General features: G+C 72.3%; 52 protein-coding genes (2 of these 52 only partly in view). 28 read left to right on the forward strand and 24 right to left on the reverse strand.

Annotation, left to right across the window (positions count from 1 at the left end; translation table 11 throughout):
* From LCN96_RS36950 to pgsA, 5 genes are all read right to left on the reverse strand, one after another.
* Positions 1-657, reverse strand: partial view of a DUF3048 domain-containing protein gene (locus LCN96_RS36950; RefSeq protein ID WP_225267058.1) — the 5' portion only. The gene continues 360 nt to the left of window position 1, outside the view; only the first 657 of its 1,017 coding nucleotides appear in the window; its start codon is at positions 655-657; its stop codon lies beyond the left edge, outside the window.
* A gap of 62 nt (positions 658-719) precedes the next feature.
* On the reverse strand, positions 720-1,262 hold the full coding sequence (locus LCN96_RS36955; RefSeq protein WP_225267059.1) for a hypothetical protein: 543 nt from the start codon (positions 1,260-1,262) through the stop codon (positions 720-722).
* 66 nt (positions 1,263-1,328) lie between these two features.
* The gene (locus LCN96_RS36960) at positions 1,329-2,459 is read right to left on the reverse strand and encodes a glycosyltransferase family 4 protein (RefSeq protein ID WP_225267060.1); all 1,131 of its coding nucleotides are present in this window, start codon (positions 2,457-2,459) and stop codon (positions 1,329-1,331) included.
* The gene (locus LCN96_RS36965) at positions 2,456-3,367 is read right to left on the reverse strand and encodes a phosphatidylinositol mannoside acyltransferase (protein ID WP_225267061.1); all 912 of its coding nucleotides are present in this window, start codon (positions 3,365-3,367) and stop codon (positions 2,456-2,458) included. The genes LCN96_RS36960 and LCN96_RS36965 overlap by 4 nt, the downstream gene beginning before the upstream one ends.
* Positions 3,364-3,987 (reverse strand): phosphatidylinositol phosphate synthase, encoded by a 624-nt coding sequence (gene pgsA / locus LCN96_RS36970; RefSeq protein ID WP_225267062.1) that lies wholly within the window; start codon positions 3,985-3,987, stop codon positions 3,364-3,366. The genes LCN96_RS36965 and pgsA overlap by 4 nt, the downstream gene beginning before the upstream one ends.
* A 144-nt stretch (positions 3,988-4,131) precedes the next feature.
* Here pgsA and LCN96_RS36975 point away from each other — a divergent pair, with 144 nt between their 5' ends.
* The 3 genes from LCN96_RS36975 to LCN96_RS36985 all read left to right on the forward strand — a co-directional run bounded on the left by LCN96_RS36975 (position 4,132) and on the right by LCN96_RS36985 (position 9,209).
* Positions 4,132-6,270 (forward strand): elongation factor G-like protein EF-G2, encoded by a 2,139-nt coding sequence (locus tag LCN96_RS36975; protein ID WP_225267063.1) that lies wholly within the window; start codon positions 4,132-4,134, stop codon positions 6,268-6,270.
* Between the two features lie 129 nt (positions 6,271-6,399).
* Positions 6,400-7,956: a glycoside hydrolase family 10 protein gene (locus tag LCN96_RS36980; RefSeq protein WP_225267064.1), complete on the forward strand. Its 1,557-nt coding sequence runs from the start codon at positions 6,400-6,402 to the stop codon at positions 7,954-7,956.
* An 83-nt stretch (positions 7,957-8,039) separates the two neighbouring features.
* Complete coding sequence (locus LCN96_RS36985; protein WP_225267065.1) at positions 8,040-9,209, forward strand: outer membrane protein assembly factor BamB family protein; 1,170 nt, start codon at positions 8,040-8,042, stop codon at positions 9,207-9,209.
* Between the two features lie 7 nt (positions 9,210-9,216).
* Here the strand turns inward: LCN96_RS36985 and LCN96_RS36990 are convergent, their stop codons facing one another.
* Entirely contained in the window at positions 9,217-10,542 is a 1,326-nt protein-coding gene (locus LCN96_RS36990; RefSeq protein ID WP_225267066.1) for an aminotransferase-like domain-containing protein, read from the reverse strand.
* A gap of 89 nt (positions 10,543-10,631) precedes the next feature.
* Here LCN96_RS36990 and LCN96_RS36995 point away from each other — a divergent pair, with 89 nt between their 5' ends.
* Entirely contained in the window at positions 10,632-11,534 is a 903-nt protein-coding gene (locus LCN96_RS36995; RefSeq protein WP_225267067.1) for a branched-chain amino acid transaminase, read from the forward strand.
* 257 nt (positions 11,535-11,791) lie between these two features.
* On the forward strand, positions 11,792-13,882 hold the full coding sequence (locus LCN96_RS37000) for a hypothetical protein (RefSeq protein ID WP_225267068.1): 2,091 nt from the start codon (positions 11,792-11,794) through the stop codon (positions 13,880-13,882).
* On the opposite strand, the gene LCN96_RS37005 is transcribed toward LCN96_RS37000, so the two are convergent.
* Positions 13,838-14,368, reverse strand: a complete 531-nt coding sequence (locus LCN96_RS37005; protein ID WP_225267069.1) for an HIT family protein — start codon at positions 14,366-14,368, stop codon at positions 13,838-13,840. The two genes, LCN96_RS37000 and LCN96_RS37005, sit on opposite strands and share 45 nt — an antisense overlap.
* Positions 14,369-14,445: 77 nt before the next feature.
* Between LCN96_RS37005 and LCN96_RS37010 the strand changes: the two genes are divergently transcribed.
* Positions 14,446-14,925 (forward strand): Asp23/Gls24 family envelope stress response protein, encoded by a 480-nt coding sequence (locus LCN96_RS37010; protein WP_225267070.1) that lies wholly within the window; start codon positions 14,446-14,448, stop codon positions 14,923-14,925.
* Between the two features lie 3 nt (positions 14,926-14,928).
* On the opposite strand, the gene LCN96_RS37015 is transcribed toward LCN96_RS37010, so the two are convergent.
* Together LCN96_RS37015 and LCN96_RS37020 are read right to left on the reverse strand one after the other, a co-directional pair.
* A complete protein-coding gene (locus tag LCN96_RS37015; protein WP_225267071.1) occupies positions 14,929-15,354 on the reverse strand; it encodes a hypothetical protein in 426 nt (141 codons plus the stop codon).
* Between the two features lie 105 nt (positions 15,355-15,459).
* Positions 15,460-16,467 (reverse strand): RNA polymerase subunit sigma-70, encoded by a 1,008-nt coding sequence (locus LCN96_RS37020; RefSeq protein WP_225267072.1) that lies wholly within the window; start codon positions 16,465-16,467, stop codon positions 15,460-15,462.
* A gap of 167 nt (positions 16,468-16,634) precedes the next feature.
* Here LCN96_RS37020 and LCN96_RS37025 point away from each other — a divergent pair, with 167 nt between their 5' ends.
* The gene (locus LCN96_RS37025) at positions 16,635-17,357 is read left to right on the forward strand and encodes a PIG-L deacetylase family protein (RefSeq protein ID WP_225267073.1); all 723 of its coding nucleotides are present in this window, start codon (positions 16,635-16,637) and stop codon (positions 17,355-17,357) included.
* Positions 17,358-17,547: 190 nt separating this feature from the next.
* A complete protein-coding gene (locus tag LCN96_RS37030; RefSeq protein ID WP_225267074.1) occupies positions 17,548-17,751 on the forward strand; it encodes a TM2 domain-containing protein in 204 nt (67 codons plus the stop codon).
* 79 nt (positions 17,752-17,830) lie between these two features.
* On the opposite strand, the gene thrS is transcribed toward LCN96_RS37030, so the two are convergent.
* From thrS to LCN96_RS37045, 3 genes are all read right to left on the reverse strand, one after another.
* A complete protein-coding gene (thrS, locus tag LCN96_RS37035) occupies positions 17,831-19,795 on the reverse strand; it encodes a threonine--tRNA ligase (protein WP_397351780.1) in 1,965 nt (654 codons plus the stop codon).
* A 65-nt stretch (positions 19,796-19,860) separates the two neighbouring features.
* Positions 19,861-20,457, reverse strand: a complete 597-nt coding sequence (locus LCN96_RS37040; protein ID WP_225267075.1) for a glycoside hydrolase family 25 protein — start codon at positions 20,455-20,457, stop codon at positions 19,861-19,863.
* A 39-nt stretch (positions 20,458-20,496) separates the two neighbouring features.
* The gene (locus LCN96_RS37045) at positions 20,497-21,396 is read right to left on the reverse strand and encodes a TIGR03564 family F420-dependent LLM class oxidoreductase (protein WP_225267076.1); all 900 of its coding nucleotides are present in this window, start codon (positions 21,394-21,396) and stop codon (positions 20,497-20,499) included.
* 98 nt (positions 21,397-21,494) lie between these two features.
* On the opposite strand from LCN96_RS37045, the gene pgm reads away from it, so the two are divergent.
* Positions 21,495-23,126 carry a phosphoglucomutase (alpha-D-glucose-1,6-bisphosphate-dependent) gene (pgm, locus tag LCN96_RS37050; protein ID WP_225267077.1) on the forward strand — a complete coding sequence of 544 codons (1,632 nt, stop codon included), beginning with the start codon at positions 21,495-21,497 and terminating at the stop codon, positions 23,124-23,126.
* Positions 23,127-23,169: 43 nt separating this feature from the next.
* Here pgm and LCN96_RS37055 read toward each other — a convergent pair whose 3' ends face one another.
* The 4 genes from LCN96_RS37055 to LCN96_RS37070 form a co-directional block, all read right to left on the reverse strand.
* Positions 23,170-23,928, reverse strand: a complete 759-nt coding sequence (locus tag LCN96_RS37055; protein WP_225267078.1) for an SDR family NAD(P)-dependent oxidoreductase — start codon at positions 23,926-23,928, stop codon at positions 23,170-23,172.
* A gap of 73 nt (positions 23,929-24,001) precedes the next feature.
* A complete protein-coding gene (locus tag LCN96_RS37060; protein ID WP_225267079.1) occupies positions 24,002-25,036 on the reverse strand; it encodes an Ldh family oxidoreductase in 1,035 nt (344 codons plus the stop codon).
* Positions 25,037-25,156: 120 nt separating this feature from the next.
* Positions 25,157-25,858: a DUF2786 domain-containing protein gene (locus tag LCN96_RS37065; RefSeq protein ID WP_225267080.1), complete on the reverse strand. Its 702-nt coding sequence runs from the start codon at positions 25,856-25,858 to the stop codon at positions 25,157-25,159.
* A 56-nt stretch (positions 25,859-25,914) separates the two neighbouring features.
* Complete coding sequence (locus tag LCN96_RS37070) at positions 25,915-27,069, reverse strand: hypothetical protein (protein WP_225267081.1); 1,155 nt, start codon at positions 27,067-27,069, stop codon at positions 25,915-25,917.
* A gap of 289 nt (positions 27,070-27,358) precedes the next feature.
* Here LCN96_RS37070 and LCN96_RS37075 point away from each other — a divergent pair, with 289 nt between their 5' ends.
* The 5 genes from LCN96_RS37075 to LCN96_RS37095 all read left to right on the forward strand — a co-directional run bounded on the left by LCN96_RS37075 (position 27,359) and on the right by LCN96_RS37095 (position 30,569).
* Positions 27,359-27,832, forward strand: a complete 474-nt coding sequence (locus LCN96_RS37075) for a hypothetical protein (protein ID WP_225267082.1) — start codon at positions 27,359-27,361, stop codon at positions 27,830-27,832.
* Positions 27,833-27,955: 123 nt separating this feature from the next.
* Positions 27,956-28,231, forward strand: coding sequence for a hypothetical protein (locus LCN96_RS37080; RefSeq protein ID WP_225267083.1), 276 nt, complete (start codon positions 27,956-27,958; stop codon positions 28,229-28,231).
* 134 nt (positions 28,232-28,365) lie between these two features.
* On the forward strand, positions 28,366-29,550 hold the full coding sequence (locus LCN96_RS37085; RefSeq protein WP_225267084.1) for a cytochrome P450: 1,185 nt from the start codon (positions 28,366-28,368) through the stop codon (positions 29,548-29,550).
* Positions 29,551-29,568: 18 nt separating this feature from the next.
* On the forward strand, positions 29,569-30,300 hold the full coding sequence (locus tag LCN96_RS37090) for an HAD family hydrolase (protein ID WP_225267085.1): 732 nt from the start codon (positions 29,569-29,571) through the stop codon (positions 30,298-30,300).
* Positions 30,297-30,569, forward strand: coding sequence for a DUF4031 domain-containing protein (locus LCN96_RS37095; protein WP_225267086.1), 273 nt, complete (start codon positions 30,297-30,299; stop codon positions 30,567-30,569). The genes LCN96_RS37090 and LCN96_RS37095 overlap by 4 nt, the downstream gene beginning before the upstream one ends.
* On the opposite strand, the gene LCN96_RS37100 is transcribed toward LCN96_RS37095, so the two are convergent.
* Entirely contained in the window at positions 30,566-31,171 is a 606-nt protein-coding gene (locus tag LCN96_RS37100; RefSeq protein ID WP_225267087.1) for an HD domain-containing protein, read from the reverse strand. The genes LCN96_RS37095 and LCN96_RS37100 overlap by 4 nt on opposite strands.
* Positions 31,172-31,504: 333 nt before the next feature.
* On the opposite strand from LCN96_RS37100, the gene LCN96_RS37105 reads away from it, so the two are divergent.
* A complete protein-coding gene (locus tag LCN96_RS37105; RefSeq protein WP_225267088.1) occupies positions 31,505-32,620 on the forward strand; it encodes an alpha-hydroxy acid oxidase in 1,116 nt (371 codons plus the stop codon).
* Here the strand turns inward: LCN96_RS37105 and LCN96_RS37110 are convergent.
* Positions 32,607-34,745, reverse strand: a complete 2,139-nt coding sequence (locus LCN96_RS37110; protein ID WP_225267089.1) for a discoidin domain-containing protein — start codon at positions 34,743-34,745, stop codon at positions 32,607-32,609. The two genes, LCN96_RS37105 and LCN96_RS37110, sit on opposite strands and share 14 nt — an antisense overlap.
* 96 nt (positions 34,746-34,841) lie before the next feature.
* Positions 34,842-36,032, reverse strand: a complete 1,191-nt coding sequence (locus LCN96_RS37115; protein ID WP_225267090.1) for an ROK family protein — start codon at positions 36,030-36,032, stop codon at positions 34,842-34,844.
* Between the two features lie 144 nt (positions 36,033-36,176).
* Here LCN96_RS37115 and LCN96_RS37120 point away from each other — a divergent pair, with 144 nt between their 5' ends.
* The 6 genes from LCN96_RS37120 (at position 36,177) to LCN96_RS37145 (ending at position 43,116) form a co-directional block, all read left to right on the forward strand.
* Positions 36,177-37,388, forward strand: coding sequence for an ABC transporter substrate-binding protein (locus LCN96_RS37120; RefSeq protein ID WP_225267091.1), 1,212 nt, complete (start codon positions 36,177-36,179; stop codon positions 37,386-37,388).
* 25 nt (positions 37,389-37,413) lie between these two features.
* The gene (locus tag LCN96_RS37125; protein ID WP_225267092.1) at positions 37,414-38,349 is read left to right on the forward strand and encodes a carbohydrate ABC transporter permease; all 936 of its coding nucleotides are present in this window, start codon (positions 37,414-37,416) and stop codon (positions 38,347-38,349) included.
* Complete coding sequence (locus LCN96_RS37130) at positions 38,346-39,179, forward strand: carbohydrate ABC transporter permease (RefSeq protein WP_225267093.1); 834 nt, start codon at positions 38,346-38,348, stop codon at positions 39,177-39,179. Before LCN96_RS37125 ends, LCN96_RS37130 begins: the two co-directional genes overlap by 4 nt.
* A gap of 11 nt (positions 39,180-39,190) precedes the next feature.
* Entirely contained in the window at positions 39,191-41,161 is a 1,971-nt protein-coding gene (locus LCN96_RS37135; protein ID WP_225267094.1) for a beta-galactosidase, read from the forward strand.
* A gap of 102 nt (positions 41,162-41,263) precedes the next feature.
* Positions 41,264-41,683 carry a hypothetical protein gene (locus tag LCN96_RS37140; protein WP_225267095.1) on the forward strand — a complete coding sequence of 140 codons (420 nt, stop codon included), beginning with the start codon at positions 41,264-41,266 and terminating at the stop codon, positions 41,681-41,683.
* A gap of 188 nt (positions 41,684-41,871) precedes the next feature.
* Positions 41,872-43,116 carry a hypothetical protein gene (locus LCN96_RS37145; RefSeq protein WP_225267096.1) on the forward strand — a complete coding sequence of 415 codons (1,245 nt, stop codon included), beginning with the start codon at positions 41,872-41,874 and terminating at the stop codon, positions 43,114-43,116.
* A 3-nt stretch (positions 43,117-43,119) separates the two neighbouring features.
* Here LCN96_RS37145 and LCN96_RS37150 read toward each other — a convergent pair whose 3' ends face one another.
* Positions 43,120-43,692: an RNA polymerase sigma factor gene (locus LCN96_RS37150; RefSeq protein WP_225267097.1), complete on the reverse strand. Its 573-nt coding sequence runs from the start codon at positions 43,690-43,692 to the stop codon at positions 43,120-43,122.
* Between the two features lie 179 nt (positions 43,693-43,871).
* Between LCN96_RS37150 and LCN96_RS37155 the strand changes: the two genes are divergently transcribed.
* The 5 genes from LCN96_RS37155 (at position 43,872) to LCN96_RS37175 (ending at position 51,874) form a co-directional block, all read left to right on the forward strand.
* The gene (locus LCN96_RS37155) at positions 43,872-44,582 is read left to right on the forward strand and encodes a Crp/Fnr family transcriptional regulator (protein ID WP_225267098.1); all 711 of its coding nucleotides are present in this window, start codon (positions 43,872-43,874) and stop codon (positions 44,580-44,582) included.
* Between the two features lie 23 nt (positions 44,583-44,605).
* Positions 44,606-45,889 (forward strand): oxygenase MpaB family protein, encoded by a 1,284-nt coding sequence (locus tag LCN96_RS37160; RefSeq protein ID WP_225267099.1) that lies wholly within the window; start codon positions 44,606-44,608, stop codon positions 45,887-45,889.
* Positions 45,889-49,134, forward strand: coding sequence for an ATP-binding protein (locus tag LCN96_RS37165; protein ID WP_225267100.1), 3,246 nt, complete (start codon positions 45,889-45,891; stop codon positions 49,132-49,134). Before LCN96_RS37160 ends, LCN96_RS37165 begins: the two co-directional genes overlap by 1 nt.
* A gap of 42 nt (positions 49,135-49,176) precedes the next feature.
* Positions 49,177-50,991 carry a glycoside hydrolase family 15 protein gene (locus LCN96_RS37170; protein WP_225267101.1) on the forward strand — a complete coding sequence of 605 codons (1,815 nt, stop codon included), beginning with the start codon at positions 49,177-49,179 and terminating at the stop codon, positions 50,989-50,991.
* Positions 50,992-51,088: 97 nt separating this feature from the next.
* Positions 51,089-51,874 carry a DUF4352 domain-containing protein gene (locus LCN96_RS37175; RefSeq protein WP_225267102.1) on the forward strand — a complete coding sequence of 262 codons (786 nt, stop codon included), beginning with the start codon at positions 51,089-51,091 and terminating at the stop codon, positions 51,872-51,874.
* An 8-nt stretch (positions 51,875-51,882) separates the two neighbouring features.
* On the opposite strand, the gene LCN96_RS37180 is transcribed toward LCN96_RS37175, so the two are convergent.
* From LCN96_RS37180 to LCN96_RS37190, 3 genes are all read right to left on the reverse strand, one after another.
* Positions 51,883-52,755, reverse strand: a complete 873-nt coding sequence (locus LCN96_RS37180; protein WP_225267103.1) for a hypothetical protein — start codon at positions 52,753-52,755, stop codon at positions 51,883-51,885.
* Positions 52,756-52,838: 83 nt separating this feature from the next.
* On the reverse strand, positions 52,839-53,585 hold the full coding sequence (locus LCN96_RS37185) for an SDR family NAD(P)-dependent oxidoreductase (RefSeq protein ID WP_225267104.1): 747 nt from the start codon (positions 53,583-53,585) through the stop codon (positions 52,839-52,841).
* A 457-nt stretch (positions 53,586-54,042) separates the two neighbouring features.
* Positions 54,043-54,195, reverse strand: coding sequence for a hypothetical protein (locus LCN96_RS37190; RefSeq protein WP_225267105.1), 153 nt, complete (start codon positions 54,193-54,195; stop codon positions 54,043-54,045).
* A 29-nt stretch (positions 54,196-54,224) separates the two neighbouring features.
* Here LCN96_RS37190 and LCN96_RS37195 point away from each other — a divergent pair, with 29 nt between their 5' ends.
* Complete coding sequence (locus tag LCN96_RS37195) at positions 54,225-54,677, forward strand: DUF4352 domain-containing protein (protein ID WP_225267106.1); 453 nt, start codon at positions 54,225-54,227, stop codon at positions 54,675-54,677.
* 3 nt (positions 54,678-54,680) lie between these two features.
* Here LCN96_RS37195 and LCN96_RS37200 read toward each other — a convergent pair whose 3' ends face one another.
* Positions 54,681-55,370, reverse strand: coding sequence for a sulfotransferase family protein (locus LCN96_RS37200; protein WP_225267107.1), 690 nt, complete (start codon positions 55,368-55,370; stop codon positions 54,681-54,683).
* A gap of 115 nt (positions 55,371-55,485) precedes the next feature.
* On the opposite strand from LCN96_RS37200, the gene LCN96_RS37205 reads away from it, so the two are divergent.
* A protein-coding gene (locus LCN96_RS37205; protein ID WP_225267108.1) for a class I adenylate-forming enzyme family protein crosses the window boundary here: on the forward strand, positions 55,486-56,799 show its 5' portion. The gene runs 186 nt beyond the window's last position; only the first 1,314 of its 1,500 coding nucleotides appear in the window; the start codon lies at positions 55,486-55,488; the stop codon falls past the right edge of the window.

The following is a 56,799-nucleotide window of genomic DNA, read 5'->3' on the forward strand; positions in this document are numbered from 1 at the left end:
GGGCCACTTGACCGTGTACGACTTCTTGTCCACGCCGCCCTCGGCCGGGGCCTCGCCGAAGGTGAAGCCGATGTCCTTGGCCTTGCTCGCCTTGGGCGCCTTGGCGAGGAGCTGCTTGGTGTTGGCGAAGAGGTTGTAGGGGGCGAAGCGGCCGGGCTGGCGGAAGTAGGCGCCGGGGTTGCGGGTGTCGCCGACGTCGTACAGGGAGGCTTCGGCGATGAACGGCAGCATCTTGGTCTGCGCGCCCGAGTAGGAGAAGGCCGGCTTGCCGAACTGCGGCGCGATGTGCAGGTCGGAGATGCGCGCGCTGCGCACGGGGCCCACCTTGGCCGGCAGCTTGGAGGAGAAGATCGCCATGAGCCGGGTCAGGCCGGCCTCGACCTGCTCGACGTAGACGATGTCCGCGCTCTTGAGGCCGAGCTGGGGCTTGCCCGCCGCGGTGTTCTCGATCTTGACGGCCAGTACGGGCTTGAGCGACTCGTACGGCTTGCCGGTGAACGGATGGGCGTTGACCTCTTCCGGCTCCTCGCTGGGCGCCGCCGTCGCGGACGGGGCGGGCGCCTGGCCGGCCGCCGGGTCCTCCGAGGAACAGGCCGCTACGGGCAGCAGCACGGCCGCTCCGGCCAGGTAGACCGTGATCATCCGGGGTAGCCGCACGTGTAACTCTCCTCGCTTCAGCCCGAAAACGGGATGAAGCTTACTGGCTTCCCCAAATCAGGTCATTCGGTTGCCATAGCTGCGGGCGGATTGTCATCAATCTCGAAGAATTGCGGGTACTCGGTGTGCCCGGCCAGGCGGAGCGTCCTGGCGAGCCAGCGATCCTGGGCCGCGCGGGTGACCCCCACCGCGTTGTTGTAGAAGCGGCGCGAGTAGACCACCTTGGCCACCGCCGTGTCGAGCTCCTCCAGCAGCTCGCGGCCCCCGGGCGACTCCGACAGCTTCTCCCTGAACCGCTCCTGGTCCACCACCGCCCGCAGCGTCCGCGACAGGTCGCTCTCGGCGTGCTCGCGCTCCTCCGGCCCCGCCGACCTGGCCTCGTGCGCCGCCGCCGCCAGCACCAGCGAGGTGGCGGGGTCGAGCAGGCGTGAGCCGGCCAGCTCCAGCACGACCGCGCGGCGCCGCATCAGCGCGGCGTCCAGCGACTCCTGGGCCAGCTCCAGCCGGATGTGCAGGCGGTCCAGCCGCCCCGCCCGCCAGGAGATGTAGACGGCCGTGAGCACGACCACGATGCCCACGATCAGCACGATCATGGTGGATGTCACAGGTCTGCCTCCACGCGCCCGCCGCCGCCCGTCACAGGTCTACCTCCACGCGCCCGCCACCGCCCGTCACAGGTCCTCTTCCACGCGCCCCGCGCCGCTGGTGGTGACGGTCTCGTAGACGCGCACGACGTCGCGCGCCACCGTGGACCAGTCGTACTTCCTGACCGCGACCAGCGCCTCGGCCGCCAGCTTGGCCCGCCGCTCGGGCGCGTCGAGCAGCGCGGCGGCCTCGCGCGCCAGCGAGGCGGGGTCGCGGTTGACGAACAGCGCGCCCGCCTGCCCGTCGCCCAGCACCTTGCGGAACGCCGGGATGTCGCTGGCCAGCACCGTCGCCCCGGACGCCATGGCCTCGGCCACCACGATGCCGAAGCTCTCGCCCCGCGTGTTGGGCGCCACGAACACATCCACCGAGTGATAGGCGCGGATCTTGTCGGCCTCGCTCACCATGCCGAGCACGGTCACCCGGTCGCGGAGCTGCTTGGGCACCTGGTCGTAGACGTCCTTCTCGTCGCCGGGGCCGGCCAGGAGCAGCCTCACGTCCGGCCGCTCGGCCGCCAGCGTCTTGAACGCCTCCAGCAGGATCGGCAGGCCCTTGCGCTCCTCGTCCATGCGGCCGAGGAAGCCCAGCGTGCGCCCGTCGGGGCCCCAGCCGTCGAGCGGCTCCGCCTCGGTGTAGCGGGCGACGGTGACGCCGTTCGGGATGAGCACGGTGTCGCCGCCGAACTGCTCGACCAGGCTCTTGCGGGCCGCGTCGGAGACCGCGATGCGGCCGCTGAGCTTCTCCAGCGCGCTGCGCAGCAGCGGCTCGGCCACGGCGATCGCCCGCGAGCGGGTGAACGAGGCGTGGAACGTGGCCACGATCGGGCCCTTGGCCGCCCAGCAGGCCAGCACGCCGAGGCTGGGGATCAGCGGCTCGTGGATGTGCAGCACGTCGAAGTCGCCCGTACGCACCCAGCGCCGCACCCGCGCGGCCGACAGGAACCCGAACGACATCCTGGCCACCGACCCGTTGTACGGCACCGGGATCGCCCGGCCGGCCCCCGTCACGTACGGGGGCAGCTCCTCGTCGTCGGCCGCCGGCGCGATCACCGACACGTCGTGGCCCTGCGCGATGAGGGCCTGTGCCAGGTCGTCGATGTGCTGCTTGACGCCGCCCGGCACGTCCCACGAGTACGGGCAGACGATGCCGACCCTCATCGGGGTTCCAGGTCGTCGAGCCAGAGCCGCTGCAGCATGTGCCAGTCCTCCGGATGCTCGGAGATGCCCTTCTCGAACACGTCGGCCAGGCCCTGCGCCACGGCCGCGACCTTCTCCTGCCTGGTGCCCTCGGCGGGGACGGGCAGCTCGGGGTGGATGTGGATGCCCCAGTCGTCGCCCTCGAAGTAGACGATGGCGGGCAGCAGTGCCGCGCCGGTCTGCACGGCCAGCAGCGGCGGCCCCGCCGGGTACTTGGTGGCCGCGCCGAAGAAGCTGACCTCGATGCCGCTCTTGGTCAGGTCGCGCTCGGCCGGCAGGCAGACCACGCCGCCCTTGCGCACCCGTGTCGCCAGGGTGCCGAAGTTGTGGCCGTCGCCGCCGGTGAGCGGCAGCACCTCCATGCCCAGCCCCTCGCGGAAGGCCACGTAGCGGTGGAACAGCGACTCGGGCTTGAGCCGTTCGGCCACGGTGGTGAACGGGTGGCCCACGCCCACCAGCCAAGCTCCGGCCTGGTCCCAGTTGCCCATGTGCGGCAGCGCTAACACCACGCCCCGCCCGGCCGCCACGGTGTCGTGGACGTGCTCGGCGCCGATCACGTGGGTGCGGCGGACGAGCTCGCCGCGGTCCATCGAGGGCAGCCGGAAGATCTCGTGGAAGTAGCGGAAGTAGGAGCGCATCCCCGCCCTGGTCAGCTCGCGCAGCTCCGGGCTGCCGACCTGCAGGCCGGTCACCCTGGACAGGTTGGACTCCAGCCTGCGCACGGACTTGCCGCGCCGGCTCCAGACCCGGTCGGCCAGGAAGCGGAAGACCGCGGCCGTCGGGCGGTGCGGCAGCAGCGGCACGAGCTTCCACCCCGCCGCGAACCCGGCCGCCACGACGCGGTCGCCGAAGGACACCTTCTCGCTCATCTCTCCCTCGTCTGCTGGTAGACGGCCACCACGCGCTGCCCGACGGTGATCAGGCTGGCCACCGCGAGCAGCCACATGCCCACGGGCAGGATGTAAGGAACGCCGAGGCCCGAGAAACAGGCGGCGACCAGTGCCACCACCAGCCGCTCGGGCCGCTCGGCCAGCCCGACGTCGGCCGTGAGCCCGAGCCCCTCGGCCCTGGCCTTGGCGTAGGAGACCACGGCGCCGGCGATCAGGCACACGAGTGTCACCGCGGCCATCAGGGCGTCGTCGACGGAGATGAAGTACATGATCAGGCCGGCGAAGATGGCGGCGTCGGCGACCCGGTCGAGCGTGGAGTCGAGGAAGGCCCCCCAGGTGCTGCCCCCCTTCCCGCCGAGCCGGGCCACCACGCCGTCGAGCAGGTCGAACAGCACGAAGACGGTGATGGCGAGTGCCCCCCAGGTGAGCTGCCCCAGGGGGAAGAAGAGCAGGGCTGACACGACGGTGCCGAGGGTGCCGACCGCCGTGACGGCGTTCGGGCCGATCCCGCGGCCGACGAGGGCCCTGCCCAGCGGGGTGAGTATCCGGGTCATGGCCGGGCGCAGGAGTTTGAGCATCGCCGTCCGATCGTAGGCCATGACGCGCCTGACAACTTTCTTTGCCCCGCCCCCCTTGTGATATCCGCCACACGGGTATTTGGTGAACACACCGCGTCCATGCGGTTTCTTCCACCCTCCGCGCGGGCGCGGCGTTGGCGACAACCGACGACGCGGGAGGCCGATGTGGCGGAAAGAAACTCTGGTGGCGCCGTGGGAGCCGCGGGCAGGGCACCCGCGGCCGACAGGGCGGATGCGATACGCAATGTCGTGCTGGTCGGCCACTCAGGAGCGGGTAAGACGACCCTCGTCGAGCAGCTGCTGGCCGCGACGGGCACCATTCAGCGCCCGGGACGGGTGGAGGACGGCAACACGGTCAGCGACTTCGACGAGGTGGAGGTCCGGCAGCAACGGTCGGTCAACCTCGCCGTGGCGCCGCTGGTGCACAACGGCATCAAGATCAACCTTCTCGACACCCCCGGTTACGCCGACTTCGTGGGCGACCTGCGCGCGGGGCTGCGCGCGGCCGACGCGGCGCTGTTCGTGGTGTCGGCCTCTGACGGGGTGGACGGTCTCACACAGATGCTCTGGGAGGAGTGCTCGCAGGTCGGCATGCCCCGCGCGGTCGTGATCACCAAGATCGACCACCAGCGGGCCGACTTCGACGACGTGCTCGCGACCTGCCAGGACATCTTCGGCGACGGCGTCGCGCCGCTCTACCTCCCGGTGATCACCAACGGTCACGTCAACGGGCTGATCGGGCTGCTGACGCAGAAGTTCTACAACTACGCCACGGGCGAGCGCACGGTGAAGGAGCCGGGCGCGGAGTACGAGGCGCAGATCGAGGAGCACCGCGGCACGCTGATCGAGGGCATCATCCAGGAGAGCGAGGACGAGTCGCTCATGGAGCGCTACCTCGAGGGCGAGCCCATCGACACCAAGGTGCTCATCGAGGACCTGGAGAAGGCCGTCGCCCGCGGCAGCTTCTACCCGGTGCTGTGCAGCGGCATCGGCGTGGGCGCCCAGGAGCTGCTGGAGCTGATGACGCAGGGCTTCCCGTCCCCGCTCGAACATCCCATGCCCGAGATCACCGATCTGTCGGGCAAGCCGGTCAAGGGCATCACGTGCGACCCCGACGGGCCGCTCGTGGCCGAGGTCGTCAAGACCACCAGCGACCCGTACGTGGGCCGCATCAGCCTCGTCCGCGTCTTCTCCGGCACCCTGCGCCCCGACATGACCGTGCACGTCTCCGGGCACGGCCTGGCCGACCGGGGGCACGAGGACCACGACGTGGACGAGCGCATCGGCACCCTGACCTGCCCGCTGGGCAAGCAGCAGCGCTCCATCGCCAAGGGCATGGCGGGCGACATCGTGGCCGTGGCCAAGCTGTCGCGCGCCGAGACCGGCGACACGCTGTCGGAGGTCGAGCACCCGCTCCTGATGACCTCCTGGACCATGCCCGACCCGCTGCTGCCCGTGGCGATCAGGGCCAGGTCCAAGGCCGACGAGGACAAGCTGTCGCAGGCGCTCGGGCGGCTGGTGGCCGAGGACCCGACGCTGCGGCTGGAGAACAACGCCGAGACCCGCCAGCTCGTCCTGTGGTGCATGGGCGAGGCGCACACCGACGTGCTGCTCGACCGCCTGGCCAAGCGGCACGGCGTGGAGGTCGAGCGGATCGAGCTGCGGGTGCCGCTGCGCGAGACGTTCGGCGGCAAGTGCCAGGCGATGGGCCGCAACGTCAAGCAGACCGGCGGCCACGGCCAGTACGCCATCTGCCACCTCGAGGTCGAGCCGCTGCCGTCCGGCGGGGGCTTCGAGTTCGTGGACAAGATCGTGGGTGGCGTGGTGCCGCGGCAGTTCATCCCGTCGGTGGAGAAGGGCGTGCGGGCCCAGATGGAGCGCGGCGTCGTCGCCGGCTACCCGATGGTGGACGTGCGGGTCACCCTGTACGACGGCAAGGCGCACTCCGTCGACTCCTCCGACATGGCCTTCCAGATCGCGGGGCAGCTCGCGCTCAAGGAGGCCGCGGCGAAGGTCCCGACCCTGCTGCTCGAACCCGTGGACGAGCTGTCGGTGCTGGTGGCCGACGACTACGTCGGGTCGGTGATGTCCGACCTGTCGTCGCGGCGCGGGCGGGTGCTGGGCACGGAGCCGGTCGGCACGGGCCGCACCCTGGTCAAGGCCGAGGTGCCCGAGCTGGAGATCACGCGCTACGCCATCGATCTGAGATCCATGTCACACGGGACGGGCACGTTCACCCGCACGTTCCTGCGCTACGAGCCGCTGCCGCCGAACCTCGCAACCAAGGTGGCGGCCGCGGATTGAGGCCCGTGGAGAGCCGGGAGGGATATGTCCCTCCCGGCCCACCCGTTGGCTTTTGTCACAAATGTGTCACGACTTGATTTCGGTTTTCGTACCGAGCATGCCGGAGCAGCTGTCACACTGGGTGGCACTATGCGAACTGGACGCCCACTCCTAGCCGCTGCCGCCCTGGCCGTCGCCACGACGACCGCCGCCTACGTCTTCGGACCGGCGCAGAGCCCGGCAGCGAGCGAGAAGAAGACGACCGTCGCCGCACCCCCCGCTGCGGCCTGCAAGGCCGATGCCCGCTTCCCGAAGCGTGAGCTGCGCGGAGTGTGGATCGCCACGACCCAGAACATCGACTGGCCCTCCAAGGCCGGTCAGAGCATCGACAGGCAGAAGGCCGACTACGTCAAGATCCTCGACAGCGCCGCCAAGCGCCGTCTCAACGCGGTCTTCGTGCAGGTCAGGCCCGCCTCCGACGCTCTGTACAAGAGCTCGCTGGAGCCCTGGTCGCAGTATCTGACCGGCACCGCGGGCAAGGATCCCGGCTGGGACCCGCTGCCGTTCCTCATCGGCGAGGCGCACAAGCGTGGCATGGAGTTCCACGCCTGGTTCAACCCGTACCGCGCCTCCTACGGCGCCAGCACCTCGGCGCTGCCCGCTAACCACCCGGCCCGGCAGCACCCCGACTGGACCGTCAAGTACGGCGGCCGCCTGTACTACAACCCCGGCCTGCCGGCCGTGCGCGACCACGTGACCAAGGTCATCACCGACGTCGTGGACCGTTACGACGTCGACGGCGTGCACTTCGACGACTACTTCTACCCCTACCCCGTGGCGGGGGCGAAGTTCGACGACACCGCCGCCTTCCGCAAGTACGGCAAGGGCGACAAGCTCGCCGACTGGCGGCGCGGCAACGTCAACAAGCTCGTGGCCCAGGTCGACGAGGCCGTGCACGCCTCCAAGCGGCACGTGAAGTTCGGCATCAGCCCGTTCGGCATCTGGCGCAACAAGGCCCAGGATCCGACGGGGTCGAGCACGTCCGGCATGTCCGCGTACGACTCGATCTACGCCGACGCGCGCGCCTGGATCAAGGCCGGCACCGTCGACTACGTGCTGCCCCAGCTCTACTGGCCGCGCGGCCACAAGCTGGCCGACTACACCACGCTGACGCGCTGGTGGGCCAACGAGGTCAAGGGCAGCGACGTGCAGCTCTACATCGGCCAGGGCCTCTACCGGGTCGGCGCCAAGGACGACAGGGCCTGGCTCAAGCCCGGCGAGATCGCCGCCCAGGTGGGCGTCAACCGCGCCAGCAAGCAGGTCGACGGCGCCGTCTACTTCAGCGCCAAGAACCTGGTGGCCAACCCGCTCGGGTCGATCGACCGCCTCACCAAGACGCACTACAGCCGCCCGGCCCTGCTGCCGGTGCAGGGCTCGCTCGGCGGGTCGGCCCCGGCCGCTCCCGCCGGCGCCAAGGCCGAGGGCACGAAGCTGTCCTGGCAGCCCTCCCAGGGAGCCCGGGCCTACGCCGTCTACCAGGTGCCCAAGTCCGGCAAGGACTGCCACACCACCGACGCGCGCAACCTGGTGGCCGTGGTGAGCGACCCGTCCTACGCGGTGCAGTCGGCGGGGACCTATCTGGTCACCTCGCTCGACCGGCTGCACCACGAGAGCAAGGCGGTGAAGGTCAAGGTGGACGCGGTCTAGCCAGCGCGTGACACAGGAAGGCCGGTCGATTCTCGACCGGCCTTCCGCCACTTTCCCCGTCTTTTTCGGCCATGCTGGGGCCTATGCGGCTGATCCACTTCCTGTCCTGCGCGCTGGCCAGTGTGCTCCTGCTGGGCCTCATCGGCCTGCCGGGGGAGATCATCACCTCGGCCGGAGGCGCCGCGCAGCCGTGGCGCCCGGCGGGACGGGGGACACCGCCGATCGACGTCGTCGGCAGGGTCTCCGCCGCCAGCACGGTCGTCGGGGACGTGGCGGTGGCCGGGCGGTGGGAGCTGACCGGCGACAGCCTGTCCGGCGAGCGGATCGGTGACGGCGCCACCGTGTGGACGTACCGGAACGCCTGGGGCGACGACCTGGTCGGCCACCCGGCGCTGGACGACCGCAGGCTCGCGGCCGTCTGGCGGGACGGCCGGGTGACCTCCATCGACGTGACGGACGGCCGCGTCGTCTGGCAGACCGACATACCGCCGGGCCCCGGCCACGAGGCCAACCGGGCCTACGACGAGGAATGGGGCGCTGCCTGGGAGATCACCGTGGCCCGCCACGGCTCCGTCCCGGTGCTGGTGATCCTGCACGAGGGACGTTTGGACGTGCTGGACGGCCGTACGGGGGCGATCCGCTGGTCCTACCCGCCCGCCTCGACCGGCACCTGCCAGGCGCCCGGCTCGGCCCGCGGCGTGGGCGAGGTCGTGCTCGTCTTCGGCAACTGCGCGAACCCGGGCCCGCAGCCCGAGGTCGCGCTCAGCGCCGCGGACGGCAGGCCGCTGTGGCGTTTCGACGGCGGCGAGCTGTGGCACGCCCGCGACCTCGGCGACGGCCGCCTGGCCTCCGTGGATGAGAAGGGCCGGCTCAACGTCCGCGCGGCCGGGGACGGCAAGATCGTCTGGCAGACTACCTTGCCGCGCCGTGACGACAGCCCCGCCGGCGAGGAGATGGGCGTGGCGGCCGGGCTGCTGACCGTGCGGACACGGACGGAGGTGTCCGCCTACCGGATCGCCGACGGCGGCCTCGCCTGGCGCCGGGCCATGAAGGACGCGTGGAGCGACACCGTGCTGACGGACGGCACGCACACCTACGTGGCCGAGGACGCCGGCACGCTCCTCAAGCTCGACGCCCGCACGGGGCACCTCGTCGACCGGCACCGCTTCGAGTCCGACATCAGCCCGAGCTGGATGCGGGACGGGCTGGCGGGGATCAGCGTGCTCCACGGTGACGACGTGGTGGTCGGCTGAGGCCCCGTCATCTCCCGTAGGCCCGCCAGGCCAGGGCCAGATCCGCGAACGCCCGGTCCAGCAGGTCCGGCGGCAGGGCGAAGCTGAGGCGCAGCCGGTCGCGGTGGCGGCCGTCGGGGGAGAACAGGGAGCCGGGCGCGACCGCCACGCCGTGCTCGCGCGCCACGGCCGCGAACCGGTCGGTGTCCGTGCCGGGCAGCCGCACCCACACCGACAGCCCGCCCGCCGGGCGCGTCCACGTCCACTCGGGCAGGTGCGCGGGCAGCGCCGTCAGGCAGTGCTCCCTGCGGCGGGCCAGCTCGGCCAGCCAGGGCGCCACGGGGTTGCGTTCGAGCAGGTCGGTGGCCAGCCGCTGGGCGACCGCGCTGGTGGCCAGGTCGGCGTCCACCTTGGCCTCGGTCAGCCTGGCCAGCAACGGCTCCGGTGCCGTCAGCCAGCCCACCCGCAGCCCGCCCCACAACACCTTCGACAGGGACCCGACCGTGACCGTCCCGTACGGATGCGCGGCCGCCAGCGGCTCGGGCGGCGGCACGCCGTCGTACACGAGGGCCGCCAGCGCCCGGTCCTCCACCACCGTCACCCCGGCGTCCGCGGCCAGCTCGGCGACGTGCCGCAGCGGCGGCACCGCACCGGTCGGGTTGTCCACGCCGGCCACGTACACGACGGCGGGGCGATGCCGGGCCAGCGCCCCCTCCACGGCGGCCGGCGAGGTGAGGTCGGCGGCCACCACGTGCGCGCCCGCCCGCCGGAACACGCTCAGCGCGCCCCCGTAGGCCGGATCCCCCACCAGGACGCGGTCGCCCGGCCGCAGCAGCACGCGGGCGGCCAGGTCGATGCCCTGCTGGGCGCCCGCCGTGACCAGGACGTGCCTCGGGTCGGCGCCCTCGGCCCCCGCCAGCACGGTCCGCAGCCGGGGGTCGCCCATCGCGTCGTAGCCGTGCCCGCTGGGCGCCCTCAGCAGGTCCGCCGGGTCGAGCGGGGGCAGGGTCAGGTGTGACGGGTCGGGGACCACGGAGGTGGACAGGTCCGCGCGTACGGCGCCCGCCTGCAGCAGCCCGCCGAAGGACGGCGTGCCGAGCACGTACGTGCCGCTGCCGTGCCGCCGCTCGCACAGCCCTTCCTCGCACAGGGCGTTGAACGCCGCCGCCACCGTCCCCCTGCTGACGCCGACCGCCTGGGCCAGGTCGCGTTCGGAGGGCAGGCGGGTGCCGGGGCTGATGAGGCCGGTCTGGGCGAGGTCCGTGAGCGCGCCGGCCAGCCGCCGGCTGGGCGGGCCCTGGTGGAGCCGCAGCCGGTCACGGACGAGTGTGACGAGGGTGTCTTCCCTTCCCATAGCCACCATTATCCCGATACTGTGCCACTCGCCGCGCAATTGGCCCATCGAACTGACATCGAGCCGGGCCACTGGAGGAAGGAGTGCGGGTGGAGGAGGCCAAGTTCATCTGGATGGACGGCGAGCTGGTGCCGTGGGGCGAGGCCCGGGTGCACGTGCTCTCGCACGCCCTGCACTACGGCACCGCCGTCCTGGAGGGCACCAGGGCGTTCGAGACGCGCGAGGGGCCCGCCGTGTTCCGGCTCGACGACCATCTGCGGCGGCTCCTGGTCAGCGCGCGGATCATCGGGCTGGCGATGCCGTATCCGCTGGACGAGCTGCGCGAGGCCACGCTGCGCACCGTGGCCGCCAACGGCCGCCCGTCCTGCTACATCCGCCACCTGGCGCACCGCGGCTACGGCGAGATGGGCATCGCGGCGCGCGGCTGCCCGACCACCGTGTCCATCGCCACCTGGGAGTGGGGCGCGCTGCTCGGCTCCGGCGTGCGGCTGATGACCAGTTCCTGGCGGCGCAACGACCACACGATCGTGCCCACCGCCGCCAAGGCCACCGGCCCCTACCTGAACTCCGTCCTGGCCAAGCACGAGGCGCTGGACGCCGGCTACGACGAGGCCGTGCTGCTGAACGCCGCCGGTCACGTCAGCGAGTGCACCGGGGCGAACCTCTTCGTCGTGCGCGACGGCGTGCTCGCCACCCCGCCCGACAGCGCGGGCGCGCTGGCGGGGCTCACCCAGGACACCGTGGAGCGGCTGGCCGCCGACCTCGGCGTGCCGGCCGTCAGGCGGGAGCTGATGCGGTCCGACCTGTACGCCGCCGACGAGGTGTTCCTGTGCGGTACGGCGGCCGGCGTCGTGCACGCGTCCTCGGTGGACCGGCGCGAGCTCGGCGACGGGCCTGGACCGGTGACGGCCCGGCTGGCCGAGGCCTACGACGCCGTGGTGCACGGCAGGGACGAGCGCTACCGCCACTGGCTCACCCCGGTGTCCGCCTGAGCCGCGGCGATCGCCGTCCGGGATCACCGTCCGGGATCACCGTCCGGCGGACGGACCGGGACGGCGCGATCACCCGCCAGGCGGGCGGGCCGGGGCGGGGCGATCGATCCGCGCGATCGCCCTCCGGCGGGCGGAAGACGGCCTCCCGCACTCCCGGCGCATGAGAGGGTAGTCGCGTCTGGTGGCGCCGGAACATGACCTAGCACTACCTAGCTCGGCCGTGCCACAGAGCTCTGCGATCACGGGAGGTCATCGGAGTGAGGCGCGCGCTGGTCATGCTGGCGATGCTGGCCGTGCTGGTCGGTCAGGTGCTCATCGGTCCCGCCTGGTCCGCCGGCCCCGCCGGGGCGCAGGCGCAGGGGGGCCGGGTGGCGCTCATCGGGGTGCCCGGCCTGCACTGGAACGACCTCACCCCGTCCGGCACCCCGCACCTGTGGGCGCTGGCCGGATCCAGCGCGATCGGCTCCCTGTCCGTCCGCACGGTCGGCAACGTCACCTGCCCCTACGACGGGTGGCTCACCGTGTCGGCGGGCACCAGGGCGGCGGTCGGCTACGCGTGCGGCGCCCCGCCGAAGCCGGAGGCCCGGGGCGCGGGCGCCGTCATCCCCGACTACCGCTACCTGATCGACGTGGCCGGTCAGCGCACCGCGGGCACGCTCGGCGAGTCGCTGAAGGCGGCCGGGCAGTGCTCGGTCGCGATCGGGCCCGGCGCGGCGCTGGCGCTGGCCGACCAGCAGGGCGCGGTGGGGCGCTACCACGCCTCGCCGCTCCAGGTCACCACCGCCGACCTGGAGCAGTGCCGGATGGTCGCGGCGGACGTGGACGACCTGGTCGCGCCCTACCTGGCGGGCGAGCCCGACCGGCTGCCCAAGGTGGCCGACAAGCTGGCCCCCGCCGCGCGCCGCGAGGCGCTGCGCCAGGCCGACGCGAAGGCGGGCGCCCTGCTGGCGGCGCTGCCCGCGGGCACGACCGTGCTGCTGGCGGGCCTTTCGGACCACGGCTCGGTGCCGCACCTGCGGGTGGCCGCGCTGCGCGAGCCCGGCGCCGAGGGGCGGCTGCTGGGCGCGGCCTCCACCCGCCGCGACGACATCTCGATCCTGACCGACCTGACCGCCACCGTGCTCGACAAGCTCGGCGTGGCCGTGCCCAGCACGGTGGTGGGCGCGCCGCTGCGGCTGGGCGAGCAGGGCGCCACCGTCGAAGGGCTGAAGAGCGCCGACGCCACCGCCCAGACCATGCGCTCGGCCAAGGCCGCCTACTTCACGGCCCTGGCGGTCTTCCAGGTGCTGTTCTACGTGCTGGCCTTCCTGCTGCTGCGCCGCCGCAAGGGCCTGCCCTGGGTCCGCCGCGCCGCCGTGGCGCTCGCCGCCCTGCCGGTCACCTCGTTCCTGGTCAACCTGCTGCCCTGGGACAGCCACCTGGAGCTGTTCGGCGGCATGGCCCTGTGGTGGGCGGCCATCACGGCGCTGGCGCTGGCCGGGCCGTGGCGGCGCAGGCCGCTGGGCCCGCTGGCGGTGGTCGCCGCGATCACCGCGCTCACGCTCGTCGGCGACCTGCTCACCGGCACCACGCTCCAGCTCAACAGCTTCATGGGCTACAGCGCCGAGCAGGGCGCCCGCTACTTCGGCCTGGGCAACATCCCGTTCGCCCTGCTGGCCACCGGCACGCTGCTGGCCACCACGGTCATCGCGCACCGCTGGCCGGGCAAGGTCGGGGTCGGCGCGATCGTGGTGCTGGGCGCGTTCGCGATGGTGCTGGGCGGCTCCGGGATGGGCAGCGACTTCGGCGGCGTGATCGCGTTCGTGCCGGGCATCGCGGTGACCGCGCTGATCCTGTCGGGCAAGCGGGTCTCGCTGGTGAAGCTGGGCGCGTTCTGCGTGGCGGGTGGCGTGATCGTGATGGGCTTCGCCTGGCTCAACTACCTGCGGCCGCCCGCGGAGCAGTCGCACCTGGGCCGGTTCGTGGGGCAGGTGCTGACCGGAGAGGCGATCGACGTCATCTGGCGCAAGTTCCTGGCCATGATCTCCACCCTGGCCAACCCCAACCTGATGCCGATCGTGATCGCCGCCGTGGCGTTCCTCGTGTACGCGATCCTGCGGCCCGAGCAGGCGTCGGCCGGGGTCGTGCCCGCGGCGTTCGAGCACTCCCCCGCGCTGCGTGCCGGGCTGATCGGCACGCTCGTCAGCGGCGTGGTCGGCATGCTGGTCAACGACTCGGGCGCGGCCGTGCTGTCGATGGCGCTGGCGCTGGCCGTACCGCTGCTGCTGGCCACCGGCATCGGCGCGCTGCGGCGCGAGGGCGGGTCAGCCCCAGGCGTCGGCGAGCAGCTGGCGGGTGTCGCGAAGTAGCTGCGGCAGCACCTTGGTCCTGGCGACGACCGGCATGAAGTTGGTGTCGCCGCCCCACCGGGGCACCACGTGCTGGTGCAGGTGGGCGGCGATGCCCGCGCCGGCGACATGGCCGAGGTTCATGCCGACGTTGAAGCCCTGCGCGCCGCTGGCCTTGCGCAGCGCCCGCAGCGACTCCTGGGTGAACGCGCCCAGCTCCGCCACCTCGGCCGCGTCGAGCTCGTCGTAGTCGGACACGTGCCGATAGGGCACCACCATCAGGTGACCCGAGTTGTACGGGTACAGGTTGAGCACGGCGTAGACCGTCTCCCCCCGCTTCACGATCAGGCCGTCCTCGTCGCTCATCTTCGGGATGGCGTCGAACGGGCAGCCGTCGCCGGGGCCCGTGCCGGTCGGCTTGTTCTCGCCCTTGATGTAGGCCATCCGATGCGGGGTCCACAACCGTTCGAAGTTGTCGGGTGCCCCGGCCCCTGCCTGATCGTGCATAACTAGCAGCATAGGACCCCGGACAAACGGGGTCCTCTTCCGGCACAATCCTGAGCACCCGCCAACAGGAGGCCGCGATGAGTGAAGCCTTAGCCGAGCAGTCCGCACCGCCCGCCGATCCGCCCGCCCCCTCCTACATCGAGGGGCCCACGGCAGGCGCGGTGGTCAAGGGCCGGATCAAGGTCGCCGACGAGGTGGTCGAGAAGGTCGCCGCGCTGGCCGCGCTGGAGGTGGCCGGGGTCGCCGACATGGGCGGCGACCTGGCCAGGGCCTTCGAGTCCGTCCGCGACCGCATCGGCATCGGCTCGCGCCGCGGCACCCAGGGCGTCAGCGCGCAGATCCAGGACCGCCAGGTGGCGGTGAGCGTGACCATCGTCGTCGAGTACGGCCACGTCGTCATGGACGTCGCCGCCGAGGTCAAGACGAACGTCGCCAGGAGCGTCAGCCGCATGCTCGGCATGCGCGTCATGGAGGTCAACGTCACCGTGGACGACGTCCGGCTCCCCGGCGAGGGCCGGGCCCCCGCCGAGGAACTCGACGACGGGGAGCCGGGCTGAGGCTCAGCCCACCCGCGTCATGTTCGACTCGTAGCCGCCGCCACCGGGGTAGACCCAGGCGCCGGTGACGCTCGCCCCGTCGGCGCTGAACGTGCCGCGGTAGTAGGCGCCCGAGTCCTTCTTGTGCGCCCAGATCGTCAGCGTGTCACCCTCGACCTCGTAGACGTAGGCCAGGGTGCTGCCGTCGCTGTCGAAGTACCAGGAGTGCACGTCCTGGCTGGGCTCCTCCGCCCCGTACGGCCGCTTCCTGCCGATGAACTCCGTGCCCTTGACCGTGCCGCCCTCCTGCGTGAGGTCCACGTCCTGGATGAGGAAGTGGCCGCCCTCCATCCAGCGGTAGGTGACGGTGCCCGCGGCGGCGCCGGTGACCTTCCAGGTGCCGACGAGGCGGTCCAGGGCCTTGAGCTTGGGGTCGTTGTGCTCGGTCATGGCGGAATTCCTCTCTAGTGGGTGGTCGTACGGCCGTATGACGGCGCGGCGGCGGGAAAGGAATCGGTCCGGTTCGGAAAATCTCCTTTCAAGGTCCGGCCGGGTTCACAGCTCGGCGGGGAGGCCGAAGGCGGCGTGCAGCTCGGCCCCGAACGTGGTGATCTCGGCGATCAGGCCGCCCTCGACGCGCAGCACGTCGAGGTTGACCGCCGTGTAGCGGTCCTGCCCGGGGCGGCGGACGTAGTTGGCGACGGCCGGCTGCCGGTTGGCGCGCGTGGCCAGCGCCCGCCACTCGCCCCATGCCTCGGGCCCGGTCATGACCGGGCGCCACATGTCGAGGATGGCCCGCCGCCCGTCGAACACCTGCGAGTCCGGCGGCATCGTCTGCCGCGCGTCCTCACGCAGCAGCGCCGCCAGGGCCGACAGGTCGCCCGCCACGGAGGCCTCCATGTAGCGGCGCAGCACGGCCCGCTCCTGCTCGCTCGGCGCCGTGGCCGGGCCCCACTGCGCGCGCCGGGCGGGCAGGTGCATGCGCAGCGTCGCGCGGGCCCGTTGCAGCGCGCTCTTGACGGCCGCCACGCTCAGCTCCAGCGCCTGCGAGGTCTCCTCGGCCGACCAGCCGGCCACGTCACGCAGGATCAGCACCGCCCGCTGACGCGGCGGCAGGTGCTGGATCGCGGCCAGGTAGGCCAGCTCGATCGTCTCCCGCTCCACGGCCACCGCCTCCGGCCTGGCCTCGCCGGGTGCGGCCAGGTCGAGCAGCCGGTCCGGGTACGGCTGCAGCCACGGCACCTCCGCGAACGGCGACCGCGGCTCGCCGCCCACGCCGACCGTGATCTCGCGGGAGCGGGCGGGGCCCGACAGCAGGTCCAGGCAGGCGTTGGTGGCGATGCGGTAGAGCCAGGCCCGCAGCGTGGAGCGGCCCTCGAAGGTCTCCCGCCGCCGCCAGGCCCGCATCATGGTCTCCTGCACCATGTCGTCGGCGTCGGTGTACGAGCCGAGCATCCGGTAGCAGTGCACCCGCAGCTCGTGCCGGTGCCCTTCGACCAGCTCCCCGAACGCGGCCTGCCCGCCCTGCCTGACGACCGCCACGGCCTCGCTCTCGTCGCCCACGTCGCCTCCCTGGCCCACGTGCCGCCTCTGTTCCGCCCTGCCGTCCTGGCGCTCCCCCGGGGTTGCTCTCCTGGCGCAAGCGTCGCACGTGCACCCGCCCGCCGTGAAGTACACCCCGCCGACGGGCCGCCGGGCCGCCGGGCCGACGGGGTGTCAGGATGGCAGGCATGACGGATCAGTTGAAGCCCATGCCGGACGACTGGCAGCGCGCACTGGCCATCGTGGCTCACCCCGACGACCTCGAGTACGGCTGCGCCTCCGCCGTGGCCGTCTGGACCGACGCGGGACGCAGCGTCACCTACCTGCTCGCCACCAGGGGCGAGGCGGGCATCGACACCCTGGAGCCGGCCAAGGCGGGCCCGGTGCGCGAGCGCGAGCAGCGGGCCAGCGCCGCCGTGGCCGGGGTGACGGAGGTGGAGTTCCTCGACCACCCCGACGGAGTGATCGAGTACGGCGTCGCGCTGCGGCGGGAGCTGGCCGCCGCCATCCGCAGGCACCGCCCCGAGCTGGTGATCACGCTGAACTACGAGGACACCTGGGGAGGCACGTACTGGAACACCCCCGACCACCGCGCGGTCGGCCGGGCGGTGATGGACGCGGTCGGGGACGCCGGAAATCGCTGGATATTTCCGGATACGGAGGCCGAGCCCTGGAACGGCGTGCGGTGGATCGCCGTCGCCGGGTCCGACACCCCCACCCACGCCGTGGACGTCACCGACGGCCTGGAGCGGGGCGTGCGCTCGCTCCTGGAGCACCGCGCCTACATCGAGGCCCTCACCGACGAGGACCCGGAGACGTACGCCCGCACACTCATCGAGGGATTCGCCCGGGAACAGGGGGAACGTTTCGGTGGTCGCCCCGCGGTGACATTCCGCCTTTTCCCCCGCTAATTCCACAAAAGCGGATACTGCGGAATTATCAGCGTATTGGCGGCTATTAGTCGCATCCGCTGAAAAGCGTCTGCGCAGAGCCGGGGAGCTTGCTAGGGTTTCGTGCCCTGCGGATGATCCTTTCCGCAGAAGCCGGTCGGGCGCGGCAGATCAGGCGCCCGGCTCACCCCTCACGCGAAAGGCATTCCCCATGCAGAAGTCCTGGCTCGCCGCCGTCTTACTCTGCTTCTTCCTCGGTGTCATCGGCGTGCACCGCTTCTACGTAGGCAAGATCGGGACCGGCATCCTGATGATCGTCACGCTCGGCGGTTTCGGCGTCTGGGTGCTGATCGACTTCATCATGATCCTCATCGGCAAGTTCACCGACAAGCAGGGTCAGCCGCTGGCCAAGTAAGGCGCCGACGGAAAGCGGGCCGTGCCGTACAGGCACGGCCCGCTTCCGCGCGATCGGTCGCGAAAACTCCGCGGCGCTCTCAGACCTGGACGCGGCGCTCGACGGCGTTGACGATCTCGGCGATCGCCTCCTCCACCGCGACGCCGTTCTTCTGCTCCCCGTTGCGGTAGCGGAAGGACACCGCGCCGTTGGCGATGTCGTCGTCGCCCGCCAGCAGCATGAAGGGCACCTTGGCCTTCTGCGCGTTGCGGATCTTCTTCTGCATCCGGTCGTCGGCCGCGTCGACCTCGACCCGGATCCCGGCGGCCCGCAGCCGCTTGGCGACATCCTGCAGGTAGGGCACGTGGGCCTCGGCGATCGGGATGCCCACCGCCTGCACCGGGGCCAGCCAGGGCGGGAAGGCGCCGGCGTAGTGCTCGGTGAGCACGCCGAGGAAGCGCTCGACGGAGCCGAACAGGGCCCGGTGGATCATCACCGGGGTCTGCCGGGAGCCGTCGGCCGCCTGGTATTCGAGGCCGAAGCGCTTGGGCTGGTTGAGGTCGAGCTGGATGGTGGACAGCTGCCAGGTGCGCCCGATGGCGTCCTTGGCCTGCACCGAGATCTTGGGGCCGTAGAAGGCCGCGCCGCCCGGGTCGTCCTTGAGCGCCAGGCCGGACTCGGTGGCGACCTGGCGCAGCGCCTCGGTCGCCTCCTCCCACTCGGCGGGGTCGCCGATGAACTTCTCGGAGTCGTCGCGGGTGGACAGCTCCAGGTAGAAGTCCTCCAGGCCGAAGTCACGCAGCACGCTCAGCACGAACCGCAGCAGCGACTTGATCTCGTCGGCCATCTGCTCGCGGGTGGTGTAGATGTGCGCGTCGTCCTGCGTCATGCCGCGCACGCGGGTCAGGCCGTGCACCACGCCCGACTTCTCGTAGCGGTAGACGGAGCCGAACTCGCACAGCCGCAGCGGCAGCTCCCGGTAGGACCGCCCGCGCGCCCGGTAGATCAGGTTGTGCATCGGGCAGTTCATCGGCTTGACGCGGTATTCGGTGCCATCAAGCTCGAAGGCGGGGAACATGTCGTCGGCATACCACGGCAGGTGACCGGAGGTCTCGAAGAGCGAGCTCTTGGTCAGGTGCGGCGTGTTGACGAACTCGTAACCCGCCTCGGCCTGCCGCCTGCGCATGTAGTCTTCCATCTCCTTGCGGATGATCCCGCCCTTGGGATGGAAGATCGGCAGGCCGCTGCCCAGCTCCGGCGGGAAGCTGAACAGGTCGAGCTCGGCGCCCAGCTTGCGGTGGTCGCGCTTCTCGGCCTCCTCGAGCAGCTTGAGATACTCGTCCTGCTTGTCGCGGGACTCCCAGGCGGTGCCGTAGATGCGCTGGAGCTGCGGGTTCTTCTCGCTGCCCCGCCAGTACGCGCCGCCGGAGCGCATCAGCTTGAACGCCGGGATGGACCGGGTGGAGGGCACGTGCGGGCCCCGGCACAGGTCCTTCCAGCACAGCTCGCCGCTCTTGGCGTCGAGGTTGTCGTAGATGGTGAGCTGCCCGGCCCCCACCTCGACGCTCTCCTCCTCGGCCGCGCCGCCCTTGAGCCCGATCAGCTCCAGCTTGTACGGCTCGGCCGCCAGCTCCTCGCGCGCCTCGTCGTCGCTGACCGGCCGGCGGGAGAAGAGCTGCCCCTGCTTGACGATCTCGCGCATGCGCTTCTCGATGCGCTTGAGGTCGTCGGGGTTGAACGCCTGGGCGACGTCGAAGTCGTAGTAGAACCCGTTCTCGACGGGCGGCCCGATGCCCAGCTTGGCCTCGGGGAACAGCTCCTGCACCGCCTGTGCCATGACGTGCGCGGTGGAGTGGCGCACGATCGCCCGGCCCTCTTCGCTGGAGATCTCGACGGGCTCGACCACGTCGCCGTCGGCCACCTGGTGGGCCAGGTCGCGGGCCTCGCCGTTGACCCTGGCGGCGATGACGGTGCGGCCGTCGGCCTCCAGCGCCTCCCCGGCCGTCGTGCCGGCCGCGACCACACGCTCGGCTCCGGCGAGGGTGATGCGTAGCTCGGCTGACACGGTGACTCCTTGAAGATCGCGCTCGATGCCCGGCACCGAGGCAGTTCGACGGTAGGCACCCGATGCTATCGCGGGTCAAAGCCCAGCTTTGTCAGCTGCTGCCGGGTCCCGTGGAAGAGGTTGCGGTCGATCGGGCTGTTGGCGTACTGGTGGATCGTCCACTCGCGCCAGGGCCTGGGCACCGGCGGGTTGCCGCGCGGGCTCTCGGGGCTGGCGATCCAGAGAGGGTGTTCGGCCAGCCCGGCGCAGTGCCCGCCGCGGGCGAACGCCTGGAAGGTGTAGATGAAGGGCCGCACGCCCGTGTGCCGCTCGACGTGGTGGCACCAGCGGCGGGCGTACCTGGCGACCTGCTCGGGGCGCAGCCCGTCGTTGGTCTCCAGGTCGAGCGCGATCAGGTCGCCGCGGCGCAGCCCGCCCGCCGACCTGATCACGCCCAGGAAGTGCCGTGCCTGCTCGACGGGGTCGCCCTTGGGCCGGGCGAAGTGGTAGGCGCCGCAGACGATCCAGCTCTCGCGCATGCCGTTCCAGTTGCGCGCGAACCACTTGTCGGTGTAGTCACCGCCCTCGGTCGCCTTGGCGAAGGCGAAGGCCACTCCCGCCTCCGCATGGCCGGCCCAGTCGACGGTGCCCTGCCAGTTCGACACATCGATGCCTTGTAGCACGCGCTTCACCTTGCCGGATTTTATGGAGATGTGCGCGGATCAACCCTTCGCCGCGCCGATCAGCAGGGCCCGGGTGCGTTCCCGGTTGGCGAACGTGGAGCCCACGAAGTCGGTCACCCCCGCCTGCTTCAGCTCCTCGAGCCTGGCCAGCACGGTGTCCTCGTCGCCGACGATCGCCGCCTCACCCGGCGTGGCCGCCCCCTCCCTGTCGAGCATGGCACGGTAGGAGGGGAGCTGGCCGTAGACCTTGAAGATCTCGTCGGCTCTGGCGACGGCCGCGGCGCGATCGTCGGTGACGCTGATCGGCAGCGCGCAGACGATCCTGGGCGCCTCGCGCCCCGCCTCGGCCGCGGCGGCCCTGATGGTGGGCGCGATGTGCTCGGCGACCGTCTTCGGCCCGGTCATCCAGAGCACGGTGCCGTCGGCCACGGTGCCGGCCAGCTTGAGCATGCGCGGGCCGAGCGCGGCGACCAGCACGGGGAAGCCCGCGCCCGGCCCGGTGAGCCGCACGTTGGCCTTCAGCGTCTCGCCCTGGAAGTCCACCTGCTCGCCCCGCGAGGCCGGGATCAGGACGTCGAGGTACTCCTTCATGTGCCGGCCGGGACGCTCGAAGCTGTAGCCGAACATGTTCTCGATGACGACCTTGTGTGACAGGCCGATGCCCAGCGCGAACCTGCCGCCGAGCGCGGCGTTGGCGGTCATCGCCTGCTGGGCGAGCGCGGCGGGGTGGCGCGGGTAGGTGGGCACGACGGCGGTGCCCAGCTCGATGGGCGGGGCCTGGACGCCGGCCGCGGTCAGCGCGGTGATGGCGTCGAGCCCGAAGATGTGGGAGAGCCAGGCGGAGGTGAAGCCGTCCTCCACCGCCTGGGCGATCTGGTCGCGCAGACCGCCGATCGCGTCGGATCCCTGAGGTTCGGCGAGGAAACATCCGTAGCGCATAGGAACAGAACTCCGTTCTGGTGACTGACGCGAATGTATCTCCCCACACCGCAGTGCGCTCACCCGCCGGGCCGCAGTGCATTTGTAAAGTGACCTACATGACGCATGAACGCGCGGGACAGCCCGCCAGGCCCTCCGACCTGGTCGACGTCGCCAGGCTGGTGACCTCCTACTACGCACTCCACCCCGACGCGGGCGAGGTGGCGCAGCGGGTGGCGTTCGGCACGTCCGGGCATCGCGGGTCGTCGCTGAAGTCGGCGTTCAACGAGGACCACATCGTGGCCACCAGCCAGGCCATCTGCGAGTACCGGCGCTCCGAGGGCACCGACGGGCCGCTGTTCCTGGGCATCGACACGCACGCGCTGTCGGAGCCCGCGCGGGTGTCGGCGCTGGAGGTGTTCGCGGCCAACGACGTCGAGGTGCTCATCGACGCGCGCGACGGCTACACCCCGACGCCCGCCGTCTCCCACGCGATCCTGCGGCACAACAGGGGCCGCACGAGCGGCCTGGCCGACGGCGTGGTCGTCACCCCGTCGCACAACCCGCCGGCCGACGGGGGCTTCAAGTACAACCCGCCGCACGGCGGCCCCGCCGACACCGACGCCACCGGGTGGATCCAGGACCGCGCCAACCGGCTGCTGCACGACGGGCTCAAGGGCGTGCGCCGGGTGCCGTACCCGGCGGCGCTGTCCCGGGCCGGGCGTTACGACTTCCTCGGTACGTACGTGGACGACCTGCCCTCGGTCGTCGACCTCGACGCGATCAGGTCGGCCGGCGTGCGGATCGGGGCCGACCCGCTGGGCGGGGCGAGCGTGGCCTACTGGGGCGAGATCGCCGAGCGGCACGGGCTGGCGCTGACCGTGGTCAACCCGCTGGTGGACCCGACGTGGCGGTTCATGACGCTCGACTGGGACGGCAAGATCCGGATGGACTGCTCGTCGCCGTACGCGATGGCCTCGCTCATCGCCGGCCGCGACACCTACGACATCGCCACCGGGAACGACGCCGACGCCGACAGGCACGGCATCGTCACCCCCGACGGCGGGCTGATGAACCCCAACCACTACCTCGCCGTCGCCATCGACTACCTCTGCACCCACCGCGACGCCTGGCCTTCCGACGCGGGCGTGGGCAAGACCATGGTCAGCAGCGGGATCATCGACCGGGTCGCCGAGTCGCTGTCGCGGCGGCTGTACGAGGTGCCGGTCGGGTTCAAGTGGTTCGTGCCGGGGCTGCTGGACGGCTCGCTCGGGTTCGGCGGCGAGGAGAGCGCGGGGGCGTCGTTCCTGCGCCGTGACGGCTCGGTGTGGTCCACCGACAAGGACGGCATCATCCTGGCGCTGCTGGCCTCGGAGATCCTGGCCGTGACCGGCCGCTCACCGAGCGCCCGTTACCGCGAGCTGGTCGAGCGGTTCGGCGAGCCCGCGTACGCGCGGGTGGACGCGCCGGCCACCCGGGAGGAGAAGGCCGTGCTCGGCAAGCTGTCGGCCGAGCAGGTGACGGCCGACACGCTGGCCGGCGAGCCCGTCACGGCGGTGCAGACGTCGGCGCCCGGCAACGGCGCCAAGCTGGGCGGGGTGAAGGTCTCCACGCGCAGCGCCTGGTTCGCGGCCCGGCCGTCGGGGACCGAGGACGTGTACAAGATCTACGCCGAGTCCTTCAAGGGCCCGGACCACCTGGCGGAGGTTCAGGAGGAGGCCCGCTCGCTGGTGTCGGCCGCTCTGCGCTGAGCCACCGCGGGGCGGCCTGCCGGCCGTCCCGCCGTGAGCTTCCTCAGTACTGCAGGTGCCGCCCGCCATCCCCCACGAGCACCTCGCCCGTCACCAGGTCCGACTCCAGCAGGGCGGTGACGAGCTGGGCGATGTGCCCGGGCTGGGCCGTGCGCCGCAGCGGCGCCTTGAGCTGCTCCTTCGCGGTCATCTCGGAGAACACCTGCTCGCCCACCCGGTCGATGTGCCAGCGGGTGGCCACGAGGCCGGGCGCGACCGCGTTCACCCGGATCTCGGGGCCGAGCGCCACCGCCAGGTCCCTGGTGAGCTGGAGCAGGGCGGCCTTGCTGACGCCGTACGCGATGGAGGAGCCGGTGGCCAGCAGCCCGGCGACGGAGGCCACGTTCACGATGGCGCCGCGCGCCTGCCGCAGGGCCGGGGCGAAGGCGCGGGCGCAGTAGAAGGCGCCCATGAGGTTGACGCCCATGATGCGCTGCCACACCTCGTCGGTGAGCCCCTCCAGGTCGGCGAACGGCACCCACTTGGTCGTGCCCGCGTTGCACACCAGCGTGTCGACCCGGCCGTAGTCGGCCCGTACGCGCTCGGCCAGGCGGCGTACGGCGTCGTCGTCCGACACGTCGGCGGGCACCGCCTCCGCCTTGCAGCCGAGGCTCTCCAGCCGGGCGACCGTCTCCTGCGCCTCGGCCGCCGAGCGCGAGTAGTTGACGATCACGGCCGCCGCGCCCTTCCTGGCCAGGCTCTCCGCGACCGCCGCGCCGATGCCGGTGCCGCCGCCGGTGATCACCGCGACCGTGCCGTTCATGTCCATATGTCCGTCTCCTTGCTCTCGCGCGAGGCGAGGAACGCCACGAACGAGATCACCGCCGTACCGACATCTAACCTCCTGGCGGCGTGGCGGGCCACGGAACGCCGAGCCGCCCGGCGAGCCGGCCCAGCTCCGCCCACACCGGCTCCGGCACCGGCACGCCCTCCTTCAGCCGCTGGGCCCGGATGCGGGCCTCGGGCTCCCCCGGCACGAGCACGTCGGGGCCGGCCGCGTGCAGGGCCTCGCAGAAGGACTCGACCTGGGCGAGGTAGCTCTCCAGCGGGACGAAGGCGGCGACGTCCACCGCGGTGATCACCGTGCCGAACGTGCCGTCGTACCCGGGCGAGCAGGCGGTGCCGGTGCCCGTGAGCAGGCCGCCGACCAGCTCGATGAGGACGCTCAGGCCGTAGCCCTTGTGGCCGCCGAACGGCAGCAGCGCCCCGCCCTGGTAGAAGTCGGCCGGATCGGTGGACGGGCAGCCGTCCGGATCGACGAGCACCCCTTCGGGGGCCGTCCGCCCGGCGGCCAGCAGGAGCCCCAGCTTGCCCTCCGCCATGGCGGCGGTCGCCCAGTCCATGACCACGGCCGCGCCGTCCGCGCGGGGCACGGCCCAGGCCATGGGGTTGGTGCCGAGCATCCTGCGGTGCCCGCCGAAGGGGGCCACGGTGGGGTCGGCGTTGCCGACGACCTGCGCCGCCAGGCCGCGCCTGGCCAGTGCCTCCGCGTACTCGCCGAGCCGGCCGACATGGTTGCACTCGCGGATGGCGACCACGCCGACGCCGTGCGCGGCGGCCAGCTCGGCCGCCTCCTGGGTGGCCAGGCCCGCGGCGGCCTGGCCGAAGCCGCGCCGCCCCGACACGACGGCGGTGGCGCCGCGCCGCGAGATCACCTCCGGGCGGGCGGCGGGCACGATCGCGCCGCTCTCGATCCGCTCGTGGTACCAGGCGACCCGCCGCACGCCGTGGGAGCCGTGCCCGGCCAGGTCGGCCTCGACCAGGGACGTGGCCACCACCGTGGCCGTGTCCGCGGGCACGCCGGCGGCGGTCAGGAGGTCATGGGCGAGAGCCCGGAGGTGGTCGGCGAGGACATGGACGGATGCGTTCACGGTGACCCGACTCGCTTGGGCAGGACTGCGTTCCGTGTGCGCGCTTATGCCCGATCACCGCTCCGCCAAACGGATCTAGGGAAAGGGCTTACCAAGGTGTTACCGGCTGCCGGGCAAGTGTCAGCTCAGCTCGCGGGCCGTCGCCGCGGCCATCCCGGTGCGGCCGAGGTCGGCCCTGCGGCCCGCGGCCATCCCGTCGCGGTAACCGGTGCCGCTGGTCCTCGGCACGCTCAGGCGGATGTCGGGATAGCGGGCGGCGACCGCGCGCTCCACCTCGGCCCTGCGGTCGGCCAGCACGAGGGCGGTGCCCGTGCGGGCCGAGTCGGCCTCGGCCCTGGACTCGGCCCTGGACTCGGCCTCGCACAGCAGCCGGTACACCTCGTCGGTGAACCCCAGCAGCCACGACCGGCGATAGGCCCGCACGGCGGTGACCTCGCCCGGCAGCTCGGCCCTGGCCAGCCCCGAGGCCATCTGCAGCAGCAGCGAGGTCGCCAGCAGGTCGGCCCGCTCCAGATCGGCCGCGAACCCGAACACGTGCACCCGCTGCCCGCCGTCGCCCCGCCCGATCAACAGCGGCCGGCACCGCAGCGCCTGCGCCACCAGGCTGACCAACCGCGCCTTCTCCCCGGCCCAGGGGGCGGGCAGGGTGACGATCCGGTCGCCGGGCACCTGGCGGGTGCCCGCGGGCGGCAGCGCGTCGATGCCGTGCTTGGCCATCAGCGCCGAGGCGGCGGCCATGAACGTGGCGCGCTCGTGCTCGTTGTCGGTGCGCTCGGCCTTGGCCAGCAGTTTCCTGACGCGTTCGAGCGTCCGCTCCCGCACCCCGCTCCCCCAACCGCCGCTTCGCCAGGACCTCGCCCCGGAGGGCCCCGTCCAGCCTACGGCTTGCCGGTCAGCACCCGCCCGTCGTCGGCGATGGCCGGGAACGCGCCGGTGTCGACGATGCCGTGCTGCTGGTACAGCGCCTCGATGAGCGCGTGCGCCTGCGGCTCCAGCTTCCACAGGGCACGGTACTCGCGCGCCGTGGCCAGCGGGATGCCGATCTCCTGGGCGATGTCCACCGTACGCGGCACGATGCCCTTGGAGATCTGCCGGTCCCAGAACTCGCGGGCGGCCTTGATCTGCGCGGCGCGTTCCGCGGTGCTGACGACGTGCGGGGTGGTGTCGAGCACCACGACGTCCTCGTCCTCGTCGTTGACCAGCTCGGCGAGGGCGGGCGGCAGCGCGGGGCGGGCCGGCACGGGGTGGTGGTCGGCCTCGGGCTCCCAGGGCACGCGGGGGTCGGCGTCGATGAGGGCGGAGGTGTTGTACAGCGCGGCGATCTGGGCCAGCAGCGCCTCCTGCCTGGACGGGTCCACGGCCAGCCCGGTGTGCTCGACGGCCTGGTCCATGGCCTTGTCGAGCTTGGCCAGCGCGGCCCGCATCTTGCGGTCGGGAGCGCCGGCCTCGCGCAGCGCCTTGGCCTTCTTGGCGGCCAGCGCGACCCTGGTCAGCCTGCGGTGCGCGTCGACCTCGCTGGCCGTACGGTCGCTCACCTCGGCCAGCCCCAGCCGGACCAGCAGCCGCTCGGGGGTGAGCCGCCAGTTGATGCGGCCGGTGCCGCGGATGCGGTGGCGCTCGATGGCCATGCCGCGCTCCCACAGCCAGGCGGCCACCAGCGGCGCGGCCAGGCGGAACACGGCCTCGGGCAGGCTGCGCGCGTCCATCGAGGACAGCACGGCGGTCAGACAGGTCAGGGCCCACACGGCGATGCCGTCGATGCCGGCGGAGAAGTTCTCGCGCATGTTGCGGCGGGCGCGTACGGCGGAGGTGATGATCGCGACCTCGATGAACGCGAACAGCAGTAACCGCAGCGGCCCGTCGAGGTCCAGCACGTCCTCGGAGAAGCGCCACATGCCCTGGGCGGAGACGCCGGTGGCGATGGAGGCGGCCACGATGGTCAGCACGTCCTCGATGGGACGCGGGGCGACGTACCTGGAGAAGATCCAGGTCACGGCACGCCAGGCGACCCTGAGCACCAGGACCGCGAGCACCAGGCCGACCAGGCTCAGAAGCGCGATGACGGCGGTGGCGAGCGGCTTCTCGGTGATGAAGGCTGTTATTTCCTCAAATGTCGGCATCAGTCACTATCCGTGATGGCTCAAACTCCGGCTCTATGCGACGAGATCATCGCAGAATGTCGCCATCTTGTACGCCAAACGCCGTCTGCTGCCCCACTTTGCCCTGCTTTCACTGCAGTTCAGGGCACTTGGCGGAGGTGTATCAGAGCGGGGCCTCCCCCCTCTGCCGTCACCGGGGGTCCGATTTCCGGAGGGGGTTTCCATGAAGATCTTCGGCCGCGAGCCGGCGCTCGTGCTCGGCCTGGTGAGCGCGGGCCTGCAACTGCTGACGGCGCTCTTCCTGCCGCTGACGACCGAGCAGGCCGCCGCGATCAACTCCATCGCGGCGGCGGGGCTGGGCGTGTGGACGGCGTTCGCCACCCGCGACCTGGACGGGGGGCGCAGCATCAAGGCGGCGGTGCTGGGGTTCGCGCAGGCCGCGGTCACGCTGGGGCTGGTGTTCGGGGTGTCGCTGACGGAGCAGCAGACGGCGTCGATCATGGCGTTCGTGGCGCTGGCGACCGCGGTGCTCGTCCGCCAGCAGTCGACCCCGGCTGCAACCCCGACCGAGAGCCCGACCGAGAGCCCGACCACGACCGAGAGCCCGACCACAACCACGAGCCCGACCACGACCGCGGTCTCTCCCGCCCCGGCGGAGGCCGGCGGCGCGGGAGAGAGCGCGGCTCCGTCCACCTGAGCCCCGGCGTGCTTCGCGATCATCGGGGGTTCGCGCACTGATCCCTGCCGTCTTGGTGACAGCTCCGATTCCGGCTGGTCGTGGGCCATGCCCGGGCGCACAATGGGACACGGAGGAGGGATTGTGAGCAAGCGATCGCGAAGACGCCGTGCTCTTTCCAGCGGCGCGCCCGCCTGGCCGCCCGGCTTCGGCCCGGGCGAACCTCACTGGACCGAGCGCGACTATCCCCCGTTCACCGATCCGCCCGGAGGCAAGGGCGGGGTGCGGGAGCCGCGCAAGCCGAAGCCCGCACCGCCCGCCCTGTCGGCCGAGGCCGTGCCGCCCGATCCGCCCGTGCGTGCGCGTGACCGGACGCTGCCGCCGCCGGAGGAGGTGACCAGGGCGTTAGCCGGGACGTGACCGTCCGCGGGAGCGGCGAGGGTGAGAGGTAAATTCGTCCTTTCGGAGGGCTCCATTCACCTTTCCGGATGGGACCATCTATGCAGGGATTTATCCCAACATGGTGTGATGCATCCCAGCCAGGACGGATATCGATGTCAGAGACAGAAGAGTTCCCGCTCGTCCAGTTCATGCGAGACGGGTTCGACCCCGTGGGCGAGCTAGGGCGCATCAGGGCCGAGCACCCGGTCTTCCCCATGCAGATCCCGGGCGACCAGACCGTGTACCTCGTCACCCGCTGGGAGGACGTCCGCGCGGTGCTCGGCGACCACGAGCGCTTCAGCAACGACTTCGCCGGGGTGATCGGCCTCGGCTCCAACCAGGAGGACCCGGGCGGGCTCGGCTTCCGCGACCCGCCCGAGCACACGCGGCTGCGCAAGTACCTCACGCCCGAGTTCACCATGCGCCGCCTGCGCAGGCTGGAGCCGCGGATCGAGGCCATGGTGGCGGAGTACCTCGACCGGATCGAGGCCAAGGGCGCGGCCGCCGGGATGCCGGTGGACCTGGTCGAGGAGTTCTGCCTGCCGATCCCGTCGCTGGTTGTGTGCGAGCTGCTCGGCGTGCCGTACGACGAGCGCGCCGACTTCGTCAAGCTCAGCAAGGACCGCTTCGACTTCACCGCGGGGCCTGAGGCGTCGCTGCAGGCGATCAACGACGCGATGACGTACCTGACGGACCTCGTGGCCAGGGAGCGGCAGCACCCCGGCGACGGGCTGCTCGGCCAGCTCCTGCGCGAGCACGGCGACGAGCTCGACGACCGCACGCTCGCCAGCATGGCCGACGGCCTGCTGACCGGGGGCCACGACACCAGCACCAGCATGCTCGCGCTCGGCACGCTGTGGCTGCTGCGCAACCCCGAGCAGGCCGCCAAGGTGCGCGAGGTGGACGGCTACGTCGTGGACGTGGTCGAGGAGCTGCTGCGTTACATGACGGTCGTGCAGGTCGCCTTCCCGCGCTTCGCCCGCGACGACCTGGAGCTGCACGGCGTACCGATCAAGAAGGGCGAGATGGTGCTGTGCTCGCTCACCGGCGCCAACCGCGACTCCGCCCTCGGCGGTGACATGGACGAGGTGCGGCCCGGCCGGGAGACGGCGGGCTCGCACCTGGCGTTCGGCCACGGCATCCACCGCTGCATCGGCGCGCCGCTCGCGCAGATGGAGATGCGCATCGCCTTCCCCGCGCTGCTGCGCCGCTTCCCCGGCCTGCGCGTCGCCGGCGAGGTGCCGTTCAGGGAACTCGCTATTGTCTACGGCGTCAAAGAGCTACCCGTCGCCTGGTAGAGCGGTTACGTTCGCTGTGTGAACGAGCCTGTCATCGACCTGACCGCGATCAGCGCCGTCGTGTTCGACACCGACGGCGTGGTCACTGACACCGCTCGGGGGCACGCGGCCGCCTGGAAACACGTCTTCGACGCGTTCCTGCGCGGCCGCTCGGCGCCGTTCGACATCCGCGACGACTATCTGCGCCACGTGGACGGTCGCCCGCGCCTCGACGGCATCCGCACGTTCCTGGCCGCGCGCGGCATCACCGTGCCCGAGGGATCGCCCGACGACGAGCCGGGCGCGCCCACCGTGCACGGGCTGGGCCTGGCCAAGGACCGCCTGTTCATGGAGCAGGTGGACAAGTACGGCGTGGCCGCCTTCCCCGCCGCGGTGGCGCTGCTGCACGAGCTGCGGCACCGCGGCGCCCGGACGGCCGCCGTCTCCGCCAGCCTGCACGGACGCAAGCTGGTGGGCTCGGCGGGGGTGATGCACCTGTTCGACCTGATGGTCGACGGCAACGACGCCGCGCTGCTGAACCTGCCCGGCACCCCCGACCCCGGGCTCTTCCTGGAGGCGGCCCGGCGGCTGGATCTGCCGGCGGCCAAGGTCGCGGTGGTGGTGTCCGCGCTGCCGGGGATCGAGGCGGGAGGCAAGGGCGGGTTCGGCCTGGTGATCGCGGTGAACGCCGGAAACGGTGGCGATCGCGGGGTTGTGCCGGAGTTGGGGGAGATCGAGGTGCGCGGGAGGGTTCTACCCTTGACGTCGTGACCGTTCTCATCGATCCGCCCGACTGGCCGGGGCCGCGCGGCCTCATGTGGTCGCATCTCGTCAGCGACAGCTCCCTGGATGAGCTGCACGAGTTCGCGGAGCTGCTGGGGGTGCCCGAGCGGGCGTTCGACCGGGATCACTACGACGTGCCCGAGACCGTGCACGCGCGGGCGGTGGCCCTGGGGGCGCAGGCGGTCAGCTCCCGTGAGCTGCTGCGGCGGCTGGTCGCGGCGGGGCTGCGGCGCCGCAAGCGCCATCTGCCCCGTTAGCGCTGCTGCAGGGTGGTCAGCTCCGCCGTCATGTTGGTCCTGGCTCGCTCCTCCCACAGGGCGCGGGCGCGCGGGGTGCGGTAGAGGGCGGTGGTGGCGAGCAGGCGGCGCAGCACCGCCGAGCGGCCCTCGGCGAACGCGGCGTCGGGGACGTGGGCGTACTCCTGGCGGATCGCGCGGGCGTAGTCGTCGTAGCCGGGGCCTGCCAGGACGGCCAGGTCGGCGTCGCACAGGACGGCGCCGTTGCGGTCGCCGGGGGTTTGCGTGTCGTGGGCGGCGGTGAGGCGGACCAGTCTGGCCGTCTCCGCCACCCTGCCGGGCGGGACGCCGCAGCGGGGGAGGCGGGCCTGGGCCAGCTGGGCGCTGCGTTCCTCGTCCCAGCCTGGGCGGCCGTCGTAGATCGCGTCGTGGAACCAGGCTGCCAGGCGTACCGGCGCCAGGTCGGCGGCCTCGGGGGCGAGGTCGTCGACGGCGGTCAGGACGGCGGTCAGGTGGGCGCGGGTGTGGTAGCGGCGGTGCGGCTCCGCCCAGCGCGCGATCAGCTCGGCCCCGAGCGCGAGCGCGGCGGGCGCGTCCCCCGCCAGCGCGATCCAGCCACGCACGAGCTCCGCGCCGCCCCTCGCTGGCGCGCCGCCGTGCGCATGCGCGTCACCTCGTGCAGGCGCATCGCCGCGCGCGGACGCATCGCCCTGCGCGGAGGCATCGCCCTGCGCGGACGCATCGCCGTAGGCAGGCGCGTCGTCGGGCGCGGGTGTCGGTGGGTGGTCGGCGATCACGATCCCACCGTACGCGGGCCTCATGGTGTTAGGGTCCTCGGCATCGGGTCGAATGCGGACAAGGAGCCACGGCGCCTGCCCCGGTGGCGGGAGCTGCGCCGGGTCGCGCCCGGGCGCCCGCGCTGGTCGGGGGAGGCCAGGGTCGAGGCGGCGGCCGACGTGGCGGAGCTGAGGCGGCTGGCCAGGAGGCGCGCCCCCCGCATGGTGTTCGACTACGTGGACGGCGCCGCCGAGGGCGAGCGGTCGATGGCCAGGGCGACGGAGGCGTTCGACCGGGTGGAGTTCGCCCCGCACGTGCTGCGCGACGTCGCCGAGGCGCCCACGTCCGTCGAGATCCTGGGCAGGCGGATCGCGATGCCGGTGGTGCTCGCCCCGACCGGGTTCACGCGGATGATGCACCGCGAGGGCGAGCGGGCGGTGGCGCGGGCCGCCGAGCGGGCGGCGGTGCCGTACACGCTGTCCACGATGGGCACCACGGCGGCAGGGGACGTGGCCGCCGCCGCGCCGGGCGGGTGGAACTGGTTCCAGCTGTACGTGGTCCGCGAGCGCGCCCGCAACCTGGAGCGGCTCGCCCTGGCCGCGGACGCGGGCATGGACGTGCTGGTGGTGACGGTGGACGTGCCGGTGGCCGGGGCGCGGCTGCGCGACGTGCGGCACGGGCTGACGATCCCGCCCTCGCTGCGCTGGCGCGGCGTGCTGGAGGCGGCGCGGCATCCGGCGTGGTGGTTCGACTTCCTGACCGGCGAGCCGCTCAGGTTCGCCACCGTGGAGGGCGCCCCCGACGACATGGCGGGGCTGACGAATCTGATGTTCGACCCCTCGGTGACGGTCGCGGACCTGGAGTGGATCAGGTCGGCGTGGCAGGGGAAACTGCTGGTCAAGGGCGTGCAGCGGGTGGACGACGCCAAGGAGCTGGCCGCCGTGGGAGTGGACGGGCTGGTGGTGTCCAACCACGGCGGGCGCCAGCTCGACCGCGCCGCCACCCCGCTGGAGCTGCTGCCGGAGGTGGTGGAGGCGGTCGGCGACCGTACGGAGGTGTTCCTCGACGGCGGGGTGCGGAGCGGGGCCGACGTGGCCGCCGCGGTCGCGCTGGGCGCCAGGGCGTGCTTCGTCGGCCGCGCCTACCTGTACGGGCTGATGGCCGGGGGTGAGCGGGGCGTGGCGCGGGTGCTGGACCTGCTCCACGCCGAGCTCGTACGGACGTTGCAGCTGCTGGGGGTCCGGGGCGGGGTCGAAGGGCTCACCCCGGACCTGGTGCGGCTCAGGGGAAGTTGACGATCTTCACCGGGATGGTGGCCGTGCCCTGGGCCGGGCCGCCGGTGTTGTTGATCACGTGGTTGATCGTGCCGTTGCCCCCGAGCGAGACCGTGAGCAGCGAGTGGAAGCGCACGTTGGGGTTCACGGGCGCCTCGAAGCCGCGCTCGGCCACCACGCTCGGATCGACGTTGAAGTAGCAGTACGCCCCCAGCCCCCACGCCTCGTGCGAGGTGACGGAGTCGGCGACCTTGTAGGCGGCGTAGCCCCGGGTGCCGCCGTTCATCCAGGCGGCCTGGTTGGGCGGGTCGTAGGGCATCTCGTTCTGGAAGAAGATGGTCCGGCCGCGCTGCCCGTTCCAGATGACCTGGTACTTCTGGTAGTGCTCGACGAACAGCCCGTAGGCGGTGACGTCGTCGCCGTTGACGATCAGGCCCGTGTCGGCGGTGTTGACCGTCCAGCCGATGCCGGCGCCGTGGTCGCCGCGCCAGGCCCAGATGTGGTCGATGAGCGTGTGGTCGCTGTTGACGACCAGGCTGGTCGTGGCCTTGCCGGCGTGGGCGCCGCCGATGCGGAAGAACACGTCCTGGATGGAGATGGGGTTGGCCGCGTGCGAGGCCGCCGAGCCGGGCGGGCCGACCTCCATGAGAACGGGTGAGTTCACGCTGCCCGCGTCGAACAGCAGCCCGGCCACCCTGACCCCGTCCACGTCGGCGACGCGCATCGGCACGACGCCGTTGTCGGGGATGATCGTGGCGTAGCCGAGGCCGAGCACGACGGTGTTCGCCCTGGTGACGTCGATGGTCTGGCCGACGTGGTAGATGCCGGGGGTGAAGAGCAGGTGCAGGCCGGCGGAGAGGGCGGCGTTGATGGTGGCGGCCGTGTCGGACGGCTTGGCCACGTAGAACTGGGTGAGCGGGATCGAGGTGCCGGTGCCGGGCCAGCTCGCGCCCCGGGTGTTCTGCCGCAGTGACGGCACGAAGACCTGGTAGGCCCCGGCCGCGTCCACGTACAGGTAGGGCTTCTCCCTGGTCACGGGGCTGTTGGCGAGCGTCGTGTACGGCGGCTCCGGGAACGACTGGGCGGGCGCGCCCTCGACGCCGGAGAACACCATGTTCCACACGCCGTTGAGCCAGCCGCCGATGCTGCTGTCGCGGGTGAACCACTGCTGCTGCGAGTACGGCTGCACGGTGCCGTCGATCCTGCTGTCGGCGATGTAGCCGCCGCTGGCCCAGCCGTACCCGCTGGGGGCGAGGTTGAGGTTGCCCCTGACGTGCATCCGGCGGAACGGCGCGGCCTGCGAGACCGCCCACTGGTTGGTGCCGCCGGGCGGGGTGATGGACAGGTTCTCGGCCGAGCGCCAGAAGTTCTGCGTGGCGTTGCCGCCGAACCAGCCGGCGTCCACCCTGACCTGGCCGTTGATGGTGACGTCGTCGGGGTTGCGGCCCAGGCCCATGATCGAGGTGTAGAAGCCGACGTTGGCGTTGACGTTGTAGCTGCCGGGCTTGAACAGCAGGGCGTGGCGCTGCAGGCCGAACTGGTTGGACTCCATCTGGGTGAAGACCGAGTCCAGCGTGGCCTGGATGCTCGACGACGGCATCGACGGGTCGAAGACGTGCACGTTGGGGCCGAGGTCGCCGCCGCCGGGCGGGGTCGTGGTGGTGGTGCGCACGGCCAGCTCCCACAGCGAGTAGCCCCAGCCGGTGGCCCTGGCGGTGCCGTGCACGCGCAGGTAGCGGCCGGTGCCGGTGACGTTCAGCGTCTGGGTGCCGCCCGTGGCGGTGGTGGTGGAGTACACGTCGGTCCAGGTGGTGGCGTTGCCGGAGACCTGGACGCGGAAGGCGGTGGCGTAGGCGGTCTCCCACTGGAGCACCACCTGGCAGATCTCCTGGGACGAGCCCAGGTCCACCTGCAGCCACTGCGGGTCGCTGAAGGCGCTGGACCACCGGGTGCCGGCGTTGCCGTCCACGGCGGCCGAGGCGGGGGTGCCGGCGTTCTCGGTGGAGGAGGCGGTGGCGGGCCGGTTGAGCGCGGCGTTCGCCGTGCCGCACGCCAGCGCCTGGGCGGCGGGCGCCGTGACCAGGCAGAACAGGAGTAACGCGGCCAGTGCGGCCACGAGGAGAGCGGGACTTCGGCGCGGGTGCACTGCTGGGCTCCTCACGAACGGGGGGTGGTGAAGAGAGCGCTCTATCGAGCAGAGCGTGCCTGCGGCCCGCACTTCTGTCAATGCTTGATTTAACTTCTACGCAATAGTGGTGACCGACGACGGATACGCGGCGTCGCCGAAGAACGGCTCGATGACCAGCGTCGCCGCGCCCAGCGCCACCGCGTCGGGGCCGAGCCGCCCGAGCACCACCGACTCCGGCTGGAACGGCTGGGCCTGCGTGTTCGCCGCGGTGGCCGCGCGGATCCCGCCGAGCAGCCGCCCGCCCAGCATCAGCCCGGCCCAGCCCCCGATCACGATGCGCTCGGGGTTGAACAGGTGCACCAGCGATGACAGGCCGGCGCCCAGCAGCTCGACGCTCTCCCCGATCACCGGCGAGCCCTCCTCCAGCAGCCTGGCCAGCGCCGCCTCCTCGTCGGCCGAGTCCGCCTCGACACCGGCCCGCTCCAGCATGGCCTCGGCCCCGAGGTAGGCCTCCAGGCAGCCGCGCGCCCCGCACCGGCACGCCCGCCCGCCGGCGACCACCTTCAGGTGCCCGACCTCGCCCGCGGCCATGCCCGCGCCGCGGTAGATGCGCCCGTCGGTCACGATCGTGCCGCCCACGCCGGACCCGACGAGCAGGATGATGGCGTCGCGGGTACCCCTGCCCGAGCCGAACCACAGCTCGGCCTGCCCCATGGTCTTGGCGCCGTTGTCCAGCACCAGCGGCAGCGTCGTGCCGGCCCGCAGCAGCGCGCCGAGCGGCACCGCCTCCCAGCCGAACGTCTTGGCCCGCACCAGCCCGTCGGGGCCCGGCTCGACGATGCCGGGGACGCCCACGCCCACGCCGAGCACCTGCCCCGGCGGCACCTCGCCCTCGGCGATGACGGCGTCCACGCCGGTCAGGATGTGGCGGGCGACCAGCTCGGGGTCGTGCTTGGCCGAGCGGACCGCGTAGTGGGCCCTGGCCCGCACGTTCATCTCCAGGTCGAACAGCTCCACCTTGACCTGGGTCTCCCCCACGTCCACGCCGACGGCGTAGCCGTAGGCGGGGTTGACCTTGAGCAGCACCCGGGGCCTGCCGCCGTCGGAGTCGACCTGCCCGGCCTCGACGATGACGTTGTCGGCGAGCAGGTCGCCGGTCATCGTGCTGACCGTGGCGGCGCTCAGCCCGGTCTGCGCGGACAGCTCGTTGCGGCTGGCGGGGCCGCCGAAGTAGAGCGCGCGCAGCAGCATCGCCCGGTTGCCCCGGCGCAGATCTCGTACGGTCTTGCGCCCTGACGTGCCCATTCTCGTCCCCGTCCCTGTCGAAGTCCGCCGCCATGTTAGTTCACGGGCCGAAGTACCCCGCCAACCGGTGTTACCAAAGCGTTTCCTGACTTTCTTCGGACCTTAGATTATGGTCTGGGCCATCCCCCCGATGAGGAGATGGCAATGAGCCGAGGACTTGTGCGAGGCGTCGTCGTGGCGGCCCTCGTGAGCGGGCTGGCCGCGTGCGGTGGCGACGACGGCGGCCAGGGCGCGGGCAAGGAGCTGACGTTCTGGATGTACCAGGACCGAACCCCGCAGGCGGGCCAGGTCATGGAGCGGGTTCGCCAGGACTTCGAGAAGGCCAATCCCGGTGTCACGGTCAAGATCGTCAAGATCCCCAAGGACGACTACAACACCAAGCTGGGCAGCGCCGTGGCCAGCAAGAGCGCGCCCGACGCGGGCATACTCGACCAGCCGCTGGTCTCCAAGTACGCCCTCGACGGCACGATCAAGGAGGTGCCCGCCGGGCTCATCGACGAGGCCGACTACTACAAGGGCGCGCTCGACACCAACCGCGCGGGCGGCAAGCTCTACGGCCTGCCGCAGGACCAGACCACGGTCGCCCTCTTCTACAACAGGAAGCTGGTGCCCACGCCGCCGAAGACCTGGGACGAGCTGAAGCAGGTCGCCGCCCGGGTGCACGCCGCCGACGCGAACGTGGCCGGGATGAACGTGCCCAAGGGCGACGGGTACGGCGCCTGGATGTTCCCCGGCATCGTGCACGGCGCGGGCGGCGAGATGGTGGACGACGCCGGCAAGAAGGTGCTGTTCGACCAGCCGCTGGCGGTGGAGGCGCTGCAGCTCTGGGTGGACCTCCAGGAGTCGTCGCCCCGCAAGATCACCGACTCGGACAAGCCGTTCGAGAACGGCCTGGCGGCCATGACGATCTCCGGCCCGTGGGACGTGCCGACGATCAAGGAGCAGTTCCCCGACCTGGACTTCGGCGTGGCGCCGCTGCCGTACAAGACCGAGCCGGCCGGCAACATCGGCGGCGAGGACTCCGTGGTCTTCGCCACGAGCAAGAACCAGGACCTGGCGTGGAAGTGGCTGGCGTTCCTGTCCGATGCGCGGAACAACGGCGCGGTCGCCGACGCGTTCGGCGGCTTCCCCGTGCACCTCAAGGCGCAGGTGCCCGCGGGCGGGCCCGAGCAGGCGGCCTTCCTGGAGCAGCTCAAGGTCGCGCACGCGCGGCCCGCGGTGCCGCAGTGGATCCAGGTCAACGACGAGATCATCGCTCCGGCCATCGAGTCGGCGCTGACCGGCAAGGCCACGGCGCAGCAGGCGCTGACGGACGCGGCCGGCAAGACCCGCTCCCTGCTCGGCTGGAACGGCTGACGTGGCGGCTCCCGTACTGGAACGGGTGACGACGGGACCCGGGAGGCGCGCCAGGCGCCGCCCGGGCGCCCGGCACCGCGACCACCTGATCGGCTGGCTGCTGGTCGCCCCGGCGCTGGCCTACTTCGTCATCTTCCTGCTGTACCCGGCCCTGTCCGCGCTCTACTACAGCTTCACCGACTGGAACCTGCGCACCGAGGCGAGCTGGGTGGGCCTGGCCAACTACGCCGACCTGCTGTTCGACGACGTGAAGTACCCGCACTTCTGGAAGTCGGTGAGCGTCACCCTGCAGTACACGCTCATCGCCGTGCCGCTGACGCTGGTCGCCGCGCTGGCGCAGGCGCTGCTGCTGAACGCGGTCAGGCGCGGCGCGAACCTGTTCAGGCTGCTGCTGTTCCTGCCGGTGGTCACGGCGGAGGCGGCGGTGGGCGCGATCTGGCGCTGGCTCTACGACCCGCAGTACGGCCTGATCAACACGCTGCTCGGGCTGGTCGGCATCCCGGGGCAGAACTGGCTGAACACCCCCGAGCTGGTCATCCCGGCGCTGGCGTTCATCGCCGCCTGGCAGTGCGGCATCTCGATGATCATCTATCTGGCGGGGCTGAAGGGCATCCCCGGCTCGATCCAGGAGGCGGCGGTCATCGACGGGGCCGGGCCGTGGCAGCGGTTCTGGCGGGTGACCTTCCCGATGTTGCGGCCGACCACGTTCTACCTGCTCGTTACGGGCGTCATCGCGGCGCTGCAGGTGTTCGGCCTGGTGTACGTGATCTTCTCGGGGAACGGGCGCAGCGTCACCGGCGGCCCCGAGCAGTCGGGGCTGACGTACGTGCTGCACCTGTACCTGTTCGCCTTCCGCTACGACGCCATGGGCGCGGCCTGCGCGATGTCGTTCATCCTGCTGGTCTTCATCATGATCGTCACCGCGCTGCAGTTCCGGTTCGTCAGGCAGGAGGCCGCGTGAGAAGGCTCTCCATGTATGTCACGCTGGTGCTGCTGGCCGCCGTGTCGGTGGTGCCGTTCCTGTGGATGCTGGCCACCTCGTTCAAGCACGGGCCCGACATCTACACCAAGACGCCGAACCTGCTGCCGCTGGACAAGAAGACCGGCGAGTGGGCGGCCACCCTGGACAACTACGCCTACGTGCTCGACGTCGGCGGGCTGGGGAACGCCTTCGTCAACAGCGTCTGGGTGTGCGCGATCCTGGTGCCGGCCAAGCTGCTCATCGACGCGCTGGCCGCCTACGCGTTCGCGCGCATCCCGTTCCCCGGCCGCGACAAGCTGTTCGTGATCATGCTGGGCGGCATGATGGTGCCCGCGATCACGCTGCTGGTGCCGCGCATCCACGTCACCCAGTCGCTGGGCATGTTCGACTCCGGCTGGGGGCTGATCGTGCCGAACATCGCCTCGGTGCTCGACATCTTCCTGCTGCGCCAGTTCTTCCTGTCGCTGCCCGGCGAGCTGGAGGAGGCCGCGCTGATCGACGGCGCGGGCCGGATGCAGATCTTCTGGCGGATCGTGCTGCCGCTGTCGAAGCCCGTGCTGGCGGTCGTGACCATCACCAGCTTCCTGTTCCACTGGAACGACCTGGTGTGGCCGCTGCTGGTCACCAACGACCCCGAGCTCTACACGCTGCCGCTGGCCCTGCAGCAGCTCGTCGCCAGCCCGGACGGCGGGCGCGCGTACTACATCATGGCGGGCGCCACGCTCGCCGTCCTGCCCGTGATCGCGGTGCTGCTGGTCTTCCAGCGCCGCATCCTGCAGGGCATCGCCTTCACCGGTCTCAAAGGTTAGGAGAGATCACTGTGGTCATCGAGGTCCGCGACGGGGTCGCCGTCGTCGACGGCGTGCCGCGGGTGCTCGTCACCGCCGACTATCCGTACTACCGCGACGACCCGGCCGTGTGGGCCGACCGGCTGCGTGCCGTACGGGACGGGCTCGGGATCGAGGTGATCACCTGCTACCTGCCCTGGCGGCACCACCAGCCGGAGGCGGGCACGGCGCCCGACTTCACCGGCCTGACCCATCCGTCCAGGGACGTCATCGGTTTCCTGGCCCTCTGCCACGAGCTGGGGCTGCGGGTGGTCGCCAAGCCCGGCCCGTTCATCCACGCCGAGGTCAACTACGGCGGGCTGCCCGACTGGGTGTGCCCCGACGCCGACCCCGCCTTCGAGGCGCTGCTCGACGCCTCCGGCGCGCCCTCCCGCTGGGCGGACGCCGCCACGCCCGGGGGCCGGCCGCTGCCCGCGCCCTTGGCCCCCGCGTTCCTGGCCAGGGCGGGCGAGTGGCTTTCGGCGGTGGGCAAGGAGGTGCTGGACGGCGCCGAGGCGGTGATCGCGCTGCAGATCGCCAACGAGGGCGTCTACACCAGCGGCGCGCTGCCGCTGACGGCCTACGACTACAGCGCCTCCGGGCTGGCGTTCTACCGCGACCGGCTGCGGGCCTGGTACGGCACGCCGCAGGCCTACGACGCCGTGCACGGCACCTCCCACGGCGCATGGGACCGGATCGACCCCCCGACGGCCGCCGCCGGCCCGCTCGCCCAGGCCGACTGGGGTCGCTGCCACGCCGAGTACCTGGCCGAGGTGTACCGCGTCTGGACCCAGGCCGTCGGCTCCGACCTGCCGGTCCTGGTGAACCTCAACCCGCCCACGGTGCCCGAGCTGGACGACTGGCTGGCCAGGGTGAGGCCGGAGCTGTGGGGCGAGATCTCCTACGGCTTCACCAACTGGATGGGCGTGGTGTCGGCCGACCGCGACGCGCACGCCCGGTACGTCATCGCCGCCAAGCGCGCCCCCGGCCCGAACCTGGAGGAGAACTGGGGCTTCTCCGAGCTCTACGACCCCGCCTACATCGACGGCGCGACCAGCTTCCACCAGTCGCTGCTGGCGCTGGCGGCGGGCGCGACCGGCTTCAACGTCTACACCGGGGTGGCCACCTCGGGCTGGGCCCCCGAGCTGGACGCCGCCGGCGCCGGGCCCTACCCGGACTGCCCGCCCATCGACGCGCGCGGGGCCGCCACCGCCAAGGCGCCGCTGGTGCGGGCGCTGGCGGGCTTCTTCGCCGTGCACGGCGCGGAATTCCTGGAGTGCGAGCCGGCGCGGCGGGACGCGTTCGGCCTGTACCTGCCCTACGCAGGGATCGCCGCCCTGTCCGGACCGGACGGGCCGGGATGCGGGCGGGCGCTGCTGGCCTTCCACGAGCGCATGCGGGCGCGGGGGCTGGACTACGGGCTGGTGGACCTGGAGAGCGTGCGGCCGGAGGAGCTGGCCGCGTACCGGTCGGTCACGGTGCCCGGCGGGCCGTTCATGCACCGGCGCGTGCAGGAGCTGCTGGCCGCCTACGCGCGGGCGGGCGGGCTGGTGCTGGTGGACGGGCCCGTGCCCGCGCTGGACGAGCGGCTGGCGCCCTGCGCGCTGATCACGCCGTCCGCTCCCCCGCCTGCCGCCGAGGAGAGCCTCGTCCTGTACGGCGAGGCGGACGCGTTCCTGCGCAGCCATCCGGACCGGGATGTGCACTACCTCGTCGTGCTCGTGCAGTCGGGCAACGAGGGGCCGATCGGCCTTCGCACCCCGTACGGGACCGTCGAGGTGGTCGCCGCGCAGGGCGGCGGCGCGGTGCTGCGGCTGGCCGGCGGCCAGGTCGGCGACCTCGTGATCAGAGGGCTCAACGGCTATCTCGACTGCGCCGTGGAGGGCGGCGTGCGGCTGAACGGGGTGCGCACCGGCGCCGTCGGGCCCGGCGATCTCGTCCGGATCAACGGCCGACTTGTCTAGACGAAAACGGGATATGCATCGATAGAAAGGACGGGTATTTCGCCACCGGTGTCGTCGCTCTGCTCCTTCGCACGGGGACCCGCCCGCCGAGAGGAGATCGCCATGGCATCAGGAGAGTTCCAGGTCATGAAGGTGCCGGCCGAGCAGCTGGCCGGCCTGCTTCACGGCCAGGTTGTCGATCCCGGTGCGCAGCCTACCTACGTGGTCCACCGCGACGAGGGTTGGACGGTGGACGTGAGCTGGGAGGTCACCGGCGAGCTCATCGACTGGCTGGCGGGGCGCTGGCAGTTGGAAGTGATCGCGGACCTGGTGGGCGGTGGCGAGACCAGGCATCCCTCGCCACCCGTGGAGCTGACCTTCACCCCCGGCTCCGGCCGATATACGGCCTCGATCCCCATGCGCGGCCAGCTGTCCCCCGGTATCTATGACCTGGTGATCAACCTCACCACGACGACGGCCGCGGGCACCGCGGGGGCGCTCGGCGGATTCGTGGTGATCAGCAAGGTGACGGTCAAGGAGTGACAACCCGCCCCCGGATCGCCGGGGGCGGTGATCATCCTGCAAGCATGCCGCAAGCGAGGCCTCCTAGGCTCCTGGCCGCGGCCCACCGGGGAGACGAGGGCCGCCGGACTGTATCTGACGCCGACGGGGCGCGCTCTATCTCCTTGAGCCCTCCGGATAGGCGACGGGACCAGCAAACGGGAGACTCCATGTCCGACACTCCGATGACCGCGGATGACGTGCTGCGCATCGCGGCCTACAAGGACCGGAGCGCGGCGCTCGAGGCCATGGTCATCGCCTACAGCTACCACCGCGTGGCCGGGGACCTCGCGGTGCGCCTGGGCCGGGCCGCCAACAACTGGTACTGCTACGCCACCTGGACCTCCAAGGCGGTCGGCGAGAGCCTCGACCTCGGCCCGAACTCGCCGTTCATCGAGGACTTCGGCCGCCGCCTGCGCGTGCCGCAGCGCTTCAAACGGCTGTTCAGGGCCGCGCTGCTCACCCTGCTCGGGCCCAGCTACCAGCTCGGCCTGGCGCTGGCCAACCGCGCCATCTTCCTGGAGACGGCCAGCCTCGCGGTCAACCTGTGGAACGACGAGCCCGACCGCTTCCTCAAGGTCAGCCCCGAGTCCGACCTGACGCCGACGCCGCCGGAGTTCCTGACGGACCTGCTGTCGCCGGCCGACCCGCGCTACCTCAAGGACGCGGCGCAGCTCATGGTGGAGGCGGCCGGGACCGAGGACCAGGCGGAGCGGGCGGAGCTGATGCTGGGCGCCAACATCGCGCTGTCGGCCTACGAGCAGGCCCGCGCGCAGGCGGCGCTGGAGCTGGTGCTCTACCGGCCGGTGCGCTGGCTGACCCGGGTGTCGTGGCGGTCGCTGCGCTCGCTGGTGACCCGCAGGCCCTTCCCCCGCTTCAAGCTGTACGCGGCGCCGCACGCGGACCAGCCCTGGCTGACCCGCAAGCTGGAGGACCTGTGGTCCTCGCTCTACACCCGCCGGATGTTCGCCGTCGCCACGCCGCTCAGCGACGTCAAGGTGGGCAGGCCGCTGACCGCCCCGGCGGGCGTCGACCTGGCCGAGGTGTGGGCGCCGATCCAGAACGAGCGGGTACGCAAGCTCGCCGAGGAGTTCATCACCGAGGACCAGGAGGCGTCCACGGCCGGGGTGACCGACTGGGTGTCCTACCCCGACCGCATGCGCTTCATCGTCAGCTACTTCCGGGTCTACCAGACCGTGGACGCGCTCTACCGGGTGCCGTTCGAGCAGAAGATCGCCGACGGGATGGCCGAGGAGATGGCGCGCGGGCTGGTGCCCGAGGCCATCGGCGGCATGCCCGCGCTACGCGGCAGGAAGGTCTACGCCTTCCCGATGGAGACCGATCCGGACGCGTACGAGATGGCGCACTTCGACTTCGAGCCGTTCCTGGAGGCGATCCCCCTTGACGACCGCTAGCGACTAGTCCAGGAAGTCGCGAGTGATCTCGCGGGCCTGCAGGAGCCCGCGCAGCCTCGCGAAACAGCGGGCTCGGGTGGGCCCGATGCTCCCGACCGGCCTGCCCAGCCTGCGCGCCACGTCCACGTAGTGGGGCTCGGAGGTTTCCGTGAGCGCTCTGAACAGCACCCTCTGCGCTGCCGGCAGCTCCTCGACCAGCTCTTCGAGCGTGCCGGCCAGCCAGATCCTGGCCAGCTCCCTGTCCACGTCGTCCGTGCTGCCCAGCGAGTCGAGGTCCGGGGTGCAGATCTCCTTCGTGCGCTTGGTGAGCTTGAGGCACTCGCGGAAGGCGATGGTGGCCAGCCAGCCGGGCATGCGCTGGCCGTCCTCGACGCTGCCCAGGTTCTGCCAGGCGAGCATCCACGTCGTCTGGAGCACGTCCTGGGCGTCCTCGTGGCTGAGCCTGAAGCGCCGGATGCGGGCCTTCAGCATGGGGCTGAACTCCTCGACGAGCTGCTCCCACGCCCAGGCGTCACCTTCCTGGGCGGCGCTCACCAGGGCGCCGGTGTCGAGTCGTTCGATGGTCTGTGCGTGCATGGCGATCTCCCCGCCGGTCCGGTTTCTCGGGGGGCCAATTCCGGCCGGCTACCTCACGGTGCGACGGGTGATCCGAAAAGACTGTTCCGAAGGAGACAGTACGAGTGTGGTCCTCGTCACATTCGAGAGATCGGTTACCACATGCTGTCGGCCCGCGGAATGCGGCCTAGAGTTCTTGCATGAACGCGCGCAGCGGGCTTCCCCACGACGTCGAGCCGGTCGCAGCCGTGCTGGCGGAGATCCCGTTGTTCCAGGTGCTCGGGGAGAGCGGCATCCAGAGCACGGCGCGGGCGGGGGTGGCGCGCCGCTACCGGTCGGGGCAGATCATCTTCCATCAGGGGGACCCGGGAGAGTCGCTGTACGTGCTGCTCGACGGGCTGGTGAAGGTGGTCTTCACGACCGAGCACGGCGACGAGATCGTGCTGAACATGCTCAGGCGGGGCGACACGTTCGGCGAGATGGCGCTGCTGGACGGCTCGCCGCGCTCGGCCTCCATCGTGACGGTGCGGGCCGCCTGGGTGTTCGCGCTGCCCAGGGCGCGGCTGCTGGAGCTGATGCGGGAGCACCCGGGGCTGGCCGACGAGTTCCTGCGCCTGCTCGGCCGCATGGTGCGCAGGCTCACCGGCCAGGCCGCCGACCTGGCCTTCCTCGACCTGGGGGGACGCCTGGCCAAGCTGCTGCTGCAACTGGCCGACCGGCACGGCCGCTCCGACGGCGTGGTGGACCTGCCCGGGCTGACCCAGTCCGACCTCGCCGCGCTGATCGGCGCGTCGCGACCGGCGGTCAACCGGGCGTTGCAGTCGCTGGTGTCGAGGAACCTCATCGCCGTCCAAGGGCGGACGATCACGCTGCTGGATGTCGCCGCCCTGCGGAAGAGGGGCGGCCTCTGACCGAACTGGGGAGTACGGGGTAGATGAACGATCACGACGAGCGCTGGCCCGAGGAGCGGTTCCGGCAGCTCAGGCAGCAGGCCGACCCGGACGTCGACAAGGTGGTGGCCGAGTACCTCCAGGCGCAGCCCACGGGGAAGGGCGCGCTGGAGCTGGTCAAGGCCGTGGTCGCGGAGCTGGCGGCGGCCAAGCGGGAGGCCAGGGCGCCCTCCGGCGAGCCGCCCGCCGCCGAGATCTTCGAGGCGATCGACTTCGTCAGGGAGCTGCCGGAGTGGGGTGACGACAGGGAGCTGCTGGCCAGGGGGCAGGCCGTGTTCGCCGACCACGGGCTCTACCAGTCGGCCGCGCTGTTCTTCGCCTGCCTGCCGATGGCGTACGTGGAGGTGTCCAGCGCCAAGGTGCTGGCCGGCGTCTCCAACCTGGCCACGCACAGCATGACCCGCCGGGTGGCTGAGACTGGGCAGATGCTGGTGGACGTGATGGGCCTGAAGGCCACCGACAGCCTGCAGCCGGGCCGCCCCGGGCACACCACGGCGATCGGGCTGCGCATCCTGCACTCCTTCGTGCGGGCCCTGGTCGCCGAGAAGTACGCCGACGACTGGGACACCGAGCGGTACGGCCCGCCGGTCAACCAGGAGCTGCTGCTGGCCACGCTCTTCGACTTCTCCGTGGTGACGTGGGAGGCGATGGAGACGATGGGCGTGGTGCTGAGCGACGAGGAGCGCACCGCCAACCTCTACACCTGGAGCGTCTTCGGCCACCTCATGGGCATCGAGGTGTGCAGCGACGGCCCCCTCACGCTCGAGGACGTGCCGCCGGTCAGCGCCCGCCTGGGCCGCATGCTGGAGCCCAGCGACGAGGGCCGCCGCCTGATGGCCGTGCTGCTGCGCGAGATGGAGGCCTACATGCCGCTGGGCTGGCGCAAGATGCCGCGCAGCCTGGTGCACTGGATCTTCCGGCACGCCGAGCACGGCGCGCACCGGGTGCCGGACCTGCTCGGCGTGCCCGCGCCCGCCTGGTGGTTCACGGCGCTGTTCGCGGCGGCGCGTTCCGCCCATGAGCGAAACCGGCTGGCCGGGCCCGTGCGCGGTGTGGTTCGCTGGCTGGTACGGAAGGCCGGGCGGCACGTCGTGGTCGCGCTGATCGACCGCCACTCCGACGGGCAGGCGGCGTTCAGGATCCCCGACGAGCTGGCCCGCGCCTGGCGGATCAAGCAGTCGGCCCCAGCGGTCAGGACGCGCGCGATCCGCCGTACCGTCCGCACGACGCTACGAGCGCCCGCGCAGGGGCGGAAAGGCCCGCGCTAGTGACTGCCGCGTATGAGCCCAGACGTGAGGAGCACCGGCGTGAGCCGGGCACGCTCACCACGGCGACCATCCTGTTCACCGACGTGGTCAGCTCGACCGCGCTGCGGATCAGGCTCGGCGAGGAGCGGGCCAACGTGGTCTTCCGCCGCCTGTACGAGCTGCTGCGCTCGGTGGTGACGGCCAGCGGCTCGAGTTTCACCAAGAGCCTGGGCGACGGGCTGATGGCCGTGTTCGACTCCGCGACGGCCGGCCTGGACGCGATCATCGCGGTGCAGCAGGCGGTGGCCGACGAGAACGAACGCGCCCTGGAGAAGATCTCCATCAGGGCCGCGCTGGCCGCCGGCGACGTGTGCTGGGGGCACGACGACGTGAGCGGGCTGCCCACGGTGGAGGCGGCGCGCCTGGTCGCGGTGGCCGAGGGCGGGCAGGTGCTCTGCACCGACCTGGTCAGGCGGCTGGCGCAGGGGCGCAGCAGGCACGAGTTCAAGGACCTCGGCCGGCTGCCCGGCAAGGGGCTGCGCGAGCCGCTGCACACCTACGAGCTGCACTGGCAGAGCGCCGACCACCACCTCGGCGGCGGGCTGGCGCCGTGGCTGGACGACGCGGGGGCGCTGCCCTTCGTCGGCCGCGAGGAGGAGCTGCGGGTGCTCGACGGGGAGCTGGCGGCGGCCGAGTTCGGCAGCGGGCTGGTGATCCTGGAGGGCGAGCCGGGGGTGGGCAAGACGCGGCTGGCCTCCGAGGTGGCCAGGCGGGCGCTCAAGCGGCAGTTCACGGTGCTGGCGGGGCGGTGCACGGATCCGGCGCGCAAGGCCTACGAGCCGATCGCCGGCGCCGTGGAGCGGCTGGCCCGCACCTCGCCCGCGCTGCTGCTGCGGGCGGGGGTGGACCAGCGGTGCGGCCAGCTCGTCCGGCTGGCGCCGTCGCTGGCCGCGCCGCCGCTGTCGCTGCAGGTGCCGCCGGCCACCGAGCCCGTCTCCGAGCGCTACCACCTGATGGCCGCGGCCCGCACGCTGATCGAGCGGCTGGCCACCGTGCGGCCCGTGCTGCTGATCATCGACGACCTTCAGTGGGCCACGCTGGAGTCGCTGCAGATGCTCAGCGCCCTGATGTGGGACGCCGACGCGCTGCCGCTGCTCGTGCTGGCCATGTCGCGGCCGGTGCCGGTCGAGTCCGCCCCGCCGCAGACGCTACCCGAGCTGCACAAGCTCACCGCCGGTGCCCGGGTCTTCCCGGTGCCCTCGTTCGGGCTGGACGAGGTCTCCTCGGCGCTGACGCAGGCCCGCGCGAGCAGCGATCCCGAGCGGCTGCACCGGATCACGGGCGGCAACGCGTTCCTGGTCAGCGAGGTGATCAGGGAGCTGGCGGCGGGCAAGGAGCTCGACGCGCTGGCCGTGCCCGACTCGGTCACCCGCATGGTGACGGCCCGCCTGTCGCAGCTGCACCCCGACGCCAGGGACCTGGTCACCCTGCTGGCCGTCGGCGAGCGGATGACCTCGGCGGAGCTGCGCCGGGGGCTGGGCCTGGACGAGGCCAGGTTCGTGGCCGCGGTCGAGGAGGCGATGGGCACGGGCCTGGTGACCATGCTCGACAACGGCTCCTGCCACTTCTCGCACGAGCTGACGCGGGACGCGCTGTACGCCACGCTCTCGCCGCCCCGGGCCGCGCTGCTGCACGGGCGGGTGGCCGACGCGCTGTGCGAGACGGACCCGGCGGCGATGCGGGCGCGGCCGTACGTGGTGGCCGCGCATCTGGTGGCCGCCGCCGAGCAGGGCCGCGACCCGGCCAGGGTGCGCGCGGCGGCCGACGCGGCCGTGCAGGCCGCCCAGCACGCGCTGGCCGGGCTGGCGCACCGCGAGGCGGTCACCTGGTACCAGCGGGTGCTCGACCTGCTGCACGACTTTCCCGAAACCACGCTGGAGCGGCGCGCCGAGCTGCTGGTCGAGTGCGGCAGGGCGATGTGGCTGGCCGGGCATCCGGAGGCCAGGCGCACCCTGCTGGACGCCGCCGACCTGGCCAGAGAGTGCGAGCGGAACGACCTGCTCGTCACCGCGGCGCTCGGCGGCGACCGCGGCTCGGCCATCTCGGCCGCGCCCGACAGGGAACGCATCGCGCTGCTGACCGAGGCCCGCAAGGTGGTCGACTCCACCGACGTCAGCACCAGGGCGCTGCTGGCCGCCCAGCTCGCCTCTGAGCTCATCTGGGCGCCCGACGGCGAGCGCCGCTTCGCGCTGAGCGACGAGGCGGTGGCGCTGGCCCGCAAGTCCGGCGATCCGCGCACGCTGGCGAGCGTGCTGGGCATGCGCAGCCTGACCATCATCCCGGCCGACCCGCTGCACCAGCGCCACCGCGACGGCGACGAGATGCTGGAGGCGGCCCGCCGCACGGGTGACGACCTGGCGCTGTTCCACGCCTACATGCAGCGCACTCCCCCGGTGCTCGACCTCGGCGACACCACCAGGGTGGCCAAGCTGCTCGGGCAGGCCGACGAGCTGGCGCGCCGGCTCGGGCAGCCGCACCTCACCTGGCTGATCGGCTACTCCACGGCCGGCCTGACGCTCATGCAGGGCGACCTGGTGCAGGCCGAGGCCGAGGCCGAGTCGGCGTTGCGGCTGGGCTCGGAGATCGGCCGCCGCCTGGAGGCCATGGCGATCTACTCCGAGCAGATCAGGGAGATCAGGCGGTTGCAGGGGCGGCTGTGGGAGCTGCGCGACCGGCTGCGCCGCGCCGCGCAGCGCCCGCGCGTGGACCCCGTGCACGCGGTGCTGCGCTACCTGTGCGAGCTGGATGACGAGGAGGCGGCGCCGCTGCTCGACCGCATCCTCGGCTACGGCGGCGCGGCGCCGCCCCGCAACATGGCGCACCGGTCCGCGCTCGACAACCTGGCCGTGGCCGCCGCCCGGCTGGGGCGCTCGGAGCTGGCCGGGCGGCTGTACGACTCGCTGGCCGCCGGCGGGGAGACGTTCGGGCACGGCGCGGTGGCCCACCACTGCGGGCACCACTACCTGGCGCACCTGTGCGTGGCGACGGGCGATCCGCGGCGGGCGGCCGAGCACTTCGAGGCCGCGGCCGAGGTGCACGAGCGGCAGGGGGTGCCGCTCATGCTCGCCGAGTCCCTGCTCGACTGGGCGGACCTGCTGGACGGCGGCGACCTCGGCGGGCCCAAGCCGGCGGACCTGCGCGAGTGGTGCCGCTCGCTGCTGGCCGGGCGGGGCGCGCTGCTGCTCGAACGGCGCGCCACCGCTTAGCCGGGCCGTTTAAGCAGGTCAGGGGCAGGGCAGCCCGTTCGAGTGAGATTGAGCGGCTACCCGCCCATCGGTTCGTACGCGTTCCTGTCCGACTGCCACACGGCGGCGCTCGTCGCCGCCGACGGCGCGGTGGAGTGGATGTGCGTGCCGCGCTTCGACGGCCCCAGCGTGTTCGCCAGGATCCTCGACCGGGGGCGTGGCGGGGCGTGGGAGCTGCACGTGGAGGAGGCGTCGGTGGCCGAGCGCGGCTACCTCGACGAGACGCTGGTGCTGCGCACGCGCTGGGAGGGCGCGCAGGGCTCGGTGGTGGTGCACGACTTCCTCGCCCTGTCGCCCGCCGGCGACTCCGCGGGCTCGCCCGGCGGCATGCGGCCCGTGCACCTGCTGGTGCGGTGGGCCAGGTGCGAGCGCGGCCGGGCGGTCGTCAGGTCGCGGGTGCTGGCCAGGCCCGGCTACGGGGTGCGCGAGGCCCGCTGGACGGCCCGCGGCGAGGTGCTGGCGGAGGAGGAGTCCGGCCTGGTCCTGCATGGCACGCCGGAGCCCGAGTCCCGCACCGTCCTGCGCGAGGGCGAGTCGCTGGCGCTGACGCTCGGCTACACGGGCGCCGTCCCCGACGGCCATCCCGGGCGGCTGCTGGAGGACACGGTGCGGTCCTGGCGGTCGTGGTCGGCCCGCTGCGGGTACGCGGGCATCGGCGCCAAGGAGGTGCGGCACAGCGCGATCGTGCTGCGCGGGCTGCTGTACGACGAGGGCGGCGGGCTGCTCGCGGCGCCCACGACGTCCCTGCCGGAGTGGCCGGGCGGGCCGCGCAACTGGGACTACCGCTACGTGTGGCACCGCGACGCCGCCCTGACCGTGCTGGCGCTGCTGCGGCTGGGCCACCGCGAGGAGGCCGCCGGCTATCTGGAGTGCCTGCTGCGGCAGTGCGGGGGCGACACGGAGCGGATCCCGCCGATGGCGGCCGTCGACGGGATGCCGGTCACCGGTGAGAGCGTGCTCGGCCACCTGGCGGGGTACGCCTGCTCCCGGCCCGTACGGATCGGCAACGACGCCTCCAGCCAGCACCAGCTCGACACCTACGGCCACATCCTGGACGCGGCGCTGGCCTACCACGAGGTCACCGGCGAGCTGAACGGGCACGACACGTCCCGGTTGTGGCGGCTGGTCCGGCTGGCGCGCAAGCAGTGGCGCGAGCCCGACGCCGGGATCTGGGAGGTGCGCGGGGCGCCGCGCGCGTGGACGTACTCCAAGCTGTACGCCTGGGTGTGCTTCGACCGGGCGGTGCGGCTGGCGGAGCTGACCGGCGAGGAGGGGCTGCCGCTGGAGGAGTGGCGGGCCGAGCGGGAGGCGGTGCGCGAGGACCTGCTGCGGCACGGCTACTCCGCGGAGGCCGGCGCGTTCACGCAGACGTACGGCTCGACGGGCGCGGACGCGTCGCTGCTGCGCGTGCCGCTGGTCGGCTTCCTCGACGGGCGGGACCCGCGGGTGCTGGGCACGCTCGACCACGTGCAGTCGCGGCTGGGCGAGGGCGGGGCGCTGCTGCACCGCTACGACCCCGAGAGCACGGGCGACGGGGTGGACGGGCCGGAGGGGGCGTTCCTGCTGTGCTCGTTCGAGATGGTGTCGGCGCTGGTGCTGGCGGGGCGGACGGCGGAGGCCCGTGACCGGTTCGAGACGCTGTGCGCGCGGGCGGAGCCGCTGGGGCTGTTCGCCGAGGAGATGGCGCCGGACGACGGCAGCATGCTGGGCAACTATCCGCAGGCGTTCACGCATCTGGCTCTGATCGAGGCGGCGCTCAACCTGGACGCGTCCGGGACGACGGATGAGCTGCACGACTGGGCCAGCCGGGGCGGATAAAGGGTTCAACCTCAGACCTAACCGGCATCACGCCCATGCCGGGCAGGTAGGCGGGCGCATCCTTGGACGGTCCTTCTCCCTCCAGTGGAGCCGCGCCATGGGATATCCATCCGAACCGCACCGCAGGCAGCAGGAGTACCCGCCGTACCTGTCCGGCCCCGACCAGGCCGCGGGCCCGCCGTACGGGTACGGGCCGCCGGCCCCGCCCGCGCCGCCGCGCCGCCACCTGGCCCTCGTCCTGGCCCTGGCCATCGGCGTGCCGCTGCTGCTGATCGGCGGCAGCGCGACGGCCTGGTTCCTGCTCATCGCCCCGGTCCGCGAGTCGATCACCTCGGCCTCCGCCGCCCCCGCCGACCCGCGCGCGGCCTCGGAACCGGGCGCCGCGGCGCCCGACGAGCCGGCCGGCGTGCCGTCCGACGCGCCCGCCGAGGAGGCCGCGCCCGGGGGCGACGACGGCGACCCGCTCACCAGCGAGCCCGGCGGGACGATCACCCTGAAGGGCATGGAGGCCGGCTCGAAGGTGGCCGTGACGCTCGACGAGGTCTACAGCGAGGCCCAGCCCACGCAGGACAGCATCCAGCCGAAGCCGGGCAACCGGTTCATGGCGGTCCAGCTCACGCTGACGAACAAGGGCCGCGTCGGCTACAAGGACGCCCCCATGAACGGCGCCGTGGTGATCGACTCGGAGCGGCAGCAGTACCCGTTCTCGACCGCCTACGTCGAGCAGGGCCAGCAGTTCCACTGGGCGACCTCGATCGACCCGAGCGACAGCCGCAAGGGGCTGATCGTGTTCGAGGTGCCGGACGGCGCCGAGATGGTCGCCCTGCAGTTCACGCTGAACAGCGGTTACGCCGAGCAGAGCGGCGAGTGGAAGCTGAGCTGACCGGCTCCTCAGCTCGTACGGTCCAGGCTCAGCGTCCGGCCCGCCTCGATGGCCACCCGCACGCTGCTGGCCAGCGTCTCCTCCACGGCAGCGCCCTGGATCTCCAGGTCACGCATGCCCTCGGCGTCGTCGGTGTGCGCCAGCAGGGCCCGGTACTTGTCGTTGTTGTCCAGCGCCTCGCGGGCCCGCAGGGCGGCGTCGGCCTCCTGGACGCGGCGCGCGTACCGCTCCAGCTGCTCCACCCTGGCCGTCACGGCCGCCACGGAGCGGCGCAGCGCCTCCTGCTGCGGCTCCAGCACGGCCTTCAGCTCGGGGGTCACGGCGACGCCGCGCACGGCGCGGTCCTGCTCCTCGTGCAGGTGCGTCTGGACGCGCAGCAACATCGCGATCTCCCAGATCTGCCGGGGCAGCAGCACCTCGTTGGCCAGCCCGTCCAGCAGGCGGCGGCGCATGACCTGGGAGGTGTAGACGCGCATCACGGCCCGCCTGGCGCGTTCCAGCAGGGCGCGGGCGGGCGGTGACAGCTCGGGGACGAGGACCACCCGGTCGCGGTACGGGGCGCGGGAGACGCCCAGCCTCGGGATGAACGAGTCGATGACCGCCAGGCGCTCCTCCTCGGTCAGGCCGGGGTCGGCGACGAAGTCGACCGTGCGCCTGACGTGGTCGCGCTCCTGGGCCAGCCGCCTGGCCTCCTCGGCGGCCAGCGACCGGCGGCGCACCGAGTCCTGGGCGACGACGAACCCGCTCAGCCCGACCAGCCCGACCAGCACGGAGAACACGGCGCCGACGGGCCCGGCGACCAGGTACATGGCCAGGCAGGTCATCAGGACGGTCGCGGAGAACGCGACCGATAACAGCGCGTACAGGCAGCCCTTGGCCACGCCGTCCCCCTCTGAGCGAGTTTCCGAAGTGCCCTGAGAGTTCACCATAGCTCCCGCTCTCGTTAAGATCACGGGCTTGCTTGTCAGCGCAGGTAGGAGGCTCCGTTGAGGTCGAGTACGGCGCCGCTGGCCCACTCGGCGTCCGGCGAGGCCAGGTAGAGGACGGCCGCGGCGATCTCCTCGGGCCGCGCCACCCTGCCGAACGGGCTCTGGGCGCGGATGGCGTCGCCGCGCGGCGCCTTGAGGTGCTCGTTGGTCATGTCCGTCTCGACGAAGCCGGGGGCCACGGCGGCCACCGCGATGCCGCGCGGGGCCAGGGCCACGGCCAGCGACTGGCTCATCGCGTTGAGCCCCGCCTTGCTGGCGCCGTAGGCGGGCGCGTCGGGCTCGCCGCGGAAGGCGCCGCGCGAGGAGACGTTGACGATCCGGGCGCCGGGCGGCATGTACGGCAGCGCGCACCAGATCGCGTTGGCCGCGCCCAGCAGGTTCACCTCCAGCGTGCGCCGCCAGGCGTCCTGCCACTCCTGGTACGACAGGTCGGTGACGGGGTGGTGGAAGTACCTGCCCGCGTTGTTGACCAGCACGTCGATCGCGCCGCCCAGCTCCCGCGCCGCCGCGTCCACCATGGCCCTGACGGCCTCGGGGTCGGCCAGGTCGGCGCGCACCACGGCGTGCCCCCCGCCGGGCAGCTCGCGGAGCAGCCCGTCGGCCTCCTCGGCGGAGTCGCGGTGGTGAATCGCCACCCTGTCTCCTTGCGCGGCGAACGCCGCCGCGACCGCCCGTCCGATGCCTCGCGATGCTCCGGTGACAAGAACTGCACGTCCGCTCATTCACGGCACATTAGGGGATCGGCCTGGCATGGCGGCAGCCGGGGTTCGCGATCAAGGACAACCGGAGGCGGATGCCGGACGTCTCACTAATCCCGTTCCCTATCAGGAGTCGCGCCATGGGATATCCGCCCCTGCCGTCCGGCCCGTACGGACCACCGCCTCCGTACCAGCAGCCGCCGTACGGCATGCGGCCCCCTGGACCTCCGTCCGAGCAGGAACCCGTGCCGGAGCCTCTCGACAACCGGCCCCTCGTCGTGCTGCTCGCGGTCGGCGTCCCGCTGCTGCTCCTGGGGGCGTGCGCCGCCGTGGTGCTGGTGCTGACGGACACCGGGCGGCCCGCGGTGCTCACCGGCTCTGAGGGGGCGACCATGGTCATCACCCAGGCGCCGCTTCCAAGCGAGCCACCGGCGGCGGGTGACGCGGTGGGGCAGCCTCCTGTCAGCGCGCCCGCCCATGGTCAGCCCGTCACCAGCCCGCCCGCCGCGAGCCAGCCCGCCGCCACCGCACCCGCCGCCACCGCACCCGCCGCCACCGCACCCGCCGCCACCGCGCCCGCCACCGCACCCGCCGCCACCGCGCCCGCCACCGCACCCGCCACCGCACCCGCCACCGCACCCGCCGCCGGTCAGCCTCCGGCCGGTGGCGGCGCGGCGAACCCGGCCCGCGCAGGGACAGACCGCCCGCGTGGGCGGCGCGCTCACCCTCCAGGGCACCGACCCCGCCCTGAAGGTGAGCGTCACCCTGAACCGCGTTATCAACCCCGCCACCCCCGCCTCCGACTTCCTGAAGCCGCAGTCCGGCAACAAGCTCGCCGCCGTCGAGATCACCCTCACCAACGCGGGCCAGGCCGTCTACACCGACGCCCCCACGACCGGCGCCTGGCTGATCGACGCCGAGGGCCGGCAGTACCGCTTCTCGCTCTCCAACGTCACCGAGGGCCAGAGCTTCGGCGGCACCGTGACGGTCAACGCGGGCGACTCGCGCAAGGGCGTGATCGTGTTCGAGGTGCCGGAGGCGGTGCGGCTGACCACGTTCCAGTTCGGCCTGAACTACGGGATCGCCAGCCAGAAGGGCGAGTGGACGCTGTCCTGACGCTCATCGCCCGCGCAGGATCAGCCGGGCCAGCCGCCGCGGCCGTTTGCGCCGGAACGCGGCCCGCTCGTTGGCCTGCGGGTAGGGCGCGTCCGGCACGGGCACCCCGAGGAACGCGCACAGCGGCTCCCACCCGTCCCCCGTCTCGAAGACCAGCAGCCGCTCGGCCGGGATGGTGGCCCTGACCTCGGCGACGTGCCGTTCGAAGACCTCGATGACGTGCTCGCGATCGTCGATGCGCCCGCCGAAGACCGGGTCGACGAAGGTCGCCCTGGTCATCCGCGGGTACAGGGCGAAGTCCGGCGACCGCCTGGCCACCAGCCACCGGATCGCGCGCCGCCGCAGCGGCGGCCTCCCCCGCTGTTCCAGGGCGCTGCGGAAGATGGTGGCGCTGACGCTCTCGTACCAGCGTCCCGGGTCGCGGACGGTCAGGATGACCTTGGCCTCGGGGTAGTGTGCGGCCAGCTCCCGCCAGTACGCGGAGGCGGGCCAGTCGAGCGCCGACCGGAACCCGGCGAACAGCGCGTCCCAATCCCGCGTGCGCCCCTCACCGACGTCGAGCCACTGCCGCACCCGGTACGGCTCCGCGATGACGGTGGACATGTGGTAGCAGGGCCCGAGTCCGAGCAGTTCGAGTGCCGCCTTCAGTGACCTCGTGCCCGTACGGCCGAAGCCCGCGCCGATCACCTTCACCCGCGCACCTCTGATCCTTCTCTGATGTGCGCCACCTAATGTCGCGACAAATCCCGTTATATGACGGCATGAGGCACTCCGGGAACGCCCCCACACCGCACAGAGGAGCCCCACCATGCTCTTCCCGTCCCCCCTGATCGAGGCGCTGCGCAAGGCCCCCGCGACCCCCGCCTTCGAGCACGGCGGCAGGACCGTCACCCGCGCCGAGCTGCTGGAGCTGATCCGCCGGCTGGCGGGCGCCATGCGCGAGGCGGGCCTGGGCCCCGGCCGGGCGCTCGCCGTCCGCACGGAGGTCACGCCCGAGGCGTTCGCCGCGCACATGGCCGCGCACGCGCTGGGCTGCCGCGTCGTCGGGGTCCGCCCCGGCTACCCGCCCGGCCAGCTCGCCCACGTGCTCGCCATGGACGTCGACGCCGTCCTCGTGGACCCGCTCACCGCCACGCCGCAGCTCATGACCAAGCGCACGCTCTCGCTCGGGCCCGTGCCCGGCGCCGCCGACCTGCTGGCCCATCCGGACGACGGCCGTCCGCTGGAGGTGACCGCCCGGCCCGGCGACGTGGCCGCCCTGACCTTCACCAGCGGCAGCACCGGCCGCCCCAAGGGCTGCGCGATCACCTATCAGGCGCTCACCGAGCACTGGGCGTGGCAGCCGCGCGGGTGGGGGCCCACGGCGGCGGCCTTCGCCCGCGCCTTCGAGCGGTACCTGCTGTTCGGGACGCTGGCGAGCATGGTGGTGCTGGAGTTCCTGGCGCCGTGCCTGCTCGGCGGGGGCACGGCGGTCATCCCGGAGGACGACGGGCGGCCGATGTTCCCGTACGCGATCGAGCGGTACCGCATCACCGGGTCGATCATCACCGTGCCGAGGCTGTTCAGGATGCTGGAGCTGCTGGACTCGGCGGACGTGTCGAGCCTGCGGGCGCTGATGGTGTCGGGCTCGCCGATCGCCCCGCGCCGGCTCAGGGCCGCCGCCGAGCGGCTCGGCCCCGTCGTCTACCAGGGGTACGGGCAGACCGAGGCGGGCAACGTGGCCATGCTCACCCCCGCGCACATCGCCGCGGGCATCGTGGCTCCCGTGGGCCTGCCGCACCCCGGGGTCGAGCTGAGCGTGCGCGACGAGGCCGGCGACGACCTCCCGCCGGGGCGGACGGGCGAGATCCACGTGCGCAGCCCGTACGTCATGGCGGGCTACTGGGGCGACGAGGCGGAGACCCGCGACACCCTGCGGGACGGCTGGCTGCGCACCCGCGACCTCGGCCACGTGGACGCGGCGGGCTTCCTGCACCTGGAGGGCCGCTCGCGGGACGTGGTCATGGTCAACGCGATGGTGGTGTACGCGGGGCCGATCGAGCGGGTGCTGACCGCCCACCCGGACGTGGACGAGGCGTACGTGGTGGGCGCGCCGGACGAGGGCACCGGCGAGGCGGTGCAC

The sequence above is a fragment of the Nonomuraea gerenzanensis genome, from assembly GCF_020215645.1.
Classification (GTDB): Bacteria; Actinomycetota; Actinomycetes; order Streptosporangiales; family Streptosporangiaceae; genus Nonomuraea; species Nonomuraea gerenzanensis.

What these genes read in the sequence shown, in the direction of transcription:
- pgsA (WP_225267062.1), bottom strand. Translation starts at nt 3,987, where the DNA reads ATGGCCTACGATCGGACGGCGATGCTCAAACTCCTGCGCCCGGCCATG.
- LCN96_RS37025 (WP_225267073.1), top strand. Translation starts at nt 16,635, where the DNA reads ATGACGGATCAGTTGAAGCCCATGCCGGACGACTGGCAGCGCGCACTG.
- LCN96_RS36980 (WP_225267064.1), top strand. Translation starts at nt 6,400, where the DNA reads ATGCGAACTGGACGCCCACTCCTAGCCGCTGCCGCCCTGGCCGTCGCC.
- LCN96_RS37010 (WP_225267070.1), top strand. Translation starts at nt 14,446, where the DNA reads ATGAGTGAAGCCTTAGCCGAGCAGTCCGCACCGCCCGCCGATCCGCCC.
- LCN96_RS37115 (WP_225267090.1), bottom strand. Translation starts at nt 36,032, where the DNA reads ATGGGCACGTCAGGGCGCAAGACCGTACGAGATCTGCGCCGGGGCAAC.
- LCN96_RS37185 (WP_225267104.1), bottom strand. Translation starts at nt 53,585, where the DNA reads ATGAGCGGACGTGCAGTTCTTGTCACCGGAGCATCGCGAGGCATCGGA.
- LCN96_RS37160 (WP_225267099.1), top strand. Translation starts at nt 44,606, where the DNA reads ATGAACGATCACGACGAGCGCTGGCCCGAGGAGCGGTTCCGGCAGCTC.
- LCN96_RS37150 (WP_225267097.1), bottom strand. Translation starts at nt 43,692, where the DNA reads ATGCACGCACAGACCATCGAACGACTCGACACCGGCGCCCTGGTGAGC.
- LCN96_RS37140 (WP_225267095.1), top strand. Translation starts at nt 41,264, where the DNA reads ATGGCATCAGGAGAGTTCCAGGTCATGAAGGTGCCGGCCGAGCAGCTG.
- LCN96_RS37005 (WP_225267069.1), bottom strand. Translation starts at nt 14,368, where the DNA reads ATGCACGATCAGGCAGGGGCCGGGGCACCCGACAACTTCGAACGGTTG.
- LCN96_RS37175 (WP_225267102.1), top strand. Translation starts at nt 51,089, where the DNA reads ATGGGATATCCATCCGAACCGCACCGCAGGCAGCAGGAGTACCCGCCG.
- LCN96_RS36960 (WP_225267060.1), bottom strand. Translation starts at nt 2,459, where the DNA reads ATGAGGGTCGGCATCGTCTGCCCGTACTCGTGGGACGTGCCGGGCGGC.
- LCN96_RS37075 (WP_225267082.1), top strand. Translation starts at nt 27,359, where the DNA reads ATGAAGATCTTCGGCCGCGAGCCGGCGCTCGTGCTCGGCCTGGTGAGC.
- LCN96_RS37120 (WP_225267091.1), top strand. Translation starts at nt 36,177, where the DNA reads ATGAGCCGAGGACTTGTGCGAGGCGTCGTCGTGGCGGCCCTCGTGAGC.
- LCN96_RS37145 (WP_225267096.1), top strand. Translation starts at nt 41,872, where the DNA reads ATGTCCGACACTCCGATGACCGCGGATGACGTGCTGCGCATCGCGGCC.
- LCN96_RS37030 (WP_225267074.1), top strand. Translation starts at nt 17,548, where the DNA reads ATGCAGAAGTCCTGGCTCGCCGCCGTCTTACTCTGCTTCTTCCTCGGT.
- LCN96_RS37045 (WP_225267076.1), bottom strand. Translation starts at nt 21,396, where the DNA reads ATGCGCTACGGATGTTTCCTCGCCGAACCTCAGGGATCCGACGCGATC.
- LCN96_RS37055 (WP_225267078.1), bottom strand. Translation starts at nt 23,928, where the DNA reads ATGAACGGCACGGTCGCGGTGATCACCGGCGGCGGCACCGGCATCGGC.
- LCN96_RS37015 (WP_225267071.1), bottom strand. Translation starts at nt 15,354, where the DNA reads ATGACCGAGCACAACGACCCCAAGCTCAAGGCCCTGGACCGCCTCGTC.
- LCN96_RS36990 (WP_225267066.1), bottom strand. Translation starts at nt 10,542, where the DNA reads ATGGGAAGGGAAGACACCCTCGTCACACTCGTCCGTGACCGGCTGCGG.
- LCN96_RS37085 (WP_225267084.1), top strand. Translation starts at nt 28,366, where the DNA reads ATGTCAGAGACAGAAGAGTTCCCGCTCGTCCAGTTCATGCGAGACGGG.
- LCN96_RS36965 (WP_225267061.1), bottom strand. Translation starts at nt 3,367, where the DNA reads ATGAGCGAGAAGGTGTCCTTCGGCGACCGCGTCGTGGCGGCCGGGTTC.
- LCN96_RS37155 (WP_225267098.1), top strand. Translation starts at nt 43,872, where the DNA reads ATGAACGCGCGCAGCGGGCTTCCCCACGACGTCGAGCCGGTCGCAGCC.
- LCN96_RS36985 (WP_225267065.1), top strand. Translation starts at nt 8,040, where the DNA reads ATGCGGCTGATCCACTTCCTGTCCTGCGCGCTGGCCAGTGTGCTCCTG.
- pgm (WP_225267077.1), top strand. Translation starts at nt 21,495, where the DNA reads ATGACGCATGAACGCGCGGGACAGCCCGCCAGGCCCTCCGACCTGGTC.